36 protein-coding genes are annotated in these 43,568 nt (G+C 64.7%); 16 read left to right on the top strand and 20 right to left on the bottom strand.

Annotated elements, in window-relative coordinates; translation table 11 throughout:
- Positions 1-217 precede the first annotated feature (217 nt).
- Complete coding sequence (locus tag B2527_RS08740; protein WP_293707945.1) at positions 218-1,918, top strand: amidohydrolase; 1,701 nt, start codon at positions 218-220, stop codon at positions 1,916-1,918.
- 201 nt (positions 1,919-2,119) lie between these two features.
- Here the strand turns inward: B2527_RS08740 and B2527_RS08735 are convergent, their stop codons facing one another.
- The 9 genes from B2527_RS08735 to creB all read right to left on the bottom strand — a co-directional run bounded on the left by B2527_RS08735 (position 2,120) and on the right by creB (position 12,873).
- The gene (locus tag B2527_RS08735) at positions 2,120-2,605 is read right to left on the bottom strand and encodes a Fur family transcriptional regulator (protein WP_062166516.1); all 486 of its coding nucleotides are present in this window, start codon (positions 2,603-2,605) and stop codon (positions 2,120-2,122) included.
- A 16-nt stretch (positions 2,606-2,621) separates the two neighbouring features.
- Positions 2,622-4,022 carry a glutamate--tRNA ligase gene (gltX, locus tag B2527_RS08730; protein WP_293707944.1) on the bottom strand — a complete coding sequence of 467 codons (1,401 nt, stop codon included), beginning with the start codon at positions 4,020-4,022 and terminating at the stop codon, positions 2,622-2,624.
- Positions 4,023-4,921: 899 nt separating this feature from the next.
- Entirely contained in the window at positions 4,922-6,514 is a 1,593-nt protein-coding gene (locus B2527_RS08725; RefSeq protein ID WP_293707942.1) for a M20/M25/M40 family metallo-hydrolase, read from the bottom strand.
- 104 nt (positions 6,515-6,618) lie between these two features.
- Positions 6,619-7,503: a carbon-nitrogen hydrolase family protein gene (locus B2527_RS08720; protein ID WP_293707940.1), complete on the bottom strand. Its 885-nt coding sequence runs from the start codon at positions 7,501-7,503 to the stop codon at positions 6,619-6,621.
- Positions 7,500-8,105, bottom strand: a complete 606-nt coding sequence (locus B2527_RS08715) for a GNAT family N-acetyltransferase (RefSeq protein WP_293707939.1) — start codon at positions 8,103-8,105, stop codon at positions 7,500-7,502. Before B2527_RS08715 ends, B2527_RS08720 begins: the two co-directional genes overlap by 4 nt.
- A 745-nt stretch (positions 8,106-8,850) precedes the next feature.
- A complete protein-coding gene (locus tag B2527_RS08710) occupies positions 8,851-9,234 on the bottom strand; it encodes a hypothetical protein (protein WP_293707937.1) in 384 nt (127 codons plus the stop codon).
- 66 nt (positions 9,235-9,300) lie between these two features.
- Positions 9,301-10,647, bottom strand: a complete 1,347-nt coding sequence (creD, locus tag B2527_RS08705; protein ID WP_293707936.1) for a cell envelope integrity protein CreD — start codon at positions 10,645-10,647, stop codon at positions 9,301-9,303.
- 82 nt (positions 10,648-10,729) lie between these two features.
- Positions 10,730-12,166 (bottom strand): two-component system sensor histidine kinase CreC, encoded by a 1,437-nt coding sequence (creC, locus tag B2527_RS08700; RefSeq protein ID WP_293707935.1) that lies wholly within the window; start codon positions 12,164-12,166, stop codon positions 10,730-10,732.
- Entirely contained in the window at positions 12,166-12,873 is a 708-nt protein-coding gene (creB, locus tag B2527_RS08695; RefSeq protein ID WP_293707949.1) for a two-component system response regulator CreB, read from the bottom strand. Before creB ends, creC begins: the two co-directional genes overlap by 1 nt.
- A gap of 110 nt (positions 12,874-12,983) precedes the next feature.
- Here creB and B2527_RS08690 point away from each other — a divergent pair, with 110 nt between their 5' ends.
- The 4 genes from B2527_RS08690 (at position 12,984) to B2527_RS08675 (ending at position 18,873) form a co-directional block, all read left to right on the top strand.
- Positions 12,984-13,841 carry a 23S rRNA (adenine(2030)-N(6))-methyltransferase RlmJ gene (locus tag B2527_RS08690; protein ID WP_293707934.1) on the top strand — a complete coding sequence of 286 codons (858 nt, stop codon included), beginning with the start codon at positions 12,984-12,986 and terminating at the stop codon, positions 13,839-13,841.
- A gap of 97 nt (positions 13,842-13,938) precedes the next feature.
- Positions 13,939-14,484: a GNAT family N-acetyltransferase gene (locus tag B2527_RS08685; protein ID WP_293707933.1), complete on the top strand. Its 546-nt coding sequence runs from the start codon at positions 13,939-13,941 to the stop codon at positions 14,482-14,484.
- A gap of 104 nt (positions 14,485-14,588) precedes the next feature.
- On the top strand, positions 14,589-18,161 hold the full coding sequence (gene mfd, locus B2527_RS08680) for a transcription-repair coupling factor (RefSeq protein ID WP_293707932.1): 3,573 nt from the start codon (positions 14,589-14,591) through the stop codon (positions 18,159-18,161).
- A 94-nt stretch (positions 18,162-18,255) separates the two neighbouring features.
- The gene (locus B2527_RS08675; protein ID WP_293707931.1) at positions 18,256-18,873 is read left to right on the top strand and encodes an HD-GYP domain-containing protein; all 618 of its coding nucleotides are present in this window, start codon (positions 18,256-18,258) and stop codon (positions 18,871-18,873) included.
- On the opposite strand, the gene cls is transcribed toward B2527_RS08675, so the two are convergent.
- Both cls and B2527_RS08665 read right to left on the bottom strand, forming a co-directional pair.
- Positions 18,870-20,366, bottom strand: coding sequence for a cardiolipin synthase (gene cls / locus B2527_RS08670; protein WP_293707930.1), 1,497 nt, complete (start codon positions 20,364-20,366; stop codon positions 18,870-18,872). The two genes, B2527_RS08675 and cls, sit on opposite strands and share 4 nt — an antisense overlap.
- 371 nt (positions 20,367-20,737) lie before the next feature.
- Positions 20,738-22,831 carry a M13 family metallopeptidase gene (locus tag B2527_RS08665; RefSeq protein ID WP_293707929.1) on the bottom strand — a complete coding sequence of 698 codons (2,094 nt, stop codon included), beginning with the start codon at positions 22,829-22,831 and terminating at the stop codon, positions 20,738-20,740.
- 272 nt (positions 22,832-23,103) lie between these two features.
- On the opposite strand from B2527_RS08665, the gene B2527_RS08660 reads away from it, so the two are divergent.
- Positions 23,104-25,569 carry a mechanosensitive ion channel family protein gene (locus tag B2527_RS08660; protein ID WP_293707928.1) on the top strand — a complete coding sequence of 822 codons (2,466 nt, stop codon included), beginning with the start codon at positions 23,104-23,106 and terminating at the stop codon, positions 25,567-25,569.
- 59 nt (positions 25,570-25,628) lie between these two features.
- Here the strand turns inward: B2527_RS08660 and B2527_RS08655 are convergent, their stop codons facing one another.
- The 3 genes from B2527_RS08655 to arsH all read right to left on the bottom strand — a co-directional run bounded on the left by B2527_RS08655 (position 25,629) and on the right by arsH (position 28,631).
- Entirely contained in the window at positions 25,629-26,732 is a 1,104-nt protein-coding gene (locus tag B2527_RS08655) for an MFS transporter (RefSeq protein WP_293707948.1), read from the bottom strand.
- An 87-nt stretch (positions 26,733-26,819) separates the two neighbouring features.
- The gene (locus B2527_RS08650) at positions 26,820-27,662 is read right to left on the bottom strand and encodes a DeoR/GlpR family DNA-binding transcription regulator (RefSeq protein WP_293707927.1); all 843 of its coding nucleotides are present in this window, start codon (positions 27,660-27,662) and stop codon (positions 26,820-26,822) included.
- Positions 27,663-27,905: 243 nt separating this feature from the next.
- Complete coding sequence (gene arsH, locus B2527_RS08645) at positions 27,906-28,631, bottom strand: arsenical resistance protein ArsH (protein WP_293707925.1); 726 nt, start codon at positions 28,629-28,631, stop codon at positions 27,906-27,908.
- A 38-nt stretch (positions 28,632-28,669) separates the two neighbouring features.
- Here arsH and B2527_RS08640 point away from each other — a divergent pair, with 38 nt between their 5' ends.
- From B2527_RS08640 to arsB, 3 genes are all read left to right on the top strand, one after another.
- Positions 28,670-28,999, top strand: coding sequence for an ArsR/SmtB family transcription factor (locus tag B2527_RS08640; protein ID WP_293707924.1), 330 nt, complete (start codon positions 28,670-28,672; stop codon positions 28,997-28,999).
- 73 nt (positions 29,000-29,072) lie between these two features.
- Positions 29,073-29,585, top strand: coding sequence for an arsenate reductase ArsC (locus B2527_RS08635; RefSeq protein WP_293707923.1), 513 nt, complete (start codon positions 29,073-29,075; stop codon positions 29,583-29,585).
- A gap of 17 nt (positions 29,586-29,602) precedes the next feature.
- Positions 29,603-30,643 (top strand): ACR3 family arsenite efflux transporter, encoded by a 1,041-nt coding sequence (gene arsB / locus B2527_RS08630; RefSeq protein ID WP_293707947.1) that lies wholly within the window; start codon positions 29,603-29,605, stop codon positions 30,641-30,643.
- A 50-nt stretch (positions 30,644-30,693) separates the two neighbouring features.
- Here the strand turns inward: arsB and B2527_RS08625 are convergent, their stop codons facing one another.
- A complete protein-coding gene (locus B2527_RS08625; protein ID WP_293707922.1) occupies positions 30,694-31,908 on the bottom strand; it encodes an MFS transporter in 1,215 nt (404 codons plus the stop codon).
- Positions 31,909-31,939: 31 nt separating this feature from the next.
- Between B2527_RS08625 and B2527_RS08620 the strand changes: the two genes are divergently transcribed.
- Positions 31,940-32,785 carry an AraC family transcriptional regulator gene (locus B2527_RS08620; protein WP_293707920.1) on the top strand — a complete coding sequence of 282 codons (846 nt, stop codon included), beginning with the start codon at positions 31,940-31,942 and terminating at the stop codon, positions 32,783-32,785.
- A 133-nt stretch (positions 32,786-32,918) separates the two neighbouring features.
- On the top strand, positions 32,919-33,281 hold the full coding sequence (locus B2527_RS08615; RefSeq protein ID WP_293707918.1) for a roadblock/LC7 domain-containing protein: 363 nt from the start codon (positions 32,919-32,921) through the stop codon (positions 33,279-33,281).
- On the opposite strand, the gene B2527_RS08610 is transcribed toward B2527_RS08615, so the two are convergent.
- From B2527_RS08610 to B2527_RS08600, 3 genes are all read right to left on the bottom strand, one after another.
- Entirely contained in the window at positions 33,274-34,944 is a 1,671-nt protein-coding gene (locus tag B2527_RS08610) for a serine hydrolase domain-containing protein (protein WP_293707917.1), read from the bottom strand. The genes B2527_RS08615 and B2527_RS08610 overlap by 8 nt on opposite strands.
- Positions 34,945-35,018: 74 nt before the next feature.
- The gene (locus B2527_RS08605; protein ID WP_293707916.1) at positions 35,019-35,831 is read right to left on the bottom strand and encodes a helix-turn-helix transcriptional regulator; all 813 of its coding nucleotides are present in this window, start codon (positions 35,829-35,831) and stop codon (positions 35,019-35,021) included.
- 132 nt (positions 35,832-35,963) lie between these two features.
- The gene (locus tag B2527_RS08600) at positions 35,964-36,869 is read right to left on the bottom strand and encodes an alpha/beta hydrolase (protein ID WP_293707946.1); all 906 of its coding nucleotides are present in this window, start codon (positions 36,867-36,869) and stop codon (positions 35,964-35,966) included.
- Positions 36,870-37,146: 277 nt separating this feature from the next.
- On the opposite strand from B2527_RS08600, the gene B2527_RS08595 reads away from it, so the two are divergent.
- Positions 37,147-37,527 carry a helix-turn-helix domain-containing protein gene (locus tag B2527_RS08595; protein ID WP_293707914.1) on the top strand — a complete coding sequence of 127 codons (381 nt, stop codon included), beginning with the start codon at positions 37,147-37,149 and terminating at the stop codon, positions 37,525-37,527.
- A 380-nt stretch (positions 37,528-37,907) separates the two neighbouring features.
- Here B2527_RS08595 and gpmA read toward each other — a convergent pair whose 3' ends face one another.
- Positions 37,908-38,657 (bottom strand): 2,3-diphosphoglycerate-dependent phosphoglycerate mutase, encoded by a 750-nt coding sequence (gpmA, locus tag B2527_RS08590; RefSeq protein WP_293707913.1) that lies wholly within the window; start codon positions 38,655-38,657, stop codon positions 37,908-37,910.
- A 388-nt stretch (positions 38,658-39,045) separates the two neighbouring features.
- Here gpmA and B2527_RS08585 point away from each other — a divergent pair, with 388 nt between their 5' ends.
- The 3 genes from B2527_RS08585 to B2527_RS08575 all read left to right on the top strand — a co-directional run bounded on the left by B2527_RS08585 (position 39,046) and on the right by B2527_RS08575 (position 41,462).
- Positions 39,046-39,906, top strand: coding sequence for a pirin family protein (locus tag B2527_RS08585; protein ID WP_293707912.1), 861 nt, complete (start codon positions 39,046-39,048; stop codon positions 39,904-39,906).
- Between the two features lie 139 nt (positions 39,907-40,045).
- On the top strand, positions 40,046-40,765 hold the full coding sequence (aqpZ, locus tag B2527_RS08580; protein ID WP_293707910.1) for an aquaporin Z: 720 nt from the start codon (positions 40,046-40,048) through the stop codon (positions 40,763-40,765).
- A 235-nt stretch (positions 40,766-41,000) separates the two neighbouring features.
- Positions 41,001-41,462 carry a hypothetical protein gene (locus B2527_RS08575; protein WP_293707909.1) on the top strand — a complete coding sequence of 154 codons (462 nt, stop codon included), beginning with the start codon at positions 41,001-41,003 and terminating at the stop codon, positions 41,460-41,462.
- Between the two features lie 84 nt (positions 41,463-41,546).
- On the opposite strand, the gene B2527_RS08570 is transcribed toward B2527_RS08575, so the two are convergent.
- The gene (locus B2527_RS08570; RefSeq protein WP_293707907.1) at positions 41,547-42,404 is read right to left on the bottom strand and encodes a pirin family protein; all 858 of its coding nucleotides are present in this window, start codon (positions 42,402-42,404) and stop codon (positions 41,547-41,549) included.
- Positions 42,405-42,632: 228 nt separating this feature from the next.
- Here B2527_RS08570 and B2527_RS08565 point away from each other — a divergent pair.
- A partial coding sequence (locus B2527_RS08565; protein ID WP_293707905.1) for a carbon starvation CstA family protein occupies positions 42,633-43,568 on the top strand: 936 nt, incomplete at its 3' end.

Here is a 43,568-nt window from a genome sequence, read left to right as displayed (position 1 = left end):
TTCCAGGCAATCCCGCAGGATCGGTCTAAGCCGCAGAACCAGCAGCAAGCAAAAGCCCAAAAGCCAACCCCTCCCCAACCCTCCCCTGCTGCGCAAGGGAGGGGGCTGGACCGCGGGCTTTGGCAGGCCAACCCGCGGCCTGCGTCACTTCGCCTCACCACGCCCAAACCAGCAAAGCGCTACGCTGTACCCCTGCCCACAGCCGGGAGAACCCTCGGTGAAACTGCATCTGGCGCTCTCCGTCCTGACCGCGCTCACGGCCAGCTCCGCCAACGCCGCCGATACGCTGTACGCCGGCGGGCCCATCGTCACCGTCAATGACCGCCAGCCCGATGCCGAGGCCATCGTCGTGCGCGATGGCCGTATCGCCTTCGTCGGCAGCCGCCAGGCCGCACTGCGCTTCAGCCCGAAGGCGCAGCAGATCGACCTGCATGGCCACACCCTGGCGCCGGGCTTCATCGACGCCCATGGTCATGTCTCTGGCGTTGGCCTGCAGGCGCTGTCCGCCAACCTGCTGCCTGCGCCCGATGGCGAAGGCAACTCGATCCCCGCGCTGCAGAAGATCATGCGCGAGTTCCGCGCACACCCGACCACCCCCGAGGGCTACAAGGTGCTGATCGGCTTCGGCTACGACGACTCGCAGCTGGCCGAACAGCGGCATCCCACCCGCCAGGATCTGGATGCCATCGCCACCGATATCCCGATCATCCTGATGCACCAGTCCGGCCACCTCGGCGCCTACAACAGCAAGGCGCTGGAAATGGCCGGCATCACCGCCGACACTCCCAATCCACCCGGCGGCGTGATCCGCCGCGAGCCTGGCAGCACGGTGCCCGACGGCGTACTGGAAGAAAGCGCGCACAACCTCGCCCTGGCCAAGCTGATGCCGGCAATGACCGCCGAGCAATCCCTGGCCATGCTCGAGGCCGGCCAGGCGCTGTACATGAAATACGGCTACACCACCGCCCAGGACGGCAAGAGCGATGCCGGCACGCTGCAACTGCTGCCGATGGCGGCCAAGGCCGGCAAGCTCAAGATCGATGTGGTGTCCTATCCGGATATCGAAGTGGCCCTGCAGAACCCGGCCATGCAGGGCCCGTTCTACGGCCTGAACTACACCGACCACTACCGCATCGGCGGGGTAAAGATCAGCCTGGACGGCTCGCCGCAAGGCAAGACCGCGTGGCTGACCAAACCCTATTACAAGGTGCCCGAGGGCGAGAAGCCGGACTATGCCGGCTACCCGGCCTTCCCGAATGCCAAGGTCGACGACCTGATCACCCAGGCCTGGGGCCATGGCTGGCAAGTGCTGGCCCATGCCAATGGCGATGCCGCCATCGACCAGCTGATCCATGCAGTGTCCGCCGCCGAAGCCAGCTACCCGGACAAGCATCTCGTACCGGTGCTGATCCACGGCCAGACCCTGCGCAAGGACCAGGTGGGCGAGCTGCGCCGGCTGGGTATCTTCCCCTCGCTGTTCCCGATGCACACCTACTACTGGGGTGATTGGCACCGCGACTCGGTGCTGGGCCCGGAGCGCGCCGAGAACATCTCGCCGACGCAATGGGTGCTGGATGCCGGCATGATGTTCACCTCGCACCACGATGCACCGGTGGTATTCCCGGATTCGATGCGGGTGCTCGATGCCACGGTCAACCGCGTGACCCGCAGCGGCCGCGTACTGGGCCCAGAGCAACGGGTATCGCCCTTGATCGCGCTGAAGGCAATCACCTTGTGGGCCGCGCGCCAGTACGGCGAGGAAAGCAGCAAGGGCTCGATCGAAGTCGGCAAGCGTGCCGATCTGGTACTGCTGTCGGACAACCCGCTGAGCATCGAACGCAGCCAGCTGCACACCATCAAGGTGCTGCAGACCATCAAGGATGGCGAAGTGGTTTACGAGGCAAAGCCGAACCCATAAGCCCGCTGGCGTCTGTAGGAGCGGCGTAAGCCGCGAAGCCACTGAAAAACCAGAAACCGATAGCGCATTGACCTCACCGAAGTGACCCAGGCGGTCAAGGCCTATCGGCTTCGCAGCTCACGCTGCTCCCACAAAAATCGTTTCCGCGGGGCGCTTCACCCTCTCCCCAACCCCTCTCCCGCAGGGAGAGGGGCTAGAACTTCAGCCTGCGCAGTTCGCGCACAGGCCGTGTACTTCCAGCGTCTGCGCCTGCGGCTTGAAGCCCAGCTCCTTGGCGCGGGCCTCGAGCTGGCGGACGATGTCGCGGTCTTCCAGCTCCACTGCACTATGGCAGCGGTCGCAGATCAGGAACGGCACCGAGTGCTGGTTGCTGCTGGGATGGTGGCAGGCGACGAACGAGTTGACCGACGCCAGCTTGTGCACGAAACCGTTGGCCATCAGGAAGTCCAGCGCGCGGTACACCGTGGGCGGGGCATCGGCGCCCACACCCTTGCCTTCGCGCACCCATTCCAGCAGCTCGTAGGCCTTGACCGGCTTGCCCGCTTCCGCAATCAAGCGCAGCACGTTGGCGCGGATCGGCGTCAGCCGCAATCCGCGCTCGCGGCACACCCGCTCGACCACCGCGACAAAGTCCGCCGCGTCTTCGACGTGGTGGTGCGGGGCGGTACAGGAGTGGGCGTCGGTCATGGCTACCTCGTCGGAATCAGGCCGTTGGGATCTTGATGAGTGCGGCGTCGATGCGTTTCAAGGCCTCGTCGCGGCCGGCCAGGTACACGGTATGGGAAATATCCGGGCTCACCTGGGTGCCGGTGATGGCCACCCGCAGCGGCTGGGCCACCTTGCCCATGCCGATCTCCAGCTGCGCGGCCACCTCGTGCAGCGCCACCGACACGCCTTCAGCGGTCCATTCGGCAGCGGCCAGCAGCTCGCGCGCCTTGGCCAGCGGAACCTCGGCACCGGCCTTGAAGTGCTTGGCCACTGCGGCCTCGTCGTATTCGCTCAGCGGGGTGTACCAGACCACGGCCTTCTCGGCCATTTCCTTCAGGGTCTGCACACGCTCGCGCAGGGCGATGACCACGTCCACCGGCGCCGGCCCCTTGACCAGGTCCAGGCCCAGTTTTTCCAGCTGGTAGACCAGGTGCGGAACGATGGATTCGGGCGTCTCGGTCTTCAGGAAGTGCTGGTTGACCCAGCCCAGCTTGGCCATGTCCAGGCGCGCGGCCTTGGAGTTGCAGTTGGTGACGTCGAACAGGTCGATCAGTTCCTGGCGGGTGAAGATCTCCTGGTCGCCGTGCGACCAGCCCAGGCGGGCCAGGTAGCTCAACAGTGCCTCGGGCAGGTAGCCGGCATTCTTGTACTGCATCACGTCGGCAGCACCGGTGCGCTTGGACAGCTTGGCGCCCTGCTCGTCCAGGATCATCGGCATGTGGCCGAACTTCGGCACCGGCGCGCCGATGGCCTCGTACAGGTTGATCTGGCGCGGGGTGTTGTTGATGTGGTCATCTCCGCGGATGACCTCATTGATGTTCATGTCCCAATCGTCGACCACCACCGCGAAGTTGTAGGTGGGGTAACCGTCCGGGCGGAAGATGACCATGTCATCAAGCTCGCTGTTGGCGATCTCGATCTTGCCCTTGATCAGGTCGTCGAACACCACGGTGCCGTCGAGCGGGTTCTTGAAGCGGATGACGCGGTTCGGGTCATCCTTGTACGGCAGGTTGAGCTCGCGGGCAGCGCCGTTGTAGCGCGGCTTTTCCTGCTTGGCCATGGCGGCCTCGCGCATGGCGTCCAGCTCTTCCTTGGTCTCGTAGGCGTAGTAGGCCTTGCCCGAGGCGATCAGTTGCTCGGCCACTTCCTGGTAACGGGCGACGCGCGCGGTCTGGTAGATCGGACCTTCGTCATAGCCCAGGCCCAACCAGTCCATGGCCTCCAGGATGGCGTCGATGGCCGCCTGGGTGGAGCGCTCGCGGTCGGTATCTTCAATGCGCAGCACGAACTCACCGCCACGATGACGCGCCTCCAGCCAGCAATACAGCGCGGTGCGGGCGCCACCAATGTGCAGGTAGCCGGTGGGACTGGGGGCAAAGCGGGTACGGACGGTCATGACGGGCGCAGATGTGGGAATCAGGCCATTTTACCTTTTCCCCCCTGCCAGTGCTTCGAACCGGCTCCAGCCCGTGGCGCGCGGACCGGAAGACCCAGCAAGCGCCAGCGACCCGCAGCTGCAAGCCCCTCTCCCGTTCACGGGAGAGGGGTTGGGGTGAGGGCAGCTTTGGCTTTGGCTTTGGCTTTGGCTTTGGCTTTGGCTTTGGCTTTGGCTCTGGCTCTGGCTTCGGCTTCGGCTCTGGCTTCGGCTCTGGCTTCGGCTCTGGCTCTGGCTTCGGCCCTTGCCCTTGCTCCAGCCATTGACTTACCGGGCCCCTTCCGCAGCGACGGAGCTGGCAGACAGGACCCCGCAGGGGCGACGCACACGGATGTGCGTCGTTTTTCGACGAGACAGGGATGTCTCGTCGAAAAATCCTGCCAGCGGAGTGGACCCGCGCCGCGTAGCGGTGTGGGCGCGGAGGCAGGGTGTGCTTTCTTTGCGCCAGGTTTCTTTGCACAAGCAAAGAAAGGTGGCTCGCTCCCCGCAGGGGAGTGAAAGCTCTTGATCTTGATCTTGCTGTTGCTGTTGCTGTTGCTTAGCGCAACAACCGAAGCCAAAGCCAAAGCCAAAGCTCCCCCATCCGCCCCCCGCCTTCGCGGGGGCAGGCTCTTCGGGCACCCCCGCCTTCGCGGGGGCAGGCCCTTTGTCCCCCCGCAGGCGGAAGAAGGGAGGCATTCGACAAGGCTCTGCGCTTAAAAAAACAAAAGCCAAAGCTCCCCCAAACGCCCCCCGCCTGCGCGGGGGCAGGCCCTTTGTTCCCCCGCAAGCGGGAGAAGGGAGTCTTCATGCACTTCTTGCCTTGCCCCAAAAGCAGAAGGGCCGCAAAGCGGCCCTTCCTTCAAACAACCTCAGCTAGCTCACTTCTCAAGCAGCGGCTTGCGCGGGAAACGCTCCTCGCGCATCGCAGCGTTATAGACAAACGACGCCACAATCGCCGCCGCCTGCTTCAGATCCTCCGCCTCGGCGTGATCCCAGGTATCCAGATGGCTGTGGTGCACATTGCTGAAATAGTCCAGACGGTCCTGCACGAACTGGAAGCCCGGCAGACCCACCCGGTCATAACTGATGTGGTCCGTGCTGCCGGTATTGCGCGACACCACCGTGGTTGCACCCACATCATTGAACGGCTTCAACCATGCCTCGAAGATCGGCATCGCCGCCATGTTTTCCTGCGCATAGATACCGCGGAACCGGCCTGAACCATTGTCCATGTTGAAGTAGACCTGGAACTTGTCGTAATCACGCAGCTTCTGCAGCGCGCCGGTCGGCTCACGCAGCGATGCCGGCAGCGCCTTCTGCGCCGCATCGGTCGGCTCCGGATAGCGCGCGAAGTGCTGCGCCACATACGCCTGCGAACCAATCAGGCCCTGCTCCTCACCGCTCCACAAGGCAACCCGGATGGTCCGCTTCGGCTTGGCACCCACCGCCTTGAGGATGCGCATCGCCTCCATCATCACCGCCACGCCGGCGGCATTGTCGGCCGCGCCAGTGCCGGTGTGCCAGGAATCCATATGCGCACCCAGCATCACGATCTCATCGGCCTTGCTGCTGCCACGGATCTCGGCCAGCGTGTTGTGGCCTGGCTGGTTGCTGTCATCGGTGAAGCGCGCCTGCACATCCACGCGCAGCTTGAGGCTCTGCTTGTCCTTGAGCGCACGCACCAGCGGATTGAAATGCTCGGCAATCATCGCCAGCTCGGGGATGCCCACCGATTCACCGGCCCGGCGCGAACCGCCACCGGCCACGCGGATGATGCCATTGTCCCACCCGCTGATGCTGATAGCGGCCAGCGCGCCTTCTTCGACGAAGAAAGCATTGACCGCCTTGCCCAGCTCCTGGCGCTCGTTGTACTCCTTCACCCGCTTGGCACGGTCTTCCTCGGCCGTCTTGGGAATGGTGAAGGCCTGCAGGCCTTCCAGCGAGGTGGCATCGTGGCGGTGCGAGTCGGACTCGGTGCCACGCTTATACTCACGCGCGTCGCCCAGCAGCAGGATCTTGCCGCGCAGCTTGCCCTTGTACTGCTCAAGGTCAGCCAGCTTCTTGATATCCACCTGGATCAGTTCGCCTTCGACCGGGCCATTGGTGCCCGGCGTCCACGCCTTGGGCAGGGCATGCAGCGGCTGCACGCGCTGGCCCAGCATCTCGACGCTGGCCGAGGTGAACTCCCAGCCACGGCCAAAGTCCTCGAAGGCCTCGTCATGCACGTTCACCAGGCCCCAGTCATTGAAGCGGCTGCGGGTCCAGGCATTGGCCTGGGCCATGGCCGGCGAATTGGTCAGGCGCGGGCCGATGGTTTCGGTCAGGTGGCTGAAGGTATCCATCACCTGCGAGCGATGAAAAGCCTCCTGGCGGATCTTGCTGACCATGTCCAGATCCACCTGTTCGGCTGCCTGTGCGGTGGTACCCACCGCCAAGCCCATGCACAACGCCAACAAACCCCGCTTGATCATGCTTCCCCCGGCCTTGAGCCAAATGACGACAAACCACCGAGTCTAGCCAGCACATGGCCCTGCCCGAGTCGGCCAATGGTCATGGTTGGTCAAGAACCCGCGATTCAGTCGGCAGGGCTCAGCACTGCATGCGCGAGTGCAGGCTGCAGCTGGCCAGCCCAATCGCGGTCGTTGGCCACCTGGGCGCGCCGTCGGCTGGCCTCGAACGCGGCGAAATCCAGATCGGCATATGCCCACAACTGGCCTTCAATGGTCTGTGCCATCACCCCATCGGCGGGAAAACCAACATCCATTGGCGCGTAAATCGCGGCCTCGCCGGTATTCACGTCCAGCGCCGGGCTCCATTCGGCCAAGCCAGCCGTCACCGCCTGCGCGACAAACATGCGGTTCTCCAGCGCACGCGCCAGGCAGCCGATGCGCACGCGGGTTGCACCGGCCGCGGTATCCGTGCAGCTGGGCACCACCAGCAGGCGCGCCCCGGCCTCGTACTGGCGCCGCACCGGCAACGGAAATTCGCTGTCGTAGCAGATCGCCACCGCTACCCGCACACCGTCAACCTCGAACACCTTCAAGGCGTCGCCCGGATCGATCACCCCGGTGGCTTTCTCGAAACCGGTCAACTGCAGCTTGTCCTGCCACAGGTGCTGGCCCTGCGGCGTCAACCAGTCGCAACGGTTACGGAAGCGCGCATTGCCGGTATCCAGCAGAAAGCTGCCGGCGACCACGTGCATGTCCAGCTCACCTGCCAGACCGCCGAACAAGGACAGCCAGCGTTGCCGGTATTGCTGGATGGCAGCAAGCGAGGCCTGCAGATCACTGAAGATCGGCTGGCCCAGGGTTGCCGCCAACTCCAGGGACAGGTACTCGGGCAACACCGCGATGCGGGCGCCTGCGGCAGCGGCCTGGCCCAGCACCTCGGCCTGGCGCGCAGCGAAATCCTCGAAACTGGCCGGCGAACCTACCGGATAACGGGCGACGGCGATTTTCATGCAACAGGCTCCAGTTGGCGTGTCCAGAAGGTCAATGGATGAATGACGTTGCCCTGCCCGACTTCCTCCCATTGCAGCTGCAGGGTCATGCCCGGCTGCCGCTGGTAACCGCGCTTATGCCAGAACACGGCATTGTCGCGGTGCACGGCTGGTCGGCGCGGATCATCGTCGGCGCGGTCCACCGCGCAGAACGCGGTCAGCTTGAACCGGCCAAGCGCGCGTGCATGTGCCTCGCGGGCATCAAAGAACGCGTGACCGACGCCTTGACCCCGGTAAGCGGGCAGCAGCACCGATTCGCCGAAGTAAAACACCTGCGCCGGGTCGATACCGGCCGCCTCGAACGGCGCACTGAAAACAGGACCGTCATCGCGCAGTGGCAAGCCGGTGGAGGCCCCCACCACCTCCTCACCATCGCGCGCGATCACGCAGATCGCATCGGCGGTGGCGGCGTAAGCGGCCAGATACTCCCGCTCGTAGTCGAAGCTGCCCTGGTAAAGATAGGGCCAATCATTGAACACGCGGATGCGCAGGCGCGCGATGTCATCGAGGACCGACAGCAGCTGCTGGCCGCGCAACGCCGTGATGGCAGGAAGGGTATGCATGCGGGGATTGTAGAACCTGTTTGGCAAGCCCACGCCGCGTTCCGGGGATGCCCATCCCATCCAGCGCCCCGGCCATGCACCCTAGCGTCCAACGGCCATGAACAGGCGTCAATCCGCCATCCCACGCGCGCAGCGACCAATGGAAAAAGATGCCAGACGCAATGCTGTGGTGATGGCTATGCCTATGCCTATGCCTATGCCTATGCCTATGCCTATGCCTATGGCTATGGCTGCGGCTGTTGCTGTTGCGGTTGCGGTTGCTGTTGCTGTTGCTGTTGCTGTTGCTCAAGCCTTTGACTCACCGGGCCCCTTCCGCAGCGACGGAGCTGGCAGATAGGACCCCGCAGGGGCGACGCACAAGGATGTGCGTCGTTTTTCGACGAGACAGGGATGTCTCGTCGAAAAATCCTGCCAGCGGAGTGGACCCACGCCGCGTAGCGGCGTGGGCGCGGAGGCAGGGTGTGCTTTCTTTTGGTTATCTTTTCTTTGCACAAGCAAAGAAAAGTAACTCGCTCCCCGCAGGGGAGTGAAAGTTCTTGCTCTTGTTCTTGCTCTTGTTCTTGCTCTTGCTCTTGCGCTTGCGTTTGCGTTTGCTGCAGCTAACACCAGCAACAAAAGCCCAAAGCCCCTCCGGGCACCCCCGCCTTCCCGGGGGCAGGCCCTTTGTTCCCCCGCAAGCGGAAGAAGAGAAGTAACCAGCAATGCTTTGCTCTGCAAAGAAGCCAAAGCCGAAGCACCCGCCCACTTATTCCCACCATCCATAAACCACCAACCGCTCCACCGGCAGCACCACAAACCACGCCCGCCCATCCAGGGCCACCGCCGAATAACCGGCTCCGTGCCCAGAGGGCAATACCTCCGCAGCAAACGAAGCACACTCCGCCGCAAACGCCGAATACACCCAATCGCCAGCCACGAAGTAGCGCAAGCCCTTGCGCTGGATCGCCAACGCCGTAGACAAGGACAAACGCAGCGCCACCAGCCCTTGCGCCTGACCACCACCGAACACACTGTCCAGCAACACCCGCTCCAGCTGCCCCGGCCCCATGCCGAAATGCAACAGACCACAGGTCTCGATCCCCGCCGGCAGCAAACGCTGGGCACGCTGATGGATCAAAGCACGATTCATGTCCTTCCTCCTCACGAAAAGGCGGGGTGGCCAACGCCACCCCGCCCCGTCATCGCCTACCTGCCATCAGCCCTGGCGTGCCACCGCACGATTGCCAAGCTCATACCAGTCCACCTTGCGCGTGATCCACATGATCACCGCCAGGATGCCGAACAACAGCAGCGAGCCCATCAGCAAGGCGTTGTTCTCGGAGATCAGCAGCACGTACAACACCCCGTACAACAGCGTGAGCATGGTCGCGAATCCAACACCACGCTTCCAACTGTGCAACACACCACTGAGGTAGAACCCCTGCAGGCCGATACACGCCGCAGCTGCGGCCAGATAGGCCTGCCAGAAGGCAATGCGCTCGGACAGGCTCAACAGCAGAAGGAAGAAGATCGCCAATGCCAGGCCGACCAGCAGGTACTGCAGCGGATGAATTTTCAGCTGCTTGATCAACTCGAACAGCGCAAAGCCGACAAAGGTCAGCAACACGAACAGGATGCCGTACTTGCTGGCACGGTCCACCTGCGTGTAGGTGTCCACCGGGTCCACCAGGGCCACGTTCAGGGACTCCACGTTGCCGCCCTCGTTACGGATGGCCTGGGTCAGCTGTGCCTGCGCGGCCGAGGCCAGCGATGACACCGCCCATTCGGCACGGAAGCCACTGGCATCCACACTACGCTCGGTGGGCAGGAAGCTGCCCCCAAACAGGGGATGCTGCCAGGTCGAGCCCAGGTTGACCCGGGTATCGTCACCAATCGGCGCGATCGACAGCGACCGCGTCCCCCCCAGCACCAGTTCCAGCTCCACTTTGTTGCCATCGCGCAGCACGCCTTGCGTGCTGTCGGCCAACGGCGCCAACGAGGCATGCAGGCCCTTGGAGGTCTCCTCCATCACGCCGGTGCCGGGCTGCAGCTGCACGGCCTTGCCATCAACGCGCAGGTTCGGCGTACCCACTAGCCCGCGCACGTCGGAAATGCCCAGCGCAAGATAGGGACGCCCATAGCTGCGGCCCGGCATTGCCGCATAGTTGGTATCGGCAAACTCGGCCTGCAGCTTGGCCTCCCACTTGTACACCGGCACCTTGAACAGGCCAACGGTACGCTCATCCGGGCGCAGGTTGCCCTGCACGTTCAAGCGTGCCGGCATCTGCAGGTCATAGCCGTGCTCGGTGCGCAGCTCGGTGCGGCGCGGGTTGTTGCCTTCGGCGGCAATTTCCACCTCGCGCTGCTGCGTCCACGGCAGCACCCGCACCGGCCCGGTCAACGACTGCGCGCCTGCCCAGCTCTGCGATACCCGCTCGATCGCCTCGTCGCGATAACGCTCGCGCTCGTTGATGGTGCTGCGAATCAACAGCAGCGGCACCAGCAGCAGCAACACCAACCCGCCAACAATGGCGAAACGCAACAGCAATTTGAGGGAAGTCATGTCCCGTTCTCGTGTGGAAACGGGAGCAGCTTGAGCGGTGCCGATGAGCGGGGTTTGTGGCCAGTTTGAAGCGAATGTGAAGTCAGCCCGGCGGCAATACCAGCACGGCTTCGGCACCGCCTTCGGGCCGGTTGCGCAGCGTGGCCTGGCCACCATGCAGCCGCGCCACCTCGGCCACGAACGGCAGGCCCAACCCTGAACTGCGCGGGCCGTTGCCTGGCCGGCCCAGCGAGTAGAAGCGCTCGAACACGCGTTCCAGCGCGTAGTCCGGCACACCCGGGCCCTGGTCGCGCAGGCTCAACTGCCAGGCCTGTGCCTGCTTGCTCAACACGATCTGGATGCTGCCGCCGGCGGGCGAAAAGGCAATCGCGTTGTCAAGCAGATTGGACAGCGCTTGGCGCAGCAGGAAAGGATCCCCCTGCACCGGGGCGTGCTCCGGCAACACAGCCTCCAGCACCAGCCCTGCCGCCTGCAGGCGCGGCGAAGCATCGTCCGCGAGGTCGCGGCACACCTGCGCAAGATCCACCTCGGCACGGCGCTGCAGCCAACCGTGCTGCTCCACCTCGGCCAGCCGCAGCAGCTGGTCGATGGTCTCGGTCAGGCGCTTCTCCTGCTGCGCGATGTTGCCGGCAAAACGCTGGCGGTCAGCCTCGGGCAAAGGCTCCTGCAGCAGTTCTGCCGCACCGCGGATGGCCGCCAGCGGGCTTTTCATTTCATGCGTCAGCGACTGCACGTACTGCTCAACATAGGCCTTGCCTTCGAGCTTGCGGCGCATGGTTTCCAGGGCCTGGCCAAGCTCACCGATTTCATCACGGCGACGACGGGGCGGCGGCACCGGCTCACCGGCACTTACCGCCTTGGCGTAGCGGCTCAGGCCGCTGATGCCGCGCGACAACCACCAGGTCATCAACAGCCCGATCAGGGCCGACAGGCCGATCAACCAGGCACCGCGGGCGATGATGGCGCGCTGGCTGGCCACAATGAACGGGTCGATGGTGTCATTGGGCTGGGACAGGGTCAGCACGCCGATCAGGCTGCGCCCGTCGGCCGGGTCGTAGACCGGCGCAGCCACATGCATGACGGTCTTTTCGGCATCGCCTGGCGTCAATGGACTGGAGCGTGCGCCATAGCGCCCTTGCAGGGTCAGGTGCACGTCGTTCCAGCGCGAATTGTCACGGCCCACGTCCTGGCCACGTGAGTCGTAAATGACGATGCCCTTGGCATCGGTCACGGTCACCCGGTAATCGATGCTGCGCTTGGGAAAGCGCCACACCATGGCCTTGGGATCGCGCCGCTGCGCGGTGGCCAGTTGCGCGGCAAAGGCGCCATCGGCAATATGCCCGGCCTTCAGGTCCGGCGCCGCCATCACCGCCAGCACGTTGGCCGCGTCCACCAGGGTCGACTCCATGGCTTGACGCACACCGGGCTTGACCTCGTTGACGAACACCCGCATCACGAAGAAGGCGGCGATGCCGACAATCAGGAAGAACCCCAGGAACAGCTTGAGCCCAAGCCGCATCAGGCCTCCAGCGCGTAGCCCAGGCCGCGATGGGTGCGGATGGGGTCGTCCTGGGCACCGGCCGCACGCAGCTTGGCGCGCAGCGTCTTGACGTGCGTATCCACGGTGCGGTCGGCACTGTCGCTGGCGTGGTCCCACCCGCGTTCCATCAGCTGGGCCCGGCTGAGGATGGCGCCGGGGCGCTGCAACAGCGCTGCCAGCAAGGCGTATTCGTAGCGGGTCAGGTCCAGCAGCACCTCGCGGTAGCGGATGCGCAGGCCCTGTGCATCGACCGCGAAGGCACCGTGTACTTTCCAGCCGGGTTCGCTTGCCTCCACCGGCGCGGCGGGCGCTGCAGGTGCGCGACGCAGCCGCGCGCGCACCCGCGCCACCATTTCGCGCGGTGAGAACGGCTTGGTCACGTAGTCGTCGGCCCCCAGCTCCAGCCCCAGCACCCGGTCAAACTCGTCATTGCGGGCGGTCAGGAAGATCACCGGCACCTGGCTGAAGGTGCGCAGCTCGCGGCAGACCTCGAAACCGCCGATATCGGGCAGGCCCACGTCCAACACCACCACGTCGGCGGATTCGTTGCGCAGCTGCGCCAGCGCCTGGCGGCCAAGCGCGCAATGGCTGGCCTGGTAGCCCTCGCTGCGCAGGGCGTACAGCAGGGTATCGGCGATGGCGGTCTCATCCTCGACCACGAGGACCCGGGCGGCATGTTCTGACATGCCGCCAGCATAGCGGGCCACGGCCTGATTCTGGCGGCCAACGCGGCTCCCGCCCCTCGGCGGTCGCATCCAATCCGCCCGTGGCCGCGCCCACGCCTTACACTTCGCGCATGAACTATCGCCACGCCTTCCACGCCGGCAACCACGCCGACGTCCTCAAGCACATCGTCATGCTGGCGATGATCGATGCCCTCAAACGCAAGGAATCGCCGTTCTTCGTGCTGGACACGCACGCAGGCCGCGGCCGCTACCTGCTGTCCTCGGAAGAAAGCAGCAAGACAGCCGAAGCCGACGAAGGCATCCTGCAGTTGATGGCCACGCCGTCGTTGCCGGAGGTGGTGGAGCACTACCTGCGCGCGGTGCAGGCCGACAACCCGGTTGGTGCCCTGGTCTCCTACCCGGGCTCGCCGCTGCTGGCCGCCCGTGCCCTGCGCGAGCAGGACCGCATGGCCGCCTGCGAGCTGCAGAACGACGAGGCCGCGGCATTGAAAGAACTGTTTGCCCATGACCGCCGGGTACAGGTGCACAACGGCAATGGTTATGACGCCATCCGCGCCTTCCTGCCGCCAAAGTCCGGCGCCGACAAGATCGGCCGCGCCCTGGTGCTGATCGATCCGCCCTATGAGGCGCAGGACGCCGAGTACCCACAAATCATCTCAACCCTGCGTGAGATCCTGACCCGGATGCCCCAGGCCCAATGCGCGGTCTGGTACCCGATCAAACAACGCCGCACCCTGCAGCCCTTTTTCCGCAAGGCGGCAGCGTTGCCGGCAAGGTCGGCGCTGGTCGCCGAGCTGATGGTGAGGTCCGACGACTCCCCGCTGCGTCTGAATGGCAGTGGGATGTTGCTGCTGAACCCGCCCTGGCAGTTCGAGCAGGTCCTGGCCCCGGCCCTGCCGGTGCTGAAGACGCATCTGGGCGAGACCGGCGCATCGACCCGCCTGGAGTGGTTGAAAACCGCCGACTGACGGTTTTCCGGCCCCTCCGGTTCCCCGCTTTTGACCGCGTTCACAGAACCTATCACGCGCGGTGACAGAATCAGGCGACTTTGGAGGAAACGTAGTCATGGCTACCCGCAACCGCATGCCCCCGTGGCATGAAAATTTCAAGGCACCCAGCGGCCGTGAGCTGCTGATCCGTCCGATCCGCCCGGAGGATGGCGCGCCGCTGCAGGGCGCCTTCGCACTGTTCGGGCCGGAAGAGGTGCGCGACAAGTTTCTGCAATCGGTCGAATCGCTCTCCGACGAGACCGCACAGCGCCTGACCCATCCCAACCCGAAAACCGAGATCGCGCTGGTCGCCGCCGAGCCGCTGCCCCCGGGTGAAGCGGTGGTGGGTGCGGTGGCGCGCGCCTCCATCATCAGCGGCACGCGCGATGCTGAATACGCGATCCTGGTCAGCCGCTTCCTCGCGGGCCAAGGCCTGGGCAGGCAGCTGATGCGCAAGCTGGTGAAGTGGGCACGCGGCAAGTACCTGGACCGCCTGTATGGCGATATCGCCCAGGACAACGAGCCGATGCTGCAGCTGGCCGCTTCGCTGGGCTTCAAGCAGGTGCCGCATCCGACCGCTGCACCCGGTCTGGTACGCATGGTATTGGAACTGGCCAACTAAGCTGGCCAGCACCCTACCCACAGACAGGCGCCGCAAGGCGCCTGTCTGCATTGGCAGTGCCGGTGGCCGGGCACACAGGGCGCATCTGTTAAAATCAACGGTTCATGGCGTCCATTACCTATCCCCTTCCGCCGCTGCCGCGTAGCGGCCAGCTCCGCGCCTGGTGGCGCGCCCCCGCGTCCAGCAGCGCCCTGGCCTGGCATGTGGCCTGTGCCGCGCAGGCACACGGCAAGCCGTTGTTGCTGGTTACCCGCGACAACCAGACAGCCAACCAGGCTGTCGCCGACCTGCAGACCCTGCTGGGTCCGCACAGCGCACTGCCGGTGGTGCCGTTCCCGGATTGGGAAACCCTGCCCTACGACCAGTTCAGCCCGCACCCGGACATCATTTCCCAGCGCTTGGCGGCACTGCACCAGCTGCCCCAGCTCAGCCACGGCATCGTGGTGGTGCCGGTGCAGACACTGCTGCAGCGGCTGGCGCCGCTGAGTTACATCGTCGGTAGCAGCTTCGACCTCAAGGTCGGCCAGCGCCTGGACATGGACGCGGAAAAGCGCCGTCTGGAAAGCGCCGGTTACCGCAATGTGGCGCAGGTGATGGACCCGGGTGATTTCGCCGTGCGTGGTGGCCTGCTGGATGTGTACCCGATGGGTGCCGCTGCGCCGCTGCGGATCGAGCTGCTGGACGAGGACATCGACTCCATCCGCGAGTTCGATCCCGACTCGCAGCGTTCGCTGGACAAGGTGCAGGCCGTGAAGATGCTGCCCGGGCGTGAAGTACCGATGGATGAGGCCAGCCTCAACAAGGTGCTGGCAACCCTGCGCGAGCGCTTCGACGTGGATACCCGCCGCAGCCCGCTGTACCAGGACCTGAAGGCCGGGGTGCTGCCATCGGGCATCGAATACATGCTGCCGCTGTTCTTCAGCCGGACCGCGACCCTGTTCGACTACCTGCCCGAAGGCTTCCTGACGGTGCTGGGCAGCGGCGTGGCCGAAGCCTCCGATGCGTTCTGGCTGCAGACCAACAGCCGTTACGAACAGCGCCGCCACGACATCGAACGGCCGCTGCTGCCGCCGGAAGAGATCTACCAGTCGCCGGACAGCCTGCGCGAACAGTTCAACAAGCAACCGCGCGTGGAAGTGTGGGCGGCCGACCACCCGCGCGTGGCCGAAGCGCAGGCGCTGGGTGACCAGCCGCTGCCACCGCTGCCGATCGCGGCCAAGGATGCCCCTGCCGGGCAAGCCCTGAAGTCCTTCATCGAACACTACCCGGGGCGCGTGCTGATCGCGGCCGATTCACCGGGGCGGCGTGAGGCGCTGCTGGAAGTGCTGCAGGCGTCGGAACTGCGGCCCGAGGTTGTGCCCAGCTTCAACGACTTTCTTCCTTCCCCCATCGGGGGAAGGTGGCCCGAAGGGCCGGATGGGGGTAAGACTGCTGGCCAAAGCAAGAGCAAGAGCGCCCTCACCCCAACCCCTCTCCCGAAGGGAGAGGGGCTCAAGTTCGCCATTACCGTTGCGCCGCTGGATGACGGCTTTGCGCTCAGCGAGCCGGCCCTGGCCGTGCTTACCGAGCGCCAGCTGTTCCCCGAACGCGCTGGCCAGCCGCGGCGTACGCGCCGTGCCGGGCGCGAACCGGAAGCGATCATCCGCGACCTCGGCGAGCTCACCGAAGGCGCACCCATCGTTCACGAAGACCATGGCGTCGGCCGTTACCGCGGCCTGATCGCGATGGACGTGGGCGGCATGCCCGGCGAATTCCTCGAGATCGAATACGCCAAGGGCGACCGCCTGTATGTGCCGGTCGCGCAGCTGCACCTGATCAGCCGCTATTCCGGTGCCTCGCCGGAAACCGCACCGCTGCACTCGCTGGGCGGTGAACAATGGACCAAGGCCAAGCGCAAGGCGGCCGAAAAGGTCCGCGACGTGGCGGCCGAACTGCTGGAGATCCAGGCGCGTCGCCGCGCCCGCGCCGGGCTGGCGCTGGATATCGACCGCGCCATGTACGAACCCTTCGCGGCCGGCTTCCCGTTCGAGGAAACCCCCGACCAGCAGGCCGCGATCGAAGCCACCCTGCGTGACCTGCAATCCAGCCAGCCGATGGACCGCGTGGTCTGCGGCGACGTCGGCTTCGGCAAGACCGAAGTCGCCGTGCGTGCGGCCTTTGCCGCGGCCAGTGGCGGCAAGCAGGTCGCCGTGCTGGTGCCGACGACCCTGCTGGCCGAACAGCATTACCGCAACTTCCGCGACCGCTTTGCCGATTACCCGCTGCGCGTGGAAGTGCTGTCGCGCTTCAAGACCAGCAAGGAAATCAAGGCCGAGCTCGACAAGGTGGCCGAAGGCACGATCGATGTGATCATCGGCACGCACCGGCTGTTGCAGCCGGATGTGAAGTTCAAGGACCTGGGCCTGGTCATCGTCGATGAAGAACAGCGCTTTGGCGTGCGCCAGAAAGAAGCGCTGAAGGCGATGCGCGCCAACGTGCACCTGCTGACCCTGACCGCCACGCCAATCCCGCGCACTTTGAACATGGCCATGGCCGGGCTGCGTGATCTGTCGATCATCGCCACACCGCCGCCGAACCGACTGGCGGTGAAGACCTTTGTCACCGCCTGGGACAATGCGCAGCTGCGCGAGGCGTTCCAGCGTGAACTGTCACGTGGCGGCCAGCTGTATTTCCTGCACAACGATGTGGAAAGCATGGGCAGGATGCAGCGCGAGCTGTCCGAACTGGTGCCCGAGGCACGCATCGGCATGGCCCACGGACAGATGCCGGAGCGCGAGCTGGAACGGGTGATGCTGGATTTCCAGAAGCAGCGCTTCAACGTACTGCTGGCCAGCACCATCATCGAATCGGGCATCGACATCCCCAACGCCAACACCATCATCATCAACCGCGCCGACCGCTTTGGTCTTGCGCAGCTGCATCAGCTGCGTGGCCGCGTTGGTCGTTCGCATCACCGTGCGTATGCCTACCTGCTGGTGCCGGACAAACGCTCGATCACGCCGGACGCACAGAAGCGCCTGGATGCCATCGCCTCGATGGACGAACTGGGTGCCGGCTTCACCCTTGCCACCCACGATCTTGAGATCCGTGGCGCGGGCGAACTGCTGGGCGAGGACCAGAGCGGGCAGATGGCCGAAGTCGGTTTCAGCCTGTATACCGAGTTGCTGGAACGCGCGGTGCGCTCGATCAAGTCCGGCAAACTGCCGGACCTGGACGCCGGTGAGGAAGCACGCGGTGCCGAGGTCGAGCTGCATGTGCCGGCACTGATCCCGGAGGACTACCTGCCTGACGTGCATACCCGCCTGACCTTGTACAAACGCATCTCCAGCGCGCGCGACAGTGAGGCCCTGCGTGAACTGCAGGTTGAAATGATCGATCGTTTCGGCCTGCTGCCGGACCCGGTGAAGCACCTGTTCGCCATCGCCGAACTCAAGCTGCAGGCCAACATGCTGGGCATCCGCAAGCTGGAGCTGGGCGAGAATGGCGGCCGCATCGTGTTCGAGTCCAAGCCCAACATCGACCCGATGGCGGTGATCCAGCTGATCCAGAAGCAGCCCAAGTTGTACCAGATGGATGGCCCGGACAAGCTGCGCATCAAGCATCCGCTGCCGGAAAGCGCGGACCGCTTCAATGCAGCGCGTGCCCTGCTGACCACCCTGTACCCGGGGCGTTCCTGAATCGAAGACGGCGTGAAATTTGCGTGAAAAAGGCCGTCCAAGGAAAATGGCGCCCCCCTCTTACGTACGCAGCCGCCCCCACGGCTCCGTGATCATGCCGTCCATCTCCACTCCCGTAGGGCTGTCTCTCCCACCGAAAGACAGCTCCTGCGCCATCGATGTATTGGCTGTCGCCCTGGACCAGCGCGACAGCTACACCGACCACCATTGCGACCGCGTCTCGCAGCTGGCCCAGGCGCTTGGCCAACGCTGTGACCTGGACGAGGACCGGCTGGGCCACCTGGTGCTGGCTGCGCGCTTCCACGACGTCGGCAAGATCGGCATCCGTGACGACGTGCTGCTGCACCCGGGCAAGCTGGACGACTCGCGCATGTCGGTGATGCGCAGCCACCCCGAACGCGGCGCACGCCTGTTCACCGCCACCGGACGCAGCGATGCACTGGCCGTGGCCAAACTGATCCGCCACCACCACGAGGCCTGGGACGGCAGCGGCTATCCACACGGGTTGCAGGGTGAGGAGATTCCGCTGGAATCGCGCATCCTCACCCTGGTTGACGGTTTCGATGCGATGACGTCCGAGCGCCCCTACCGCGGGCCGATGTCGACCCAACGTACGATCGAGATCCTCGCCGCGCAGCGCGGCAAACTGGTCGATCCGCGCCTGTTCGGCGAGTTCATGGGCCTGCTGCGCGATACCAGCAGCACTGCCTAGAGCACCGGCGACATCATCGCCACGGCGTTCTGGGTCAGCCGGCTATGGAATGGCCATGCCTGCACCTGCTGCAGGGCCAGCGGCGCCGACGCATCCAGGTACCGCTGCTGACGCTGGCGGATGGCCATCACCGCCTGCGTGTCTGCGATCAGCAGGTTGTTCTCGAAATTCAGCTCCAGGCTGCGGCGGTCCATGTTGGCCGACCCCACCAATGCCACTGCGCCATCCAGGGTCAGGGACTTGGCGTGCAGCAGGCCCAGCGGATACTCGAACACCTCCACCCCACACTGCAGCAGATCGGCATAGGTGCTGCGGCTGCTTTGCCCGACCAACCATGAATCATTGCGGGCAGGAAAGATCACCCGCGTCGCCACGCCACGGCGGGGCGCGGCGCACAAGGCCCGCAGCAGGGATTCGTCCGGCACGAAGTACGGTGTGGAGATCACCAGCTCGCGGCGCGCGGCATAGATGCAGGCCACGAACATATCGGCCATCGCATTGTGGCGGGTGATCGGCCCGGTCTCGAAAGCAATCGCGGTGGCGCTGCCCTCGCCCACCATGGCGCCCCCGGTCGCCGCGTAGTCGTCCAGCCCCACCTCGCCGGATTCGGGTATCCAGCCGCTCAGGAACAAGTACTGCATCTGCCGCACCACCGGGCCTTCGCAGCGCAACAGCAGATCGATCCACGGCGCGAATGCAGGCTTCACCCGGAACTCAGGGTCAGCACAGTTCTGGCTGCCGCAGAACGCAATGCGGTTGTCGATGACCACGATCTTGCGGTGGTCGCGCAGGTCCATGCGGCTGAAGGCGATGTGCTGCAAGCGATTGATGTCGTCCAACGTCACCAGCTGGCGCACACCGGCCTGCCGCAGCTGCTGCCAGCGCGGCCCCTTGACGAAGCCACGCGAACCCAGCGCATCCACCATCACCCGGCAAGCCACGCCACGGCGTGCGGCAGCGGCCACTGCATCGGCAACCCGGCCGCCGGCACCGTCGTCCAGCCAGATGTAGAAAGCGATGTGCACGCTCTCACTGGCCTGCCCTATGTCTGCCACCAGCCGGTCGATGGCAGCGCGGCAGTCCATCGTGGGGTCGGCAAGCGGATGCTCTGCCCCCAACAGGACGATGTGATTGCCGGCCGCTGCGCTGAAGCCGTTGATGGCCTGCGCCATCGAGAACAGTGCGGCAACATTGTCTTCCTGCATCTGCGGCGTCATTGCCGGGGCGCGCCGTGGACCGCCATCCTCCATCTGCGTCATGCTCTGCCGCACCCGCTGCAGGCGCCGCAAGCGTGAGCGTCCAATGCTGGTTTCACCCAACAGCAGGTACGCGATCATGCCCGCCATCGGTGCCAGCATGATCACAGCCACCCATGCCGCGCGGGACGCGGGTGCCCGGTTGGGCCGGGTAAGTGCGCGCGCGGCGGTCAACAGATGCGCGACGAAGATCACCACCGCCATGCCAGCCTGCAGCGGAGCGTGCAACCAATCCATAGCTGGCGGAAAACCCATCATGCAGACCTGGCGGGAACTGCAGCCATTCATAGCATGGCGGGGGTGCGCGGCGCGTGGTCAGTATCCGGCTCTCCGGCCCTGCCGGTAGGTGTCGTGATTGCCGCTACGCCGTCACTGCCGGGAGCGACCCGGCCTCATAGCAGCAACAGGAGAAATGGAACCGGCCAGAGCGATCCCCGCCTTCGCGGGAATCACGGCAGGGACCACACAGCAAGGAAGCAAAGAACAGAAGCCAAAGCCGACGCAGCAGCCGGAAGCTGAAGCAACATGATGAGGGCAGAGAAAAACCAGAACGGAAAAAGAAGAGCCCGGCAATGCCGGGCTCTTCCTCACAAACGATCAGCCAGCAATCACCAGATCACAACCCGCTTGTCGTCACCACGCACCATCGCATCGCCGGCCTTGCACTGGAACGCAGCGGCATAGGACGGCATGTTGGACGGCGCGCCGTTGGCACGGAAGTTGGCCGGCGCATGCGGATCGGTGTTCAGACGCACGCGCAGCTCGCCATCGGTGAAGTTGCGGCGCCACACGGTGGCCCAGTTCATGAAGAAGCGCTGGTCCTGGCTGTAGCCATCAACCGGCACATTGGCCTTCGGGTCTTCCTTCAGCGCCATCTGCAGGGCGTCGTAGGCAACCGTCAGACCGCCCAGGTCACCGATGTTCTCGCCCAGGGTCAGCTTGCCCTTGACGTTCACACCCGGCAGCGACTCATAGCCGTCGAACTGCGCCACCAGCTGGTCGGTGCGGCTGTTGAACGCGGTGCGGTCAGCATCGGTCCACCAGTTGTCGAAGTTGCCGTTGGCAGCGAACTGGCTGCCCGAGTCGTCATAGCCGTGCATCATTTCGTGGCCGATCACCGCGCCGATGCCACCGTAGTTGAGTGCCGGATCGGCCTTGGCGTCGAAGAACGGCGGCTGCAGGATGGCGGCCGGGAACACGATCTCGTTCTTGGTCGCGTTGTAGTAAGCGTTGACGGTCTGCGGGGTCATGCCCCACTCGGTCTTGTCCACCGGCTTGCCGATCTTGGCCAGCATGTAGCGGTAGTTGAACGCCTGCGCGGCCTGCATATTGCCCAGGTAGCTGTCGCTATTGGTGGTCAGGCCGGAGAAATCACGCCACTTGTCCGGGTAACCGATCTTCGGGGTGAAGCTGGCCCACTTCTCCAACGCCTTCTTCTTGGTGTCCTCGCCCATCCACGGCAGGCCTTCCAGGCGCGCCTTGAGCGCGACCGACAGATTCTCCACCAGGTGCTGCATGGCCACCTTGGATTCGGCCGGGAACACCGCGTCCACATACAGCTGGCCCAGCGCCTCGCCCATCGAGCCATTCACCGAATCCAGCACGCGCTTCCAGCGCGGCTGCATTTCCTGCTGGCCGCGCAGGGTCTTGCTGAAGAAGTCGAAGTTGGCCTGCTCGAAGTTCTTGCTCAGGTACGGTGCGGCGTTGTCCACGGTGTGGAAACGCAGGTAGGCCTGCCAGGTGGTCGCCGGCACGTCGGCCAGCATGGTGTTCAGCTCGTTGAAGAAGCCCGGCTGGGCCAGCGAGAACTTGTCCTTGGCCGGGACCTGCAGCGTGTCGAACAGCGCGGTCCAGCTGAAGTTCGGGGTCTGCTTGTCGGCATCGGTGGCGCTGACCGGGTTGTAGCGCTTGGACGGGTCACGCAGCTCGATGCGCGACAGCGACGCCTTGGCCAGGCGGGTTTCGAAATCCATCACCGCCTTGGCCTGCTGCTTGGCCTGCGCGGCATCGACACCGGACAGTGTCAGCAGCTGCTCGATATAGGCCACATAGGCCTCGCGGATCTTGGCCTGCGATTCGTCGAAGTAATAGCCCTTTTCCGGCAAGCCCAGGCCGCCCTGGCCGACATAGGCGATGACGTTGGCCGAATCCTTGAAGTCCGGGCTGGCGTACAGCGAGAACAGGAAGCCATTGCCCTGCGCATAGGCATCACGCAGGTAGCCGGTGATGGCGGCGCTGTCGTTCAGCGCGGCGATCTTGTCCAGTTCCGGCTGCAGCGGCTTGATGCCGGCCGCCTCGATGGCCGCCTCGTCCGAGCCGGTCTTCCAGATGTCGCCGATCTTGGCTTCATTGGAACCGGCTGCGGCCTTGCCAGCGGCAGCCTGCTGGACCAGCGCGTGCTGCACCTCCAGCGAGCGCTCACGCAGGATCTCGAAGCTGCCCCAGGTGGTCTGGTCGCCCGGCACCGGATTGGCCTTGAGCCACTTGCTGTTGACGAAGCCGTTGAGGTCGGCGCACGCCTGCACGGCCGGATCCAGATCGGCGGCGTTGAGCGAGATCAGCTGGGTCTTGAGCTGCGACTGGTCAAACGCGGCCTGGGCTTCGGCAGCCGGCGCGGCAGACGCTTCGGTTTTGCCACAGGCGGCGAGCGAGGCGGCGATTGCAACCGTCAGGGACAACGGGACGAGCTTGGAAAACGACATGTACATCTCCGGCCAAACAGGGAAAGGCCGCACAAGGTGGCGCGGCGCAACCTTGGAGGTTAAAGGATCAGCACGTGTCGCGGGACCCGCCGAAGGTCACGCCCGCCTCCCCTTGCGCCGGCAATGGCCGCGGAGGCGAGCGCTGCAACGCCGGCAGCGCCACAGGTCAATGCAGCCAGCGCGCGCTCCCGGGCGTCTGCCACTCCACCCAAACCGCCCCTGTGCGACACTGCCGCGACGCGGACAAGAGCGTCCACCCCTCGGGAATGCCCATGCATTGGCTACGCGCAGCTGTGCTCTGTTTCGCCGCGGCCTGCTGCCATGTCGCCCACGCGCAGGCAGGCTCGCCGCCTGACCCTGCCACAGCGCCGACCGCTGCGCAGCCGAAGCCAAACACCCCGGAACCCATCGACAGCGCGCTGATCGTGATCCGTGCCGATACCGACGAGCGTCTTGCCATCTCCGCGATCGATCGCGCCGGCCAGCCCGATCCCACCGCCGCACTGGGCCCAGGCCTGGAAGCGATCACCCGCTCGGTGGACCAACGCAGGCAAGCCTTGTCACCAACGCAACTGCGCAGGGTCCCGATCATTCGCCTGGAGAGCCTTGACCGACACTGGCAGTTCGACGGCAAGCGCTTTGCACGCTGGCGTGATGCCCTGCAGACCGCTACCGAGCCGTATGCCGCGGACGCCGCAGAGCTGGCACGGCGCCGCGCCAGTTGGCAGCTCACCCGTGAACACCCCAGCGATATCCCGCCGGTGCTGCTGAGCCGCATCGATGCGCTGATCACACTGCTTACCCGAGCCGAGCAGGCACTTGCTGTACCGCTTTCCCGGCAAATGGAATTGAGCGCGCGCGCCAATGCCCTGGAGACCCGGCTGCAATCCGGCCACGCCGCTGTCACCGATGCCATTGCCTACCTCGACCACCAATTGCTGCAGATAGACTCGCCACCGCTATGGCAGGCTGATGCAGGTTCTGCTGATCAGCCCGCAGCAGCCAGTGACGCGCTAACCTCCGGCCTGCAGATCGAACTGGCGTTCAGCCGCGCCTACGTGAGCGAGCACCGGCGCACACAGTTCCTGTTCCACGGGATCCAGATACTGCTGATCCCACTATTGCTATGGGGCTGGCATTACCGTCGGCGGACGCCCGCCAACGGCAACCTTGAAGCTGCCGCACAACGCGTACTGGCCCGGCCCGTATCCACCTGGCTGCTGCTGTCGACCATGGTGATGCTGGCCATTGAGCCCGACGCCCCCTTGCTGACCTTGCAGATAGGCATGCTCTTCGCGCTGATCCCCGTGCTGCGACTGCTGCCGCCGGGCAGCCGGCGATTGCTGGGCTACTGGCCCTTGGTCGCATCATTGCTGTACCTGCTTGGTGGCCTGGGCATCTTCTTCCTGTCCAGCAATGTCGCATTCCGCTACTACACACTGGCGCTGACCATCGTCGCGATGCTGCTGACCGGACTGGTGCAATGGCAGGCCTACCGCAGCGGCCACGCCAGTACTACCTGGCGCACGGGGCAGGCCTTGCGCATGGCGGCATGGGCCGCCCAGGGTTTGTTCGCCGTTTCTCTTGCAGCCAATGTTGTCGGCAACCTCACGCTGGCGGAGATGCTGACCAGCGCGATCATCGACAGCGCCTACTTTGGCCTGCTGCTTTACGTCGGCATCGCCGTGCTGTTGAGCCTGTTGCACCTGCTGCTGAGCCGGCCCAGCCTGGCACGCTATCGGCTTGCCCGTGATCATGCGCCGCCGCTGTTGGCGCTGCTTGGCCGGCTGGGCATATTCGCCGCGGTTATCGGCTGGGTGGTCTATGCGATGGACAGCTTCCGCATCCTGCGGCCAACCTATGCCTTGCTGAGCAGACTGCTCTCGCATGAATTCTCCATTGGTGAATTCAGCCTGTCGCTCGGCCACGTGCTGGCCTTCATCGCGGCAATCACCATTGCCTTCTGGGCCGCGCGGATAACCCGCTTGCTGCTGCAGGATGTGCTCCAGCACGGCGCCAACATGTCACGTGGCATCGGCAACAGCATCGCCTCGCTTGCCTCGTATGCGGTACTGATGCTCGGCGTGATCATCGCGTTGTCGGCCGCAGGCTTCAAAGGCAGCCAGCTGGCGCTGCTGTTCGGCGCGTTGGGCGTCGGCATTGGTTTTGGCCTGCAGAACGTGGTCAACAACTTCGTTTCCGGCCTGATCCTCATGTTCGAGCGGCCGATCCAACCCGGCGACGTGGTGGAGGTCGGCACCATCAACGGGCGCGTGCGCGACATCGGCATGCGCTCCACCCGCATCAAGACCTTCGATGGCGCCGACGTGGTGGTACCCAATGGCACCCTGCTGTCCGAGCCGCTGGTCAACTGGACCCTGCTCGACCGCAACCGGCGCATTGAAGTGAATGTCGGCGTTGCCTATGGCAGTGACCCACAGCAGGTTCTGGCACTGCTTTCCAATTGCGCCAGACAAACCAGCGGTATCGCCAAGGAGCCGGCCATCGCCGCGCTGTTCGTTGGCTTCGGCGCCAGTTCGCTTGATTTCAGTGTTCGCGCCTGGACCCGCGATTACGACAACTGGCTCAACATCCGCAGCGAGCTCATCACCCGCATCCACGCAGCATTGCAGGAGGCCGGGATCGAAATCCCTTACCCGCAGCAGGATGTGCATGTGCGCAGCTTGCCGACGGCGGCGACGGAGCCATCAACCGAACCACCGCCAGCGACTGCGTGAAGGCGGCGATGACCAGAAGTACCAACGCAGGCCCCAGTTATCCGACAAAGCAGCCTTGCTCAGCGTACCCGCAGCATCGAACCAATTACCGCGACAAGCGCAAGCGCCGCCGCCGCCATCAGGAATGCAGACGGCAGCGACCACTGCTGGGCAACGAAACCGATTGCCGCCGGGCCCAGCAGCACGCCCGCGTACCCCATCGTGGTGACGGCTGGAATGGCCACGCTCTCCGACATGCGGGTCTGCCGCCCGGCAAGGCTGAACATCACCGGCACGATATTGGCGCAACCAATGCCAACCAGCGCGTAGCCCAGCAGCGCTACAGCGAAGCTTGGCACCAGGGTGGCCAACACGAAGCCTGCACATGCGAGCAGCCCCCCGAGCAGCACCGCCATGCTCGGCCCAAGTTGGTTCACCAGCCGGTCGCCGAACAGGCGCGTGGCGGTCATGGCGATATTGAAGGCAACAAAGCCCCAACCGGCATGGGCAAGCTCTACCCCGCGCACTTCATGCAGGAACACCGCACTCCAATCCAGCATCGAGCCTTCGGCCAGGAAGCTGATGAAGCATACGACACCAATCACGATCACCACGCCACGCGGCAGCGCGAAACTGCTTTCGCCCTGCTCGGCACGTTCACTGCGCCACCAGCGCGATGACAATGCCGTGATCGCGACAACGCCGGCAGCCACCACCAACGTGGACAACACGGCACCGCCGCCAATCGACAACAGCAAGGTCACCAAGGCTGCGCCAGACAGCGCCCCAATGCTGTAGAAGGCATGGAAGCCCGACATCATCGCGCGGCCGGATTCGCGCTCCACCACCACCGCCTGCATGTTCATCACGCAGTCCATGGCACCGATGCCGGCACCGAACACCAGCAATACGGCACCGATGGTCAGCGGCGTGGATGCAAGTGCCAGCAAGGGCAGCATCAATACCACCATCAATACGGTAGCCAGCATCACCGTGCGGCAACCATGGCGCGCGGCCAGCATGCCCGCCAGCGGCATGGACAACAGCGAACCCAAGCCCAGGCATAGCAGCAGCACCCCAAGCAATGCGTCATCAAGACCAGCGCGGGCCTTGGCAAACGGCACCAGCGGTGCCCAGCAGGCAATAGCGAAACCGGGAATGAAGAATGCGGCGCGCGTGGCCATCTGCTGGCTGCGCTGTAGTCCTGTTGGATGCGTCACTTGTTGTTCCTTGTTGTTTCCATTGCCGGTGCGCGCGATCAAGCCACTGCATCAGTCTTTTGCGACGACAACCCGATGTAGCCGCTGGGCGAAGGGGGCCAGCCGCTCCTGCATTTCCGAGCCGACGCGGTCGCTGATCAGCAGTTGATCAACCTGCTCGATACCCGCAATGCGGAAACTGCCACGCGCGCCAAGCTTCTCGTTGCCGGCGACGATCAGCGTGGCATCGCTGGCCCGAAGCATGGCCTGCTTGAACGCGCATTCCTCTGCGTTGATGCCCCAGATGCCGGTCTCAGGATCGACCGCGCAGACACCGGGGATGCAGACATCGGCCTGCAGCTCGGTCAGCTGCTGCAAGGCAATGGAACCGATGGCGCCGCCACTGCGCGGATCGATCCTGCCACCGATCATCACCACCTCGGCGGCCTGCGCACCGGCCAAGGCATCGGCAACGGCTGGCGCATTGGTGACCACGGTCAAAGCGGTATCCCGCAGCGCACGGGCAATTGCGACATTGGTGGAACCGGCATCCATCAGCACTACCTGTCCCGGCAACAGCAGCGAGGCGGCATGGACGGCCAGCGCACTGCGCTCCGGATCATCCCGCCCCACCCGTTCGGGCAAGGTGTCGAACTGCGGCGTCGGCAGCAAGGCCCCGCCATACACCCGCCGACACAGGCCTTTGGCGGCCATCTCACGCAGATCACGGCGGATGGAATCCTCGGAAACCGCAAACGCCAGTGCCAACTCATTGGCCACTACCCTGCCCTGCTTGCGGAGCTGGTCGAGGATGCGTTGCTGGCGCTCCTGCGGCAGCGCGTCGGGGTCCGGGGCAGTCATGTGATGGCGGTGGGTAGTGATGTGGGTCTGGCTGGGAATCAGCCCAAGCGGCATCGGGATCGCCATGGGGCGCGAATGAATCCCTCAACCAGATAATGCACAAACACTACAGAACGTGCAACATCGCGCACAAATGAAAGAGCGCATGCATCCCAATCCGGCACATGCGCCCCAACTCTTGCGCGGATGCACAACCAGATCACGAGCCGGTCCATGCCTGATCGGACAATTCGGGTGCAAACGCAAGGACTGCCCCTCCCCTACGCGCAGCGAAAGAGAGGGGCAGGTCGCGGCAACTCAGGGCGCGTTGGCTTCAACCACCCCCGCCGCGCGCGCCAGCTGGGCGGCTTCGGCTGCACCCTTGCGCTCGCTGTAGCGGCTGACCAGGTAATCGCTGCGCCCGCGCACCATCATGGTGAACTTCATCAGCTCTTCCATCACGTCGACCACCCGGTCGTAGTACGGCGAGGGCCGCATGCGCCCGTGTTCATCAAATTCCTGCCAGGCCTTGGGTACCGAGGATTGGTTGGGGATGGTGACCATGCGCATCCAACGGCCAAGCACGCGCAGGGTGTTGACCACATTGAAGGACTGCGAGCCTCCGCAGACCTGCATCACCGCCAGGGTCCTTCCCTGGGTAGGACGCACGCTGCCATCTTCCAGCGGCAGCCAGTCGATCTGGTTCTTGAACACCCCCGTCAGCGTGCCGTGCCGCTCCGGCGATACCCATACCTGCCCTTCCGACCATAGGGAAAGCGCCCGCAACTCCTGCACCTTTGGATGCTCCTTGCCACAGCTATCGAGCAGCGGCAGATCGTGCGGATCGAACAAGCGGGTTTCTGCGCCCAACTGCTGCAGTACGCGTTCGGCTTCCAACGCCAGTTTGCGGCTGAACGATTGCGGCCGCAGCGAGCCGTAAAGCAACAGGATGCGCGGCCGGTGCGTGCACGATTCGGCACCCAACAGGTCGGCCTGCAGGCCAGGGAGCAGTTGGGGATCGATGTTCGGGAGTGGATCAGACATGGCTTGCTCGCTCTTATTCATTCGACTATTCTAGAAATATGGAAATGAATCAGGCAATAGCCGGCCTCACTGCGCTCGGCCACCCGACCCGTCTTGCCGCCTTCCGCCTGCTGGTGGAGGCCGGCCCGCAGGGGCGCATGGCCGGCGACATTGCCGCGGCGCTGTCCGTGCCCAATGCGACGCTGTCCTTCCATCTCAAGGAACTGGTGCAAGCCGGACTCGTACAGAGCGAGAACCTCGGCCGCAATGTCTGTTATCGGGCCAACTACCCGGCCATGAATGCCTTGCTGGCGTACCTCACGGAAAACTGCTGCGCGGGCTCGCCCGACCCGAACTGCAACACCACGCGGGGCAAGAGCTGCTGCTGAACCCACCCGCCGGCATGCGCGCAGACCGCGCCGCCGGCATGCACAAATCACTTGTCTGCACCGAGCCATCGCCATGACCCGCAACGTCCTCTTCCTGTGCACCGGCAACAGTGCCCGCAGCGTGCTTGCCGAAGCCAGCTTGCGGGCCTGGGGCGGCGACCGGTTTGCCGCCTTCAGTGCGGGCAGCCAACCCACGGGCACGGTCAACCCGTTGGCGATCGCGCAACTGCAATCCGAAGGTTTCGCCAGCGACGGCCTGCGCAGCAAATCCTGGGACGAATTCACCGCTGCCGATGCCCCACGCCTGCATCTGGTCGTTACGGTCTGCGACGCCGCAGCCGCCGAAACCTGCCCGGTGGTGTTTGGCGACTTCGTGCGCACGCACTGGGGGCAGCCGGATCCGGCTGCGGTTGCAGGCGATGACGCGGCCAAGCGTGCCGCGTTCGCACGGGCACACCGCATCATCAAAGCGCGCCTGCGGGCGCTGCTTGCCCTGCCCCCTACCGTATGGGATGACCGTCAGTCACTGCAGTCCGCACTGGCTACCATCGGCGTGATGGCAGCCGACGGTGGGGACACGCGGTGACCGGACAAGTCGTGCGCATGGGCCTGTTCGAGCGCTACCTCAGCGTCTGGGTGGCCTTGTGCATCCTCGCCGGCACCCTACTTGGCCATCTCTTCCCGGCGGCATTCGCGCGGCTCGGCGGCATGGAACTGGCCAAGGTCAACCTGCCGGTGGCGGTACTGGTGTGGCTGATGATCATTCCGATGCTGCTGAAGGTCGATTTCGGCGCGATGCGCCAGGTGGGCCAGCACTGGCGCGGCATCGGCGTCACCGTGTTCATCAACTGGGCGGTGAAGCCCTTCTCGATGGCACTGCTGGGCGGCGTGTTCCTGCGCCACCTGTTTGCGGCGTGGTTGCCAGCCGAGCAGATTGATTCGTATATGGCCGGCCTGATCCTGCTGGCCGCCGCGCCTTGCACCGCAATGGTGTTCGTGTGGAGCAACCTGTGCCGTGGCGATGCCAACTTCACCTTGAGCCAGGTGGCCTTGAACGACGCCATCATGGTGCTGGCGTTCGCCCCGTTGGTGGCGCTGTTGCTGGGCATTTCGGCAATCAGCGTGCCCTGGGCAACGCTGGTGTTCTCGGTGGCGCTGTACATCCTGCTGCCGGTCGCAATTGCCGTGCTGCTACGCCGATGGCTGCTGCGCAGTGGCGGGCAGGCGCGTCTGGATAGCGTGCTGGAACGGCTGGGGCCGCTGTCATTGACTGCCTTGCTGGCCACGCTGTTGCTGCTGTTTGGCTTCCAGGGCAGGCAGATCATTGAGCAGCCGCTGATCATCGCCCTGCTCGCCGTGCCGATCCTGCTGCAGGTCTATTTCAATGCAGGTCTGGCCTATCTGCTCAACCGCAAGCTGGGTGTTGCCCATTGCGTCGCCGGCCCTTCCGCGCTGATTGGTGCCAGCAACTTCTTCGAGTTGGCGGTGGCTACCGCGGTCAGCCTGTTCGGTGTGCATTCCGGTGCAGCCCTGGCCACCGTGGTCGGCGTGCTGATCGAAGTGCCAGTGATGCTTTCCGTGGTGTACCTCGTCAACCGCAGCCAACACTGGTACCAAGCCGCGCAGGACCGAGCGGCACCCTGAAGTTCCCAGGGCAACACCGCCCGGCCACGGCCGGGCATTGCATCCACCCCTCAGCGCGCGCGCGGGTTCGGCAGGAAGGCGGCGACGATGCCCAGCAACGGCAGGAACGAGATCACCTTGTAGACCCAGAGGATGCTGGTGTGGTCGGCGAGCACGCCGAGCACCGCGGCACCCAGGCCACCCATGCCGAAGGCGAAGCCGAAGAACAGGCCGGACACCGTGCCGATACGGTTGGGCATCAATTCCTGTGCATAGACCAGGATGGCCGAGAACGCCGAGGACAACACGAAACCGATGACCATCGTCAGGATCATGGTCCATTGCAGGTCTGCGTACGGCAGGATCAGGGCGAACGGTGCCACACCCAGGATCGAGGCCCAGATCACCGGCTTGCGGCCAATGCGGTCACCCAACGGCCCACCAATCAGGGTGCCAGCCGCCGACGCCGCGAGGAAACCGAACAGGTGCAGCTGCGCGCTCTGTACCGACACGTGGAATTTCTGGATCAGATAGAACGTGTAATAGCTGCTCAAACCGGCGATGTAGAAGTACTTGCTGAAGATCAGCACCAGCAGGATGCCGATCACCCAGGCCACGGTTTTCGGCGGCAACAGATTGGCCGGCTTGGCCGCCGCCTTGGGCTGCGCGGCCACGGCCAGCAGATGCTGCTGGTACCAACGGCTGACGTAGGTCAGCAAGCCAATGCCCAACAGGGCCGCACAGGCAAACCACGCCACGCTGCGCTGTCCATTCGGCACGATCACCGCCGCAGCCAGCAGCGGGCCCACCGCAGTGCCGGCGTTGCCCCCAAGCTGGAACACAGACTGCGACAGGCCATGGCGACCACCGGAAGCCAGCCGCGCGATGCGCGAGGATTCCGGATGGAAGATCGCCGAGCCGATGCCGACCAGCATCGCCGCCACCAGCACCGTCACGAAGTTCGGTGCGAACGCCAGCAGCAACAGACCACACAAGGTGGACAGCATGCCCATCGGCAGCGAATACGGTGCCGGCCGCTTGTCGGTGCGCAGGCCGATCAAGGGCTGGAACAGCGACGCGGTGAGCTGGTAGGTCAGCGTGATCAGGCCCACCTGGGCGAAGCTCAGGTGGAACTGGCCCTTGAAGATCGGGTACAGCGCCAGGATCAGCGACTGCATCATGTCGTTGACCAGGTGCGAACTGCTGATGGCCGCAAGCACGCCCATCGCGACCGGGCGACGCTGTGGGGACGGAGCAGCACTGATATCGGAAGCGGTGGACGACATGGGATGGCCATGAAACCGAGGGGAGGCCGGCATGGTAGATTCCCCCTCGCCGCCCATCCTGCGCGATATGGTCATGCATCTTCTTGAAAAGGACACCAGCAACCGCAAGGGCCGGCGCTTGCCGCTGCCGGCCGGCCCCAACACGGCGGTATATTGCAAGGGCCGCGACTACGCCGCCGCCACGCTGATCCCGCTGCATCATCACCCGGACCGCCACCAGCTGGTGTACGCGGAAACCGGCGTGCTGGTGGTACGCGCCGGCATGGGCCGCTGGGTGGTGCCCAGCACACGTGCAATCTGGATGCCGGCCGGTGTCGGCCATCAAGTGCACTGCATCGGTGCGGTACAGATGCGCAGCCTGTACATCCTGCCGCATTGCATGCCGCAGGCACCGGCAACGCCATCGGCGGTCTCGATCACGCCCTTGCTGGCCGCGCTGATACGCGCCGCCGCGCAGATCGCCCCATCCTATGCCGAAGACTCCCGCGATGGCCGCCTGATGCGCCTGATCCTGGACGAAGTGCAGACCTTGCCGGTCCTGCCACTGCATCTGCCCGAACCGCGAGACCCGCGCCTGCGCCAGATCGGCCGGCGGCTGGAACGGCATCCAGACGATGCGTCCACCCTGCAGGACTGGGCCGCGCGCCTGCAGGTGGACGTGAAAACCATCCAGCGCCTGTGCGCGCGCGAGCTGGGCATGACCTTCGGCCAATGGCGGCAACAGGCGCGGTTGCTGCGCGCCCTGGAGCAGCTCGCCGTTGGCGAAAAAGTCATCGACGTGGCCCTCGCCCTGGGCTACGAAAGCCCAAGTGCCTTTGCCACCATGTTCAAGCGTCGCTTTGGCCTGAGCCCCAGCCAGTTTTTTCGCGAAAACTGAGGTTGCCCGCGTGGGGTATGCCTGGCCTTGCTGGCCATGTATAGACGCTTTTCGCTATGCTGCCCGGCGCCCGCTTGGGAGTCTTCCCGGCGGGCTTCTTTGTTGTGGCATCACTCAATTTACTGGATGGGAAATGGCTGCAAACCTGAAGCTTGATGATTTGGGCAACATCGCCGGTTTTGTCGGTGCGGCATTGGTCGACGCGGACAGCGGCATGACGTTGAGCACGCTCGGTGGTGGTGCGATCAACATGGAGGTTGCCGCTGCCGGCAACGCCGACGTGGTCCGGGCCAAGCGCCGCGTCGCAAACTCGCTGGGATTGACCGACGTGGTCGAAGACATCCTGCTGACCTTGTCCAAGCAGTACCACCTGATCCGCCCGCTGGAAGGCAACAAGGACCTGTTCCTGTACGTGGTGTTGGACCGCAACCACGCCAACCTGGCGATGGCCCGCCACGAACTGAAGTCGTTCGAGAAGACGCTGGAATTCAAATAAGTCCTGCCTTCTGCCATCGCATGCACCGCCTCGCCGTCGCCGGCATGCGGTGCATGCGCTTTCCCGCCCCGTGGGGGCAAGGCTCCTCGGGACCGGTACCCGGCAACGGCAGCCCGGCAGACCCGTGCCCGCGTGCTTCGTGCCCATCCGGCAGCTCTCCCGCAGGTCGGCGGCGGTAGATTTCGCCCTCGAACTCAAAACCATCGCCATCAGGACGGAACTCCAACGGCTGCACCACATCCAGTGGGCCGTCCTGCGCCCCGAACAGCCCTGGTGCGGCGGGCTGCAGCGTCCGCGTCAGCGCACCCACCTGCAGTTGCAAGGCGTCGCCGTCGCGGACAATGCGTGCGGTTGCCGGCAAACGCTCAGCCTGGAACGTGCCGACAAACGAAGCCAGAGCGGGCTGCCACCGCCACCCCTGCCAACGCGGCTCCTGCCTCACCGCCACCTGGCGCGCGCGCATACCCGACAGTTGCTCGGCCACCCGCTGCGGATAGACCTGTTGCCGGGTCCGCGCCCACGAATCCGCGCCGGGGTGATCAATCAGATACTGGAAGAACTGCACCACCGTACGCGAAGTCAGCCAGCCAGTTGCGTTGTCCGAGTTGGAGAACACACCTATACCAACCCCCAGATCAGGCGAAAACGCCATCATGCTGCGCGCGCCGGTATAGCTACCTCCGTGGATGTAAAGGGTATGTCCCTCGAAGTCACACACATTCCATCCATAGGCATAACCGTTGCAGGGCAGCTCATAGGCATTACGGGCCTTCGGGTCTACCTGCACACCCGCTCGATGGGCAGCATCCAGCAAGCGGGCATCGAATTGGGGAGACAGCGTTGCACCCAACTGCAAGCGCAACCAACGGCCCATGTCGCGCGGCGACGTCATCATGCCGCCAGCCGAATGCATCAAGACATCCGGCTTGGGCGGCACCAGCCGCCAACCCTGCTCGGCCCCCAGCCACTGGTGGTTGAAGGCCAGCTGCGCCGGATCGAAGCTGGAGGTATTTGTTGCGGTTTCGTGCAGCTGCAACGGCGTGAACAGGGTTTGCTGCAACCAGTCCTGCCACGAGCGGCCTGTGTGTTGCTGCAGGATCGCTGCGTAGATGTTGTAGCCGAGATTGTCGTAGTCGAATCCATCAGCACGCTTGCTCGCGAACTGCTGCAGCAGCTGCGGATACACAGCCGGATCGGGACTGCCGATATACGCCTCCAGCGTGGTGACCGCATCCGCGCTCAAGGGCACACGATGGTTGAGCAGGTCCGCCAGGGTCCATGCGGCAGGATCGACGCCATCAGGAAGGCGCAGCCGCGGCCAGTGATCGGACAGGGTACTGTCCAGGCGCAGCACGCCTTGCCGATCCAGCACCTGCGCCAGCAACCCCATGTAGGACTTGGTCTGCGACGCGATGTACATCGGCGTGTGCATGGTCAGCGGCGCCTGGCTGCTGGCGTTGCGCACGCCGCGGGTATAGCCCAGCAATTGCTGGTCACGGTCGACGATCACCACCGCGTAGCCCGGCCCCAGCTCCGGAATGCCATCCAGGAATGCCGCCAGATCCCGTGCGGCCTGTTGCGGCGAGGCCGCCGCAGCCGTTGTCACGCAGCCCGGCCAAACCGGCAGCAGCAATAGCAGGGACAGGATGTTGCGCAGATGCATGGTGCGGCTCCGTGGCTGACAAGCACCACGATGCGCCAGGGCATTGCCCAAGGTCTTGAACGGATTGAACCTGCTCACGCCAGCAACAGCGCGCGCAGGCGCGCCGGGGTCAGCCCGCTGTGCGTGCGGGCAATCCGGCTGAAATGGGATTGGTCGGCAAACCCGGCCTGCTGCGCCACATCAACCAGGGCCTGCCCCTTGGCCAGCAGCGGCAGGGCGCGCTGCAACTGCGCGCGGGCGCGGAACACCGACGGCGCGCAGCCCATCCAGCGCGTGAAGGCACGGGCGACGTACACCGGATGCACGCCAAGCTCGCCAGCCAGATCGCCCAGCGGCACGTTCTCATCCTGCAGACGCTGGCAGCACACCGCCAACCAACGTGGCGGCGTACCGCGGGGGCGCTCAGCCGGGGTAGCCATGCCGGCCAGCAGTTCCCAGAGCCGGGCGTCGACATCGGCAGCGACCAGCTCGCCTGCAAACAAGGCCGACAACAGTCCCCGTCCCTGCAGCAGTAGCGGCTGCAGCGCATGCCCGCGCCATTGCCAGGCGCGGCCGATACCGAGTGTGTCCTGCAGGTCGAATGATGCCGGCAGGTCGATACCCAGCATCAGCGCACCGCTCGGCCCGTAGTCATTGGCATGGGCAACGCCTGCCTGCTTCACGCCCAAGGCTGGCACGGCCAGCCGCTCCTCGCCCTGCCCGGTCTGCTCCATCAAGGTGCCGAGCAGCAACAGCGAGAGCTGGTGACAGTCGTGCGCGTGTCGGTGCATGCGCTCACCCGGCGCGTACCAGCTGACCCGTGCAGCCAGCCGCTCGCCGCTGAACACCCGGCGTCGGCTTGGGCCCTGCGCGGCATCGATCCGATGCGTGGTTGGCGGCGAAGACATGGGATGGCGCGGGCGGCAGGGATTGAACGGAGTCTAGCCAAGCCGCAGGTCGGCACACCTGCCGTTGGTCGTGGTAGCGCAGGCAGGGCCGGCCGCTGTGGGTGCCGGGCCCGACCCTGGGGATTGGACGACTCAGCCCTTTGGCGCCGCGAGCAGATACTTCAAGCCATGCATGAAGCCACGCGGCGCGACACTGAGATGGTCCTCGTCATTGAGCACGTCCAGCTTCAGCTCCAGCGACTGGCCGCAACGCGTGCCCAGCAGACCGATCATGCGCTGCGCATCCACCACCATGTCGGCATCGCCGCCGTGCTGCACCGACTCATACTCGCCGACATACATATAGGCCCGTACGGGGAGCTTGGCGGGCTTGCCTGCCGCGGCCAGTCGACGCTCCATCTCGTGCTTGTCGAACCAGTACGACGGACTGCCAAGGATGTAACCGCTGAACAATTGCGGGCGTTCCAGCAGCACCTGCGTCCCCAGCAAGGCACCGTAGGAATGGCCGAGGAACATGCGCCGGCTTTCGTCACTGCGGTAACGCTTGGCCACGAAGGGCAGCGCCTGCGTTTCCAGGTAGCTGATGTAGTCGCTGGCGCCACCGTGCACGGCATCGGCTGGCGAACCGCTGGGGCCCCTGGTGGTTGGCGTGTAATCGCGGCGGCGGCTCTGCATGCCGCCCTCGCCCTTGGCATAGGACAGACCGACCAGGATGAAGTCCTCGATCTTGCGGCCTTCGACATTCAAGCGCCGCGCCATCTGCCAGACCAGCGGGAAGGCATAGTCGGCATCGGTGACGTATAACACCGGGTAACGCTTGTCCGGGTTGTCCGCGTAGCCGGCTGGCAGGGCGACGAACACCTGGTAGTTGCGACCACTGACCGGATCCGGCACGTCCCAGACTTCACTGCCCAGCACTTCATAAGGGCGGCCTTCGCCACGCTGCGCGGTTGCTGCTGCAGGCTTTGCGGCAGCCGCTTCCGGTGTGGCGTTGGGTGCAGCCTGGTGAGCACCACTACAGGCGCTCAGCGCCACCATTGCCACTACCGACATCATCCATTTGCTCAAGCAGACACTCCCGTCATCGTGATCAGGGCCCGATGATGGCATGGCACGGCCCCCATCCGAAGACTGTCTCTCCCAACTGCATGCGCACGGGGGAGCAGTTCTTCCAGCACCCTGGAAGCACGCAAGCCGTTGATTCCTTTGGGACGACACACTGCTGTCGGCTTTCTGTCGTGTTGTCGAGCGCTGTTGTCCGGCAGCCTCGCAGCTCAGCTAACATCGGCAGGAACGCGGCATGGAAGATGAAACAGTGAAGATCGACGGAAAGCGGATCAGGCAACTGCGCGAAGCCCGCGGCTGGTCGCAGGAACACTTGGCCAGCATCTGCGGTTTAAGCCCGCGCACGGTGCAACGGCTGGAAACCGAAGGCAACGCCTCGCATGAGTCGCGGATGGCGGTTGCGGCGGCGCTGGAGGTTACCGCGGAGGATCTGCTTGCTCACGCGCCCGCCAACAATGCGCTTGCCGCTATCGCGTCGCCAATCGCTCCTGGCGTCCGTATGGAGAATCTGGCATTGGGATTGGCGCTGCTGGTGATGGCGGTACTGTATGGCGCCTACAACGTCGGCAAGGACATGGCCTTGCGTGACAACGCCGGCTGCAGCGCTACTCCAGCACAGTGCCAACGTTGAGGCTGCGGAGCTGCTTTTTTGTGGCAGTGGCATAAGTCCCGAAGCCGGGATACCCCCGGTCTCGCGACTTCAGCAGTGGCGACTTCTGGGCTCACGCCGCTTCTGGGGCGATTGAACCTGTTTTCAAATCACAGCCCCGGGTGCGCTTCGCTTACCCGGGCTACGTCGCCAGCGCGCGGACCGGATTTTCCCCAGCGCTGTGCAGGCAGCAAAGCTGGGACATCATCAGGTTCCATCGGTGCTTGTGACTTCAACAACGCCAGCTTCGCGGCTCACGCCGCTCCTGCAGATACAAAAATCCGATGCCAGGATCGGCATCGGATTTTTTATTCACCGTTTTGGCAGCAGCACCCATGCGGGCGCTGCTTCCAGCGTATCGCTTACTTGGCCTTGCCCTGGTTGGCCACGGCTTCGGCGGCCTTCTTGGCCGCTTCCGGATCGCCCAGGTAACGGAATGACTTGACGGTGAGGTCGTCGTTCAATTCGAACAGCAACGGAATGCCGGTCGGGATGTTGAGCTCGAGGATTTCTTCCTTGCTCACGTTGTTGAGGTACTTGTACAGCGCGCGCAGTGAATTGCCATGGGCGGTGACCAGCACGGTCTTGCCGTCCTTCAGCTGCGGGGCGATGGCGTCGTGCCAGTACGGCAGCACGCGGTCCAGCGTGGTGGCCAGCGATTCGGTGGCCGGCAGCGCATTGCGGTCCAAGCCGGCGTAACGACGGTCATGGATAGGGTGGCCCGGATCGGCCAGCTCCATCGGCGGCGGCGGGATGTCGTAGGAACGACGCCACACCTTGACCTGCTCCTCGCCGTGCTTGGCGGCGGTCTCGGCCTTGTCCAGGCCTTGCAGGCCACCGTAGTGGCGCTCGTTCAAGCGCCAGGACTTGTTGACCGGCAGCCAATCCTGGCCCAGCTCGGCCAATGCACCCTGCAGGGTGTGGATGGCGCGCTTGAGCACCGAGGTGTGGGCCACGTCGAACTGCAGGCCTTCTTCCTTCATCAGCCGGCCGGCGGTGGCGGCCTCCTGGCGGCCCTGCTCGGTCAGGTCCACGTCCACCCAGCCGGTGAAGCGGTTATCGAGGTTCCACTGGCTCTGGCCATGGCGCAACAGCACGAGTTTGCGGGTCACTGCGGAGGTCTCCGGATGGGGAAGGAAGACAGCGATTGTAGCCCCTTCACGTTGGCTTCCGTTCCTTGTTTGGGGGTTGCGTATGGGAGCAATGTGGTTGCAGGAGAGACTGGTTCTGTTTGTCTGGTGAATGAGCAGGAGCAAGAGCTCCCCCTCACCAACCCTTCCCTTGCCTTCGGCAGAGAGAGGGGCAAAGCGGCAGCCCTGCGTGCAACCGGGGCTTTGGCCCCCTCCCTTTCGCGCAGCGAAGGGAGGGTTGGGGAGGGGTAACGCTTCCGGCCCCCACTCCCCCCACCCCGACAACAATCCATTCCCCGCACGGTGACCCCTTCTTCGCTCCGGCCATGCCATCCTGCGCGCACATCCATGCAAGCCGGAGCAGCCAGCCATGACCACCATCATCAGCCCGCGCGTCCACGACCTGGGCGGCTTCCAGGTACGCCGTGCCGTGCCCACCCTGCAGGCGCGCAGCGTAGGACCGTTCGTGTTCGTCGACCACATGGGCCCGGCCATTTTCAGCCCCGGGCAAGGCATCGATGTCCGCCCGCACCCGCATATCGGCCTGGCGACCGTCACCTTCCTGTGGTCCGGGCAGATCGGCCACCGCGACACGCTGGGCTCGGACCAGATCATTCGCCCCGGTGACGTCAACTGGATGACCGCCGGACGGGGCATTGCCCACTCCGAGCGCACCCCCGCTGCCGCCCGCGAGCACGACCAGAGCCTGCACGGCATGCAGACCTGGGTTGCCCTGCCCAAGAGCCACGAGGAAACCGATCCGGCCTTTTTCCACTTCGCTGCCGACCAGTTGCCACAGCAGCGCCGTGATGGCGCCTGGCTGCGGGTGATCGCCGGCCGCGCCTATGGTGAGGAATCGCCGGTGAAGGTATTTGCCGACACCTTGAACGTGGCCATCGATCTGGCACCCGGCGCCGAGATCGACCTGGACACCTCGCACGTGCAGCGCGCGCTCTACATCCTGGAAGGCGACGCGCAGCTGGACGGCACCGATATCCCCGCCCAGCACCTGGTCATCCCCGAGGCGGGCGCGGTAGGTCGGCTGCGTGCCAAGACCCCCGTCAAGGCGATGCTGATGGGCGGCGAGCCGCTGGATGCACCGCGCCACCTGTGGTGGAACTTCGTGTCCAGTTCCAAGGAGCGCATCGAGCAGGCCAAGGACGATTGGGAAAATGGCCGCTTCGGCAGCATCCCCGGCGACGACAAGGAATTCATTCCCCTGCCGCGCTGACAACCACCGCGTGCGTCGCGGCGTACCCCCGCGATCGCGCAGCTGTCCTGGCTGCGGTTAACGTTTTTAAAACGCACCCGGGCAGGTTGTACGTGTATTTTCCCCACACCCGTTTCGGGCTAATTCTGGGGAATGAATCATGAGCATGAGCAAGCGCCTGGCTGCCGAGTTTCTCGGCACCTTCTGGCTGGTACTGGGTGGCTGTGGCAGCGCGGTGCTGGCGGCAAACTTCGGCGGTGACGGCAACCCGCTGGGCATAGGCTTCGTTGGCGTGGCGCTGGCCTTCGGCCTGACCGTGCTGACCGGCGCCTATGCCTTCGGCCACATCTCCGGCGCCCACTTCAACCCGGCGGTCAGCATCGGCCTGTGGGCCGGTGGGCGCTTCTCCGGCAAGGACCTGTTGCCGTACATCGTGGCGCAGGTGCTGGGTGGCCTCTTTGCCGGTTTCATCCTGCTGCAGATTGCCCAGGGCAATGCCAATTTCCTGATTGATGGCAGCCAGCCGGGTGCCTTCGCCAGCAATGGCTACGGCGCCCTGTCACCGGGTGGCTACACCGTTGCCGCCGCCTTCCTGTGCGAAGTGGTGCTGACCGCGGTATTCCTGATCGTCATCATGGGCGCCACCCATGGCCGTGCACCGGCGGGTTTCGCCCCCATCGCTATCGGCCTGGCCTTGACCCTGATCCACCTGATCAGCATCCCGGTCACCAACACCTCGGTGAACCCGGCCCGCTCCACTGCTGTTGCGGTGTTTGCCGGTGCCGGTGCCATCAGCCAGCTGTGGCTGTTCTGGGTTGCCCCCATCCTGGGCGCGCTGATTGGTGGCGTGGCGTACAAGTGGCTGGGCAGCGACAAGTAAGCCCTGGTGTGAAACCACCGCAAGAACGGCCCCTTCCCGGGGCCGTTTTTGTGTGACACCGGCCAGCACTTTGCATCTGCGGCCATTTTTGTAATAAGTTCAACCGGTGGTCGGGCGCATGGGGATATGCGCACCGGGCCAGGGGAACACTGCCCGCCCGCCACAGCCACCTTCAGAACTCGAATTCGACTTTCATCGTGCCGTCCTGCGTACGATGCTTCATGGGGAATGCGTAGTGAAGACTGTCCGTATCGTTTCCGCAGCCATGCTGCTTGCCCTCAGCTCCACCGCCCTGGCCCAGCAGGCCGAGCAATGCCCAACGCTGCCTGCCGACAGTGGCCTGCACTGGGATCAGCAGACCCAGAGCGATTTCATCGTGTGCAAGGCCTCCACCGGTGACGGCCGCACCGTATTGAACATGATGCTGACCGCGCGCGATCCGGACATGGCCTTCAACCGTGCCCTGCGTGCGGAGAAGGGCTCGTTCGGCGGCGAGTCCATGCATTGGTACAAGCTGGACATGGGCGGCCGCGACCTGCCCGGGCTGGAGTCGCGCCGCATCACCGTGGTCAAGCTGGACAAGAACCGCTTCGCGCAGATCTGGATCGACGCGGCCGACACCGCCGAGCTGGGCAACCTGCAGAATCTGACCCAGACCCTGAGCCTCAATTCCTCGGCGCTGGCTGGCGCACGCTGAGCGCGGCCTTCGAGCTGCCATCCAAGCTGCCAGCCAGATGACGCAACCGCCCGGCCAGGCCCTGCCTGATCGGGCGGCTGTTCGTCAGAAGCGGCCCTGCTCGTAGTCGATGAAGGCCTGCATCAATTGCTCGCGGGTATTCATCACGAACGGGCCATGACGTACCACCGGCTCGCGCAAGGGGCGCCCGGCCACCACGATCAAGCGTGTGCCCTGTTCACCGCCGCGCAGTGGCAACACCGCCCCACCGCCCAGTACCGCCAACTCGTGCTGGGCCACGCCGCGGGCGGCATCGGCGTCACCCAGCACGGCCTCGCCTTCGAAGACATAGGCAAACGCGTTGTGGCCCTCGGGCAGCGGGCAGTGCCACTGCGCCCCGGCCGCCAAGGTCACGTCCAGGTACAGCGGATCAGTAGCGGGTTGCTGGATGGGCCCCTGCTCCTGCCCCACGCCGCCAGCGATCAGCTTCACCTCCACCCCGGGCGCAGGCGAGAATGTGGGGATACGCTCGGGCGCGTACTCCTGGTAACGCGGCTCCACCATCTTGTCGCGTGCCGGCAGGTTCACCCACAGCTGGAAACCACGCATGCGCCCGGACTCCTGTTCCGGCATTTCCGAATGCACCAGCCCGCGCCCGGCCGTCATCCACTGCACGCTACCCGGGGTCAGCAGGCCTTCGTTGCCGTGGTTGTCCTTGTGCCGCATGCGCCCGTCCAGCATGTAGGTGACGGTCTCGAAGCCGCGGTGCGGGTGGCTGGGAAAGCCGGCGATGTAGTCCTCGGCGCGGTCGGTGCCGAACTCGTCCAGCATCAGGAACGGATCCAGGTCCGGCAACGCCGGTGTCCCGATCACCCGCGTCAGACGCACCCCCGCCCCATCGGAGGTAGGCATACCCTTCAAGGTGCGCAGCACCGTGGCGAACTGCTGACTGCTCATGCTCATCTCCAGATTGATGTGACACAAAGTGCGGCCAGCCGCGGCCTGCCGCAATCGTCACCCATGCAACCATTTGTTGCGTAAAGCCTGATGCAAGCCGCCCTGCGGGCAGCGCATTCAGCACCATCGGGATTCGTCCTAAGACCAAAGTCGCATTCGCTTCAGCAGCCATGCACATTGACCCCCGCCCGGCATGGGTAGACCCTTGGATGCATTCTCCTGCGAGGCCACTCGATGAAAGGTTTCTCCAAAGCCGGATGGGCATTGCTGTCCCTGATCGGCGCATTCTGTCTAGGCGTCGTGGCACTACGCCGCGGCGAACACATCAATGCCCTGTGGATCGTCATCGCGGCGGTAGCGCTGTATCTGGTGGCCTTCCGCTACTACGGCCTGTTCATCGCCAACAAGGTGCTGGGCGTTGACCCTACCCGCGCCACCCCGGCGGTCATCAACAACGATGGCCTGGATTACGTGCCCACCAACAAGCACGTGTTGTTCGGCCACCACTTCGCCGCCATTGCCGGCGCCGGCCCGCTGGTCGGCCCGGTGCTGGCCGCGCAGATGGGCTACCTGCCCGGCACGCTGTGGCTGATTGCCGGCGTGGTGCTGGCCGGCGCGGTGCAGGATTTCATGATCCTGTTCATCTCCAGCCGCCGCAACGGCCGCTCGCTGGGCGACCTGGTGCGCGAGGAAATGGGCCAGGTGCCCGGCACCATCGCCCTGTTCGGCGTGTTCATGATCATGATCATCATCCTCGCGGTGCTGGCGATGATCGTGGTGAAGGCACTGGAGGGCAGCCCCTGGGGCATGTTCACGGTGATCGCGACAATGCCCATTGCAATCTTCATGGGCATCTACATGCGCTATATCCGCCCGGGCAAGATCGGTGAGATCTCCGTCGTCGGTCTGATCCTGCTGCTGGCTGCGATCTGGTACGGCGGCAAGGTAGCCGCCGACCCGGTGATGGGCCCGATGTTCACCTTCACCGGTATCCAGATCACCTGGATGCTGATCGGCTACGGTTTCGTCGCCGCCGTGCTGCCGGTGTGGCTGCTGCTGGCCCCGCGTGACTACCTGTCCACCTTCCTCAAGATCGGCACGATTGTCGGCCTGGCGATCGGCATCCTGATCGTGATGCCGGAACTGAAAATGCCGGCGCTGACCCAGTTC

Source organism: Stenotrophomonas sp. UBA7606 (assembly GCF_002477705.1).
GTDB lineage: Bacteria > Pseudomonadota > Gammaproteobacteria > Xanthomonadales > Xanthomonadaceae > Stenotrophomonas.
This window is presented reverse-complemented; position numbering and strand designations above follow the sequence as displayed.

Coding starts and splice junctions, on each gene's coding strand:
- B2527_RS08735 (WP_062166516.1), bottom strand. CDS start 2,605: ATGACCGACGCCCACTCCTGTACCGCCCCGCACCACCACGTCGAAGAC.
- gltX (WP_293707944.1), bottom strand. CDS start 4,022: ATGACCGTCCGTACCCGCTTTGCCCCCAGTCCCACCGGCTACCTGCAC.
- B2527_RS08725 (WP_293707942.1), bottom strand. CDS start 6,514: ATGATCAAGCGGGGTTTGTTGGCGTTGTGCATGGGCTTGGCGGTGGGT.
- B2527_RS08720 (WP_293707940.1), bottom strand. CDS start 7,503: ATGAAAATCGCCGTCGCCCGTTATCCGGTAGGTTCGCCGGCCAGTTTC.
- B2527_RS08715 (WP_293707939.1), bottom strand. CDS start 8,105: ATGCATACCCTTCCTGCCATCACGGCGTTGCGCGGCCAGCAGCTGCTG.
- B2527_RS08710 (WP_293707937.1), bottom strand. CDS start 9,234: ATGAATCGTGCTTTGATCCATCAGCGTGCCCAGCGTTTGCTGCCGGCG.
- creD (WP_293707936.1), bottom strand. CDS start 10,647: ATGACTTCCCTCAAATTGCTGTTGCGTTTCGCCATTGTTGGCGGGTTG.
- creC (WP_293707935.1), bottom strand. CDS start 12,166: ATGCGGCTTGGGCTCAAGCTGTTCCTGGGGTTCTTCCTGATTGTCGGC.
- creB (WP_293707949.1), bottom strand. CDS start 12,873: ATGTCAGAACATGCCGCCCGGGTCCTCGTGGTCGAGGATGAGACCGCC.
- B2527_RS08690 (WP_293707934.1), top strand. CDS start 12,984: ATGAACTATCGCCACGCCTTCCACGCCGGCAACCACGCCGACGTCCTC.
- B2527_RS08685 (WP_293707933.1), top strand. CDS start 13,939: ATGGCTACCCGCAACCGCATGCCCCCGTGGCATGAAAATTTCAAGGCA.
- mfd (WP_293707932.1), top strand. CDS start 14,589: ATGGCGTCCATTACCTATCCCCTTCCGCCGCTGCCGCGTAGCGGCCAG.
- B2527_RS08675 (WP_293707931.1), top strand. CDS start 18,256: ATGCCGTCCATCTCCACTCCCGTAGGGCTGTCTCTCCCACCGAAAGAC.
- cls (WP_293707930.1), bottom strand. CDS start 20,366: ATGGATTGGTTGCACGCTCCGCTGCAGGCTGGCATGGCGGTGGTGATC.
- B2527_RS08665 (WP_293707929.1), bottom strand. CDS start 22,831: ATGTCGTTTTCCAAGCTCGTCCCGTTGTCCCTGACGGTTGCAATCGCC.
- B2527_RS08660 (WP_293707928.1), top strand. CDS start 23,104: ATGCATTGGCTACGCGCAGCTGTGCTCTGTTTCGCCGCGGCCTGCTGC.
- B2527_RS08655 (WP_293707948.1), bottom strand. CDS start 26,732: ATGGCCACGCGCGCCGCATTCTTCATTCCCGGTTTCGCTATTGCCTGC.
- B2527_RS08650 (WP_293707927.1), bottom strand. CDS start 27,662: ATGCCGCTTGGGCTGATTCCCAGCCAGACCCACATCACTACCCACCGC.
- arsH (WP_293707925.1), bottom strand. CDS start 28,631: ATGTCTGATCCACTCCCGAACATCGATCCCCAACTGCTCCCTGGCCTG.
- B2527_RS08640 (WP_293707924.1), top strand. CDS start 28,670: ATGGAAATGAATCAGGCAATAGCCGGCCTCACTGCGCTCGGCCACCCG.
- B2527_RS08635 (WP_293707923.1), top strand. CDS start 29,073: ATGACCCGCAACGTCCTCTTCCTGTGCACCGGCAACAGTGCCCGCAGC.
- arsB (WP_293707947.1), top strand. CDS start 29,603: ATGGGCCTGTTCGAGCGCTACCTCAGCGTCTGGGTGGCCTTGTGCATC.
- B2527_RS08625 (WP_293707922.1), bottom strand. CDS start 31,908: ATGTCGTCCACCGCTTCCGATATCAGTGCTGCTCCGTCCCCACAGCGT.
- B2527_RS08620 (WP_293707920.1), top strand. CDS start 31,940: ATGGTAGATTCCCCCTCGCCGCCCATCCTGCGCGATATGGTCATGCAT.
- B2527_RS08615 (WP_293707918.1), top strand. CDS start 32,919: ATGGCTGCAAACCTGAAGCTTGATGATTTGGGCAACATCGCCGGTTTT.
- B2527_RS08610 (WP_293707917.1), bottom strand. CDS start 34,944: ATGCATCTGCGCAACATCCTGTCCCTGCTATTGCTGCTGCCGGTTTGG.
- B2527_RS08605 (WP_293707916.1), bottom strand. CDS start 35,831: ATGTCTTCGCCGCCAACCACGCATCGGATCGATGCCGCGCAGGGCCCA.
- B2527_RS08600 (WP_293707946.1), bottom strand. CDS start 36,869: ATGGTGGCGCTGAGCGCCTGTAGTGGTGCTCACCAGGCTGCACCCAAC.
- B2527_RS08585 (WP_293707912.1), top strand. CDS start 39,046: ATGACCACCATCATCAGCCCGCGCGTCCACGACCTGGGCGGCTTCCAG.
- aqpZ (WP_293707910.1), top strand. CDS start 40,046: ATGAGCATGAGCAAGCGCCTGGCTGCCGAGTTTCTCGGCACCTTCTGG.
- B2527_RS08570 (WP_293707907.1), bottom strand. CDS start 42,404: ATGAGCATGAGCAGTCAGCAGTTCGCCACGGTGCTGCGCACCTTGAAG.